This window comes from Micromonospora sp. NPDC007208, assembly GCF_042869175.1.
Taxonomy (GTDB): Bacteria; Actinomycetota; Actinomycetes; order Mycobacteriales; family Micromonosporaceae; genus Micromonospora; species Micromonospora foliorum.
This window is the reverse complement of the sequence record NZ_JBIAFG010000028.1, coordinates 1-53,030: the sequence shown is the minus strand read 5'-3', so window position 1 is coordinate 53,030 and position 53,030 is coordinate 1. Positions and strand designations below refer to the sequence as shown.

The window sequence follows — 53,030 nt, the reverse complement described above, 5'->3', positions numbered from 1 at the left end:
GGACCTACATCAGCCTCACCCGAGCAGCCTGATCAACAACTCATGACACATCTATCGGGACTTCCCCTTGACACATGTCTCGGGACAGCACAGTCCGCGCGGAACGGTAACTGTCCAAGATCTCGTCGCGGCGCCGGTCAGGCGATGGTGCAGGGGGTGTTGTTGACGGTGAAGGCGGTCGGCTTCGGGTTGGCGCCGCTGTACGTGCCGTTGAAGCCGAAGCTCACCGACGCGCCGGCCGCGATCGTGCCGTTGTAGGACAGGTTCGTGGCGGTCACCGCCGCGCCGCTCTGGCTGACCGTCGCCGACCAGCCCTGGCCGACGCTCTGCCCACCGGGGAAGCTGAACCGCAGCGCCCAGCCGTTGATCGCGGTGGTGCCGGTGTTGGTGATCGACACGTTGGCGGTGAAGCCGGTGCCCCAGTCGGTGGTGGCGTACCCCACGGTGCAGGTGCCGCCGACCGGCGGGGCCGCGGTGGTCACCGCGACCGGCGTGGACGCCGCGGAGGTGTTGCCGGCCGCGTCCACGGCCACCACGTAGAACTGGTACGCCGTCGAGGCGGTCAACCCGGACACCGCCTGGGTGGTGCCGGTCGGCGAGCCGACCAGCACGTCGGTGGCGCCGGCCTCGCGATAGACCCGGTAGCCGGTGACGCCCACGTTGTCGGTCGACGGGGTCCAGGCCAGGGTGAGCCCGGTGGCGGTGACGGCCGAGGCGACCGGCGTGCCGGGTGTGCTCGGCGCGGTGGTGTCGGCGGTGCCGGCCGGTGGTGTGGTCACGCTGAGCTTCGGCGAGGCGGCCGACTCGTTGCCCGCGCCGTCGCGCGCCACGATGGTGTACTCGAACGTCCGTTCCGGCAGCAACGTGGTGATGGTGATCGAGTTCTCGGTGACCCGCCGGGTGGCCACCACGTCGTTACCTACCATGAACTCGCGGACGTCGTACCCGGCGAGGCCACTGCCGCCGCTGTCCGTGGAGGGCGCCCAGGTCAGGGTGACCGACCTCGGCGTCAACTGCGACGCCACCGGGGTACCCGGGACGGTCGGCTTGGTGGTGTCCGGCACGACCGGACCCGGCTCCTCGCCCCAGACCCGGGTGGTGCCGGAGTAGAGCGGCACCTTCCGGTTGGGCCCGGCGGTGGCCTGGTACGACGGGTCGTTGGTCGGGTCCCAGGTGCCGCCCTCCGGCACACCGACCTTGAACTGGACCTCCATCCGGTGCTGCGACTGACCCGCCGGGGCGATGGTGTACCCGGCGCAGTCCACCTCGACGTACCAGATGTCACCGCTGAACTGCTTGGCCGTGGTCGGGGACGGGCAGCCCTGGGTGTAGCCGGCGGTGACCTGCACGGGGCCGGTGCCGTCGGGCCGGAAGTAGTACCGGAACCGGCCGTCGGTCAGCGCACGGGCCGGGAACGCGGACTTGTTGTAGACCATCACCTTGAGCCCGGTGGCCCGAGGTTCGGCCTGCGTCACAGTGGTCTCCACGGTCAGCTCGTCGATGTCCGGCGTCTCGGCGACCGGGAAGTTCGCCAGCGGCGTGCCGCCGTACTCGGAGGTCAGCCGGACCAGCGCGGACGTGAAGCCGGCGTTGTAGTCGGTGGCCACCTCGTTCATCACGTAGTCCGACCGGCTGTCGCTGTACGCGTCGTTGGCCGAGGACGGGCCGCCGACCAGCGCGCCGTAGAGGGTGTGGCGGGTCTCGACGGGCACGGTCTGGCTGTCCCACCAGGAGCCGTGCGCGGTGCGGTGGTGCGGGTTCTTCGGTGCGTTGGCGCCGAACCCGATGACGTAGCTGGAGTTGCGCGGGTTATCGCCGAGCGCGTAGTTGATCTGCCTAACGGCGAAGTCGTGGTAGCGCGCCTTGCGGGTGGTGTCGGTGGTCTTGTCGCTGTAGACAAGCGCGGCGAAGGAGGTGTTCGCGGCGTAGCGCAGCGCGCCCCAGGAGTCGAGCACCGCCATCCCGCCCGGCGAGTACGGCACCCGCTGCCCGTTCACGCCGACGGTCCAGTAGTCCAGCCACCGGTTGGCGTCGTCGACGTACTTCTGCTTGCCGGTCAGGTTGGCCAGCAGCACGTACGCGCCGAACTGCTTGTTGTCCCAGGCGATGGTCCACTTGTAGGAGCGGGTGGTGGACTGGTTCTCGGTGCCGAGCTTGTCGTACTCACTCTCGGCCTTGGCCAGGTAGCTGGCCTCGCCGGTGGCCCGGTGCAGCCAGATCGCGGCCCAGACCAGCTCGTCCTGCCAGCCGCTCCACGAACGGTAGAAGCTCGTGGCGTCGGTGATGCACTCGTGGTAGGACTTCCGCACCGTGTCGGCGAAGGTGTAGAGCTGGCGTGCGTGCCCGAGCAGCCGGTCGGCGTAGGTCGCGTCGGTGGGCCGGAACACCATCGAGGAGGCGGCCATCGCGGCCGCCGTCTCCCCCGCCAGGTCCGCGCCGCCACAGCTCGCATCGATCTTGTACGCGGGCCGCGCCATCGGCATCACCTCGGCCGGGCCCCACCACTTGTGGTCGTCGTCGCCCTTGCCGACCTGTCCGTAGAGGACGTTGGCCGACGGGTGCGCCTTGATGAAGTAGTCGTTGACGAACCGCAGGTTGTTGAGCAGGTGCGGCAGTTGCCCGGAGGCGGTGTAGCCGCTGCGGTACTCCACCGCCCCCCAGGCGAGCATGGTGGCGCTGAACGCCATCGGGAAGCCGAACTTGACGTGGTCGCCGGCGTCGTACCAGCCGCCGGTGAGGTCCACCCCCGCGCTGGCGCCGTCGGTGAGCGCGCTGTCGCCGCGCCAGGAGACCCGGTTCCAGTCGGGCAGTCGACCGGACTGCTGCGCCTCGTAGAAGAGCAGCGACTTCTGCAGCGCCTCGGCGTAGTTGTAGGTCGCCGCGGGTGCGGCGGCAGCGGGCGACGTCGTCGGCCCGGCGGCCACGAGGGACAGCCCGGTGAGCAGGGCGACGCCGGCGGCCAGCAGCCGCCGTGGCCAGGGCTGGTCGGCGACCGGTGACCGACCGGGTTGGCCGCTGGACGGCCGGGTCAGGTGGCGCATGGCGGGCTCCTGTCGGAGGCGCCGCCGGCGGTCGCACCGACGCGGGACGGCGTACGGGCGGCACGGCCACCGGCGACAGCGGGGGTGGCGGTGTGACCATGGGTCATGGAAGCGCTCCCATGGATAACCGACAATGTAATGGTCGGCTCGACGGTTGGGAAGCCCGCCACCTGGGACCGAGGCGCGCGACGCCGCTTCCGTACTCACGGGTAACCACTGCGGACCATCTCACACCATCGATACAGATCGATGCTCGCCTGACGTTTGCGCAGCTCACCACGGAAGCATCCGGAAAGATCCTCGCGCCGCTGGAGCGCCTACGCGGCCAGCCAGACAAACGTACTGTTGCTGACCCACTACCAAGCGCGAGACAGTACCGCTCACCAGCGGTGCCGTCGACGCCGCCGCTCCCCGGTCAACCCTGAGGAGAAGCGATGGCACTACGACTCGCCGATGACACCGCCTGGACCGACATCCTGGCCCGCGCGGTGGCCGTCACCCCGGAGGCGTTCGGCGCCGAGGTCGACGGCGTCACCACCCTGCACAATCTGGTCGAGGGCGAATGGCGGGCGGTCGGCCAGCCCGTCGCGGTCCGCACCCCGGTGGACAACACCGTCCTCATCAACCTGCCCCGGGTCGACGCGGCCACCGCGCGCGCCGCGGTCGCCCACGCCGCCACCGCGCACCGGACCTGGGCCCGGACCCCGCTGGCCGACCGCAAGGCCCGGGTCGCCGACGCGCTCGACTCGCTCACCGCCCACCGCGACCTGCTCGCCCTGCTGCTGGTGTGGGAGATCGGCAAGCCGTGGCGGCTGGCCTGCGCCGACGTGGACCGGGCGCTCGACGGCGTCCGCTGGTACGCGGGCGAGATCGACCGGATGCTCGCCGACGGCCGCGAACCACTGCCCGGCCCGGTCAGCAACATCGCGTCGTGGAACTACCCGATGAGCGTGCTGGTGCACGCCGAACTGGTGCAGCTCCTGGCGGGCAACGCGGTCATCGCCAAGACCCCGTCCCAGGGCGGCGCGGTGTGCCTGACCGTCGCGCACGCGCTGATGCGCCGGGCCGGGTTGCCCGCGACACTCGTCTCCGGCAGCGGCGGAGAGCTGTCCGAGGTGCTGGTGCGGGCACCCGAGATCGGCGCGGTGGCATTCGTCGGCGGCCGGTCCAACGGCGGCAAGGTGGCCGCCGCGCTGCTCGACAGCGACAAGCGGCACTTCATCGAGCAGGAGGGCCTCAACGCCTGGGGCATCTGGAACTTCTCCCAGTGGGACCTGCTCGCCACGCACCTCAGGAAGGGCTTCGAGTACGGCAAGCAGCGCTGCACCGCGTACCCCCGGTTCGTGGTGCAGCGCGACCTGGTCGACGAGTTCCTCGACATGTACCTGCCGGTCGTCCGCTCGGTCCGCTTCGGTCACCCGCTCGCCGTCGGCGACGACTGGGCCGCCGGCGACCCGCTGCCCGAGCTGGACTTCGGGCCGCTGATCAGCGCCGCCAAGGCCGACGAGCTACGCCGCAAGGTCGACGAGGCGGTCCGCGGCGGCGCGATCCCGCTGCACCGGGGCAAGCTCACCGGCGCGCCGTTCCTACCCGGACAGGACACCTCGGCATACGTGGCGCCGTCGGTGCTGCTCGCCCCGCCCGGGCGGTCCCGGCTGATGCACGCCGAACCGTTCGGGCCGGTCGACACGATCGTCGTGGTGGACACCACCGACGAGCTACTGGCCGCCATGAACGCCTCCAACGGCGCGCTGGTGGCCTCGCTGGCCTGCGACGACACCGACGAGGCCGGCAAGCTCGCCGTGGACCTGCAGGCGTTCAAGGTGGGCATCAACAAGCCACGCTCACGCGGTGACCGGGACGAACCGTTCGGCGGCCGGGGCGCCTCCTGGAAGGGCGCGTTCGTCGGCGGCGACCTGTTGGTGCACGCCGTCACCGTCGGCGGCGACGGCCGGCTCTACGGCAACTTCCCCGACTACAACAGTTACCCCACCACCTGACGACCGGTCCGGAGAGGTCCCCTTGTGGACGCTCGGCGTGCACAAGGGGCCCTCGTCGGGCCCTCGCTAGGGCGTGGAGAACGCGCCCGTCCGGTCCGCCGGGGCGGCCACGGCGAGCGGAACGGTGAGGGTGACCAGCCCGCCGTCGCGCTCCGCCGCGGCGGGCCGGCCCAGCCGGTGCAGCGTCCGCAGCATCGGGTCGTTGCTGGCCTGGACGTGCAGCACCAGCGCCGCGTACCCGGACCTGTCGGCGTGCTGAGCCAGCCGGCGTAGCAACGCCGAGCCGAGCCCACGCCGCTGCCAGTCGTCCCGCACCAGCAGCGCCACCTCGGCCTCGTCGCCCTCGCCAAGCAGGTTCGCCATGGCGACCACCGACTCGGCCGTGCCGTCGGCGCCGGCGGTCGTGGCGATCAGTGTCAGCCCTCGGCTCGGCTCCAACAGCCGACGCAGGCGGGCCGGCTGCGGCAGCGCGCCGCCCAGATAACGCCGCTGCCGGCTGTGCGGGGAGCACGCCTCGTGCAGCTCCAGGACGCCCGACAGGTCGTGGGCGCTGGCCGGCCGGACGGCCACCTCCGCGCCGTCGGGCAGCACCAGAGTGACCTGTTCGGCGGCCCGGCGCGCCACGGTGGCCGCCAGCTCGACCAGGGCCTGCGCCCGCGCGTACTCCGCCGGGGTGAAGTCGGGCGCGGCCCGGCGCAGCGCGAACGAACCGCCCGCCGGGTCGGCCAACAGCATGCTGGCCCCGGTGATCCCCCGTTCGACGCCCACCGACGCTGGTCGCCAGCTGACGACGTCGGCGGCGAGCAGGGTCCGCAACGCCTCGCCCGTCGCGTCCGGGTCACGCACCAGCCGGTTGGCCAGCCCGAGCACCCGGGTGGGCTGGTCCGCCAGGCCACGCGCCTCGCTGCGCGCCACCCAGCAGTCCCGGCCCCGACCCCGCTCGACGGCGGCGATCAGCTCGGCCTCGTCGAGCGCGTCCGGCGCGTCGACCAGGAAGTCGTCCACCGCGCCCTGCTCGGTGGGCTGCACCTGCACGGTGAGGATGTTGACCCCGCGCAGCGCGAGGCTCGCCGTGAGCACCGACAGGTAACCCGGTCGGTCGTCCACCGTCGCTCGGATCCGCCACAACGTCATGGTTGGCTCCCTTCCCCGGTAAGAGCCTCACCCGCGCCTGTTGCCGCCCGGTTGCCCGGCGGTGTCGGCCCGGGAACTCCTCGGGCCGCTCAGGGGCCGGCGACCACCGGCGGCGCGCCGACGAGGTCGAGGCGGTCACCGAGGATCACCGCGCAGGCGCGGACGAGCTGGGTGAGCCGGTCCACCTCGGTGCTGTGGAACGCCGCGGCGGAGAGGGTCTCGCTGCGCTCGCGGGCCACCACCAGCACCAGGCCCGCCCGGCCGAACGGCGCGATCGCGTGGTGGGTGCCGTCGGGCGTGGTCATCGAGCGCCCGCGCAGCGGGGTGACCTCCGGCAGCCGCAGGGGTACCGGGGTACGCCAGCTCGCGTGCCCCACTGTCGCCCCGCCACCGCCGGTCCGGGAGGCCCAGTCGACCGGCACCACGGCACCCACGGCCCAGTCTGCGGCCAACAACCCGGGCACCGCGTCGACAAGGGTGGCCAACCCGTCGGCCGGGTTGGCCGCGACCTGTGCCAACAGTTCCGCGTCCTGGCCGGTGGTGGTGGGCGCGCCGATCGCCCGCCACACACCGTCCACCCGCACGCCCGGTATCGCCGCGAGGCCAGCCAGCAGCCGCTCCACCCGAGCCGCGCCCGGCCAGACGACAGTGAAGTCGTCCACCGCGCGCCCGCCGAGCCGTTCGAGGACCACCACCTGGACGATGTCCGCCCCGGAGACGCCCAATGTGCGGGCGACCTGACCGAGGGTGCCCGGACGGTCCGGCAGGGTGACCCGAACTCGCAGCAACATGTCTGTCCCTCCGCTCGGCGGGCCGGCGAAAGAGCGACCGGCAGGCTGGCCCCAGCCTGGTAGTTGACCATTTCGTCCCTGTTGCAGGGGCATGTCCCGAGCGGAAATTCTGACCTTGACAACGTGAGCGGGCTGCCATCAACTAGTCGGATGAGCGATCCGGCCGTCGATGAGTCACGGCCGGGGGCCGTTCCCGTCTCCCCAGCGGGGCTGGCCCTGGACCGTCTCGCCGACTACCTGGCGGAGCACCGACCCGACCTGGCCGTCGGGCCGCTGCGGGCCCAGCTGATCGCGGGCGGCAAGTCCAACCTCACCTACCTCCTGCGCCTCGGCGAGCGCGAGGTCGTGCTGCGCCGCCCGCCGCTGGGGCACGTGCTGGCGACCGCGCACGACATGGCGCGGGAGTTCCGGGTCATCTCGGCGCTGGCACCTACCGAGGTGCCGGTCCCGGGTGCGCTGCTGCTCTGCGCCGACCCCGAGGTGATCGGCGCGCCGTTCTACCTCATGGAGCGGATGCCCGGCGAGGTGTTCCGGACCCGCGCGCAGACCGACCCGCTGGGCGACGAGCGCCGCCGGGCCCTCGCCATGGCGATGATGGACACGCTCGCCGCGCTGCACAGCGTCGAGCCGTCCACGGTCGGGCTGGCTGACTTCGGCCGCCCCGAGGGCTACCTGGCCCGGCAGGTCCGCCGCTGGGCCGGGCAGCTCGACCGCTCCCGCAGCCGTCCACTGCCCGGCATCGACGAGCTGCGTGACCTGCTCGCGGCGACCGCCCCGGAGGGCGCGAACGCCGGCCGGATCGTGCACGGCGACTACCGGCTGGACAACCTCCTCGCCTCGGCCGACCCGGTCGCCGTGCACGCGGTGCTCGACTGGGAGATGGCCACCCTCGGCGACCCCCTGGCCGACCTGGGACTGCTGCTGACGTACTGGGACGTGCTCGGCGGCAGCGACACCGCCGCGGGCAACCCCGTCGCCGACGGGCTCGGCCCGCGCGCCGGCTTCCCCACCGGCAGCGAGCTGATCGACAGGTACGCCGGGCGCAGCGCCGTGGACGTCGGGCCGCTGCACTGGCACGTGGCGCTGGGCTGTTTCAAACTCGCGGTCATCTGCGAGGGCATCCACTACCGCCACACGCTCGGGCAGACGCTCGGCGAGGGCTTCGACCGGATCGGCGAGATGGTGGCACCGCTGGTCGCGCACGGGCTGACCGCCGCCAGGGAGCGGTGATGGACTTCTCATACGACAGCCGGACCGAGGAGCTGCGCGGCGAGCTGACCCGGTTCCTGACCGAGCACGTCTACCCGGCCGAGGCCGTGCACGCCGAGCAGGTGGCCGCCGGGGACCCGTGGTCGCGTACCCCGGTGTTGGCCGAACTGAAGGCGGAGGCCCGCAAGCGCGGCCTGTGGAACCTCTTCCTGCCCGACCCGCGCTACGGCGCCGGCCTCACCAACCTCCAGTACGCACCGCTGGCCGAGCTGACCGGGCGCAGCCCGCACCTGGCGCCGGAGGCGGTCAACTGCGCGGCGCCCGACACCGGCAACATGGAGTTGCTGGCCGAGTTCGGCTCCGAGGCGCAGCAGAAGCGCTGGCTGATGCCCCTGCTGGAGGGTGAGATCCGCTCGGCGTTCTGCATGACCGAGCCGGACGTCGCGTCCTCCGACGCCACCAACATCGCCACCCGGATCACCCGCGACGGCGACGAGTACGTGATCAACGGGCGGAAGTGGTGGTCGTCCGGTGCCATGGACCCGCGCTGCGAGATCTTCATCGTGATGGGCAAGACCGACCCCACCGCCGACCGGCACCGCCAGCAGAGCATGGTGCTGGTCCCCCGGGACACCCCCGGGGTGACCGTACGCCGGGGCATGACCGTCTTCGGCTACACCGACGGTTCGCACGGCGGGCACGCCGAGATCGACTTCACCGACGTCCGGGTGCCCGCGGAGAACCTGATCGGTGCCGAGGGCACCGGCTTCGCCATCGCCCAGGCCCGGCTGGGTCCGGGCCGGATCCACCACTGCATGCGATTGATCGGAATGGCCGAGCGGGCCCTGGAGCTGCTCTGCCGCCGCGCCAACGAACGGATCGCCTTCGGCCGACCGCTGGCCGAGCAGGGCGTGGTCCGGGAGTGGATCGCCGAGTCCCGGGTCCGCATCGAGCAGGCCCGACTGCTGGTGCTCAAGACGGCCTGGCTGATGGACACCGTCGGCAACAAGGGCGCGCACACCGAGATCCAAGCCATCAAGATCGGCACGCCGGCGATGGCGGAGTGGGTGATCGACAAGGCGATCCAGGGGTACGGCGGCGCCGGCGTCAGCCAGGACACCCCACTGGCCGCACTCTGGGCGCAAACCCGCACCCTGCGCCTCGCCGACGGCCCCGACGAGGTCCACCGCAACTCCCTGGCCAAGCGCGAACTCCGCCGCTGGACGACGTAACCTCCGCCTGACCGCCGGGCGACAACCCCGCCCACCCACCAACCCGCACACGCCCACCGCACCCGCAGGCCCGCAGCCCCCGCAAGCCCCAAGATCGCGCTCGATCCTGGATGTAGTGGTGTCCGGTCGCCGGGAGGCCACTCGATCCAGGATCGAGCACGATCTTGCCCGCCAGCCTTCTTGATCATGAGGTTGGCGAGGTGGGATGCCGGAAATGTCCAGGCCAACCCCATGATCGACACGCACGACGCGGGGACGGGCGCCGGGCGGGGAGCGGTGGGTCAGGCGGAGGCTCGGTGGACCAACTGGGTGTCCAGCAGGATGTGGGAGGCGGGTAGCTCCTCGCCACGGATCCGGGCCACCAGCAGGCGGGCCATCTGCCGGCCCATCTCCTCCACCGGCTGGAAGACAGTGGTCAGCGGCGGCTCCGCCTGTCGGGCGATCGTCGCGTCGTCGAAGCCGATCACCGCGACGTCCTGCGGTACGCGCAGGCCGGCCTCGCGCAGGGTACGCAGCGCGCCGAACGCCATGAGGTCGGAGGCGACGAAGACCGCGTCCAGGTCCGGGCAGACGTCCAGTAGCCGGCGCATTCCGGCCGCGCCGCTGCCCTCGCTGAAGTCGCCGTACGCGATCAGGTCGGGGTTGACGCTGGCACCGGTGGCCTTGACCGCATCGGTGTAGCCGGCCAACCGCGCCAGGCCGGCACCCATGTCCTGCGGACCGGCGATGGTGGCGACCCGTCGCCGCCCCTGCCGCGCCAGGTACTCCACCGCCTGCCGGGCCCCGCCAACGTTGTCCACGTCGACAAACCAGGCCGGTTGGGCGCCGGGTTGCAGCATCCGGGCGGGCCGACCGCCGAGCACGGCGGGTAGGCCGCGCTCCTCCAGCAGCGTCGGCAGCGGGTCGGAGTCGTGCAACGACAGCAGCAGTACGCCGTCGACGTGCTGGTTGGTGAGGTGGTGCTCGACCCGCTCCCGCTCCACCGGCGACTGCGCCATGGCCAGCCAGAGCTGCATGGGCGTCTCCAGCAGCCCGGAGCTGATCCCCCGCACGATCGCGGCGAAGAACGGCTCGGTGAAGACCCGCTCGCCGGATTCGGACACCACCAGCGCGACGGAGTCGGTGCGCTGGGTGACGAGCGCACGGGCGGCCCGGTTCGGCACGTACCCCAGCTCCGCGATGGCCTGTTGGACCGCGGCCCGGGCCTCCGGGCTGACCTGGGGCGAGCCGTTGACCACGCGGGAGACCGTGCCCCGACCGACGCCGGCGCGCGCCGCGACCGCGTCGAGGGTCGGGCGCCCGAGCGACCGGGTGCGCTGCGTTGTCATCGTCTGCTCCTCCGACGGCGGACGGACCCGGCGCCACCTGCCAGAGGCGGTCGCCGGGGCCGTCCTGATGGCTGGCCCGAGCCTATTGTGCGGCCAGACCGTTGCGCCGGATCACCGAGGCGTACCACTTGGCGCTGGACTTGGGGGTGCGGACCTGGCTGTCATAGTCGACGTGGATCATGCCGAACCGCTTGGTGTAACCCCAGGCCCATTCGAAATTATCCATCAACGACCAGGCAAAGTATCCCCGCAGCGGCACTCCGGCGTCGATCGCCTCGTGGGCGGCGCGCAGGTGGGCGTCGAAGTAGGCCAGCCGATCGACGTCGTCGACCTGCCCGTCGACCACCGAGTCGACGAACGCGGAACCGTTTTCGGTGACGTACAGGGGCAGGTCGGTGTAGCCGTGCACCCGGCGCAGCGTCTCGGCCAGGCCCGGGGCGTCGATCTCCCAGCCCATGTCGGTGACCGGGACGCCACGGGTGACGAACCTGACATCCTCGCTGCCCGGCCAGCACGACGGGGCCGGGTCGGCCTCGACGCCCTCGACCGGTGCGGCGACCACGTGCCGGCTGTAGTAGTTGACCCCGACCAGGTCCAGCGGCGTGGAGATGGTCTCCAGGTCGCCGTCGTGCACGTGGTCGAAGTCGGTCACCGTGCTGAGGTCGGCCACCAGGTCCTCCGGGTACGACCCGCGCAGCAGCGGGTCCAGGAAGAACCGGTTGGCCAGCCCGTCGATCCGCCGGGCGGCGTCCCGGTCGGCGGGGGTGTCGCTGGCCGGGTCGACGGGGTAGAGGTTGACTGTCACGCCCACCTCGGCGGCCGGGCGGACGGCCCGCAGTGCCTGCACGGCCAGGCCGTGACCGAGCATCAGGTGGTGTCCGGCGCGCACCGCGTCCGCTCCGTCGGTGCGGCCGGGGGCGTGCACGCCGGAGCCGTAGCCGAGGAACGCCGAGCACCACGGCTCGTTCAGCGTGGTCCAGTAGCGCACCCGGTCACCGAGCGCGTCGGCCACCAGGGCGGTGTAGTCGGCGAAGCGGGCCGCGGTGTCCCGGGCCGGCCAGCCGCCGGCGTCTTCCAGCGGCTGGGGCAGGTCCCAGTGGTAGAGGGTGAGCCACGGCTCGATGCCGTTGCCCAGCAGCTCGTCCACCAGTCGCCGGTAGAAGTCCAGGCCACGCGGGTTGGCCGCGCCGGTACCGGCGGGCTGCACCCGGGACCAGGAGACCGAGAAACGGTACGACTTCAGGCCCAGCTCGGCCATCAGCGCGACGTCGTCACCGAGGCGGTGGTAGTGGTCGCACGCCACGTCCCCGGTGTGCCCGGCGACGACTCGACCCTCGGTGTGGCTGAAGGTGTCCCAGATCGACGGGGCACGGCCGTCCACGGCCGCCGCCCCCTCGATCTGGTACGCCGCCGTCGCGGCCCCCCAGAGGAATCCGGGTGGAAAGGTCAGCCCGGGGCGCTCGTCGAGGACGTCGACGGCGGGTGGGCTGGCGGGGTTGCTCACGACTTGACGGCACCTTCCATGATCCCGCCGATGATCTGGCGGCCGAACACGAGAAAGACGAGTACGAGGGGGATGGTGCCGATCGCCGTGGCGGCGAACACCTGGGAGTAGTCGGTGTAGTAGGCGTACGACAGGAAGGAGAGCGAGACCTGCAGGGTCGGGTTCTCCGGGGTGAGGATGGCGTACGGCCAGATGAACGAGTTCCAGGTCTCCATGAAGGTCAGCAGACCGAGCACGCCGGCGGCGGGACGCAGCGCGGGCAGCACGATGCTCCAGTAGATCCGGAACGTGCTCGCCCCGTCGACACGGCCGGCCTCGATCAGCTCGTCGGAGATGGCCTGGCTGGCGTACTGCCGCATCATGAACACGCCGAAGGCGCTGACCAGGAACGGCACGGTGACCGCGTAGAGGGTGTCGTACCACCCGAGGTCCTGCATCATGCCCCAGAGCGGGATGAGCCCCATCTGCGTCGGGATCATCATGGTGACGATGATCGCCAGCAGGAGGGCGTTGCTACCCCGGAACTTCAGCTTGGCGAAGGCGAACCCGGCCAGCGAACCGGTGAGCACCACCGACAGCGTGACCACCGAGGAGACGATGATCGAGTTCATCATGCCGGTGAGGAAGTTGGCGGCGTCGTTGTCGAGCACCCGCCCGAAGTTGTCACCGAACGCTCCGCCGGGGGTCAGCGGCGGCGGCACGTCGTTGATGGAGTCCAGGCTGCGACTGCCGATCACCAGCATGTAGTAGAACGGGTAGATCGACAGCAGCGCCGCCAGGACGAGCGCCACGTAGGTCAGCGGGCTGGTGCGCCACAGGCGCTGGGAAGCCGAGATCATCGATCTCTCCTCACTTCGCCGAGCGGCGGACGAGTAGGAAGTTGAGCAGCGACACCACAACGATGATCATGAAGATCGCCCAGGCGACCGCGGCTCCGTAGCCGGCGGTGTTCAGGTTCGCGATGCCCATCTCGTACATGTACATGGCAAGCGTCTGGAACTCCCGCTGACTGCCGCCGAGAATGTTGCCGTTGGCGAAGAGCAGTGGCTCGGTGAAGAGCTGCATGCCGCCGATCGTGGACAGGATGACCACGAAGGTGAAGGTGGGCTTGAGCATGGGCAGGGTGATCTGCCAGAACTGCCGCCACGGGCCGGCGCCGTCGATCTCCGCGGCCTCGTAGAGGTCCTTCGGGATCGCCTGCATGCCGGCGAGCAGGATCAGGGTGTTGTAACCGGTCCACCGCCAGTTGACCATCGACGAGATGGCGAACCAGGAACTCCACCGCTGCCCGTCCCAGTCGACCGGGTCGACACCGACGAGGCCGAGCAGCCAGTTGAACAGGCCGAACTCCCGCTGGAACAGCATCCCGAAGACGATCGCGACCGCGGCCACCGACACCACGTTCGGCATGAAGATTGCCATCCGGAAGAAGGTCTTGGCGCGCAGGAAGGTCCGGTTGAGCAGGTTCGCCAGGAAGAGGGCGAGCAACAGCTGCGGGATGGTCGACAGGGCGAAGATGCCGAACGTGTTGACCAGCGCGTTCCAGAAGTACTCGTCGGAGAACAGCCGGGTGTAGTTATCGAAGCCGATGAACGAGTGCTCGCCGATCATGTCCCAGTCGTGCAGCGACATCCAGGCGGTACGCACCATCGGATACAACCCGAACGCGCCGAAGATCAGGAAGAACGGTGCGATGTAGAGGTACGGCGAGTACTTGACGTCGAGGCGGTTGAGTAACCTTCCCCGGCGCTGCCGGGAAGGGAGGTCGGGAGAAGGCGGTGCTGCTGGCGACGGCGGTGCCGTCGTAGCCGACAGGCTCATGCGAATTTCCTTTTCCGGCGAGGCCCGGGGGCCCTGGCGCAGGGCGCTACGCGGAGGGGACCGGCCGGTGGCGTCCGGGAAGCCCCGAACGCCACCGACAGGGAATCACTCAGAAGGCACCCTGAGTCTTGGCATCCTTCGTGAACTGCTCCCAGGCCTTCGCCTTGTCGGCCTGCCCACTCTCGAACGCCCGCAGGGCCGGCTCGAGCGCGTTCTCCTTGACCGCCTGGTGCTTCGGGCCCAGGTGCGTCGGCTGGATCTTGGCGACGCTCTCCCCGAAGATCTTGCCGGTCGGCGCGTTGCTGAAGTACTCGTTGGTGTAGCCGATGAACGCCTCGTTCTTCAGCGCCTCAAGGTTCGTGGGCAGCGGGCCCTTGGCCTTGAAGGCCTCCACCTGACTCTTTGCGTTGGTCAGGTACTCGGCGAGCTTCGCCGCCTCCTTCGGGTACTTGCTCTGCGCCGGAACCGCGAGCCACGACCCGCCCCAGTTACCGCCGCCGCCGGGCACGGACGCGACGTCCCACTTGCCCTTGTTGGCCGCACCGGAGTTCTCCGAGACGATGCCGAGCATCCAGGACGGGCAGAAGGTTGCCGCGAAGGTGCCCTGCTTGAAGCCACCCGACCACTCCGGCGACCAGGTCTGCGCCTTGGCGGAGATGTCCGCCATCGAGGTGGCGGTGTCCCAGGCGTTCTTCACCGCGGGGCTGGTGTCCGCGATGATGTTGTCTTCCTTGTCGTAGAACAGGTCACCGTTGCCCTGGAACATCACGCCGTTGGAGACGGCGGTGATCGAGTCGATGAACGCCTTGCCGCCGCTGCCCTGCTTGTACTTCAGACCGGCGTCGTGGAAGCCCTTCCAGTCCGGCCAGAGCGCCGACACCTGGTCGCGCTCGGTGGGCAGACCGGCAGCCTGGAACAGGTCCTTGCGGTAGCAGACGGCGAGGCTGCCGACGTCGGTCGGGAGGCCGATCAGCCGGCCGTCCGGCGCCTTGCCCAGCTCCCACTTCCAGGGCAGGAACTCCTTGGAGTGGTCGGCGACCAAGGGGTTGAGGTCGGCCCAGTTGCGCGCGTTGGGCTTGAACTCGTTGAGGATGCCCTCTTCCAGGGCGGTGACGTCCGCCGCGCCCTTGCCGGTGGCCAGGTAGCGGACCAGCTTCGGCCGGTACTCGGCGAGCTGCGCGGTCTTGCGCAGCTCGACCTTGATGCCGGTGTCCTTCTCGTACTGCTTGACAAGCTCTTCGTAACCGAACTCGCCGAACGTGTCGACGACCAGCTTGGCCGGCTTCTCGCCGGCCGCCGGCTTGTCGTCGTCGTTGCCGCAGGCCGCGAGACCGCTGATTGCGGTGATCGCGGCCAGGGCAGCGGCCGCCAGGCGGGTACGCCGCGTGGTGACACTCATGCGCTGACCCCTCTTTCCGGTGGTGAGGCTGATGTGTGTGGTGGGGGGTGCTCATCGCGCCAGGCCGGGGATGCGTGAGTGACCCATGCCACCTCCGGGAGCGCTCCCATGAGATTGCCGGCGGGTAACGGGAGTGTCAATAGGGCGTTGGGAGCGTTCCCAGATCGTTACCGCTGATCACTCAGGCACCGCCCACCCGCCGAACACCACCCGCCCCACCCCTGTTGATCAAGAGGTTTCGGTCAGGAAAAGCGGCTCCGCTGACGCAAACCTCTTGATCAACAAAGGTGGGGCGGGGGGATCAGCTGAAGCGGCGGAGGAGGGTGGTGGCGCGGGCGGGGTCGAAGCGGGACGGGTCGAAGGTCGGACCCGCCCAGTCGCGCAGCATCGCCTGGCGGGGGCCGACGGGGGACGTGCCGGTCTGGTCGTCCAGGGCTTCCAGGAGTGCCTGGTAGCCCGACGGCCCGCCGATACCCTCCGGCGGGCAGGCCCGCTCGCCGGCCAGACAGACCGGGTACCGCTCGTCGGGATCGGCGGTCACCGCGTCCTCCACGACCAGGTCGTGCTCCCACCAGTCGCCGAAGTCGTACGTGTAGGAGAACCGGCTGCCCTTGCCGAGCACCGCGTCGAGCCGCACGTCCAGCTCGTCGTGCAACGCCAACTCCCCGTCCGGGTCCGGCTCGCCGTACTGCATCGCGTCGATCTCGAACGAGTGCAGGTGGCAGTCCCGCCAACCCATCGCGTGCTGCACCACCCGGTGTAGCCGGTCCAGCGTGTAGCCGGCCGGCACGAGCACCCGGCGCCACACCGGCGGGCGGGTCCCGGCGAGGGACATCTTCAGCTGGAAGATCTGACGCGACATGCTGTCCTGTCCTCCCGCGGCTTAGGCTGCGAGCATGATCTGCCGAGCGTGCCGGGCCCGGCGACACGACGACTGCCCGGGCCGGAACTGGTGCGACTGCCAGCACCGTACCGCCGAACCGACCCCTCCGGTCACCGGTCCGGCCGGCGAATGACCGTCGGAATTCCGATCCGCCGGCTCTGGCCCGAGCCGTCGACGCAGCCGCTCGACGACACCGCGCTGACCGCTCTCTACGGCCGCGCCGACGAGCCCCGGCTGCGGGTGAACTTCGTGGCCAGCCTGGACGGGGCGGTCACCGTGGACGGCTACTCCGCCGGGCTCTCCGGCGAGCCGGACAAGCGGGTGTTCGGCCTGCTGCGGATGGTCTGCGACGCCCTGGTGGTGGCGGCCGGCACGCTGCGCCACGAGGGGTACCGGGCGGTCCGCCTCAACGAGCGCCGCCGCGCCTGGCGCCGCGCCAACGGGCTGGCCGAGTACCCGACGCTCGTGGTCGTCTCCGGTTCGCTCGACCTGGATCCGGCGCAGGCCGCCTTCGCCGACGCGCCGACCCGCCCGGTGGTGCTCACCCACGCCGACGCCGACCCGCCGCCCGGGCTGACCGACGTCGCCGACGTGCTGCGCTGCGGCACCGAGCGGGTCGACCTGGCCGCCGGTCTCGCCGAGCTGCACCGACGCGGGCTGACCCAACTGCTCTGCGAGGGTGGCCCACACCTGTTCGGCGCGCTCACCGCCGCCGACCTGGTGGACGAGCTGTGCCTCACCGTCTCGCCACTGCTGGCCGGGCCCGGCCCCGGCCGGATCACCGCCGGCGACGCCGCACCACCCCGGCACCTGACACTGCGGCACGTGCTCGCCGCCGAGGACGGTGTCCTCCTGCTCCGCCACGCCCGCCGGTGACCCGCCGTCGCCCGGTCACACACCCACCGTCGTGAGTGTGACGGCGCAAGGTGTCGTCCGCCGCGTCGCGTGGCGACCTGTCGTACTCCTCGGGCAGGATGCACAGCATGGTTCCCGACCGTGCCGCCCGACCGACCCGAGTCGCCCGATGAGCGACGCCGACCTCGACAGCCCGGGCGAGGCGGTCGGGCGCGTGCTGGGCACCGCCGACGCCACCCCGTTGCAGTTCTGGACGGCCGTGGCACCCGGCAGCTACCTCCAGCTCGACGACGTGGTGGTCACCCGACGGGAGCTGCCGGACCGGGAGCCGGTGACGATCGCCGGGGTGGTCACCCAGGTCCGCGCTCGGCACGAGGGCGCCCAGTTCGACTCCGACGTGTTCGCCATCGCCGACGGCACGCTGCCCGCGCAGGTGCAGGAGGCGGCCGAGGTCACCACCACCCGGGTCGACCCCGAGTTGTACGTGCCGCCGACCCCGGGCGCGGTGGTGCACCGGGCCGAGGGCGACGCCCGGGCGCGCGCGCTGCACTTCGACCGGATGGAACGGCGCATCCCGATGGGGATGGGTCGGGACGGCGTCCCGGTCTACCTCAACGCCGACTTCCTCGACGGCAGCCGTGGCGCGCACGTCTCCATCTCCGGCATCTCCGGGGTGGCCACCAAGACCAGCTTCGCCACCTTCCTGCTCTACTCGGTGTTCCGCTCCGGCGTGCTGGGCGGCGACGCGGTCAACGCCAAGGCGCTGATCTTCAACGTCAAGGGTGAGGACCTGCTCTTCCTGGACCACCCCAACACCCGCCTCGACGAGCCCACCCGAGCGGCGTACGCGAAGCTCGGGTTGAGCGCCGGCGCCTTCCCCGACGTGCGGGTCTACGCCCCGCCCCGGGTCGGCGACGCGGCCGGCACGCCGGATGTGAGCAGCCGGCTCACCGGGGTCGACTCGTTCTACTGGACGCTGAGCGAGTTCTGCGCCGACCGCCTGCTGCCGTACGTCTTCGCCGACGCCGACGACGAGCGCCAGCAATACACGATGGTGGTCCACTCGGTGGCCGCGCACCTGGCCCGCTACGCCCAGCCCGCCGACGGCGGGGTGAGCATCGACGGGGTCCGGCTCGGCTCCTACGGCGATCTGGTCGACCACATCGTCGACCAGCTCAACGACGACGAGACCCGCTCCGACTGGGCGGGCAGCGCGGTGGGGCTGGGCACCGTCAACGCGTTCGCCCGGCGGTTGATCGGCAGCAAGAAGGACCTCGCCCGGCTGATCCGCGGTGACCTCGCGACCCGGCGCCCCCACTCGATCAACACGAGCGAGTCGGCGCAGGTCACAGTGGTCGACCTGCACAACCTGCCGGACCGCGCGCAGCGGTTCGTGGTCGGTGTGACGCTCAAGAGCGAGTTCGAGCGCAAGGAGAAGTCCGGCACCGCCAAGCCGCTGCTCTTCGTCGTCCTCGACGAGCTCAACAAGTACGCCCCCCGGGAGGGCTCCTCCCCGATCAAGGAGGTCCTGCTGGACATCGCCGAGCGGGGCCGCTCGCTCGGGGTGATCCTGATCGGCGCGCAGCAGACGGCGAGCGAGGTGGAGCGGCGGATCGTCACCAACTCGGCGATCCGGGTGGTCGGCCGGCTCGACCCGGCCGAGGCGTCCCGTCCGGAGTACGGCTTCCTGCCGCCCGCGCAGCGCCAGCGGGCGTTGCTGGCCAAGCCGGGCACCATGTTCGTCAACCAGCCGGACATTCCGGTGCCGCTCTGCCTGGAGTTCCCGTTCCCGGCCTGGGCCACCCGGGTCTCCGAGGCGGGCCGGGCACCATCGGAGACGCTGCGCTCGATCACCCAGTCCGCGGACCCGTTCGCCGTGGTGGGCTCCGGCGGCGGCAGCACCGACGACGACATCCCGTTCTAGCTAGGGGCCAGCACAGGTGAGCGCGAGGAGTGAGCTTGCGAGCCCCGCAGTCGCGAACGAAAGGCCAGCACAGCCATGAAGATCCTGCACACCTCGGACTGGCACGTGGGAAAGGTCCTCAAGGGGCAGTCCCGGGCCGACGAGCACAAGGCCGTGCTGGCCGGGGTGATCGAGATCGCCCGTGCCGAACAGCCGGATCTGGTGATCGTCGCTGGTGACCTCTACGACACCGCCGCGCCCAGCTCGGAGGCGACCCGCCTGGTCACCCGGGCGTTGACGGCGCTGCGGCGGACCGGCGCGGACGTGGTGGCGATCGGCGGCAACCACGACAACGGCCCGGCGCTGGACGCGCTGCGCCCGTGGGCCGAGGCCGCCGGCATCACGCTGCGCGGCGGGGTGCGGGAAAATCCGGACGAGCACGTCATCGACGGCACCACCGCCGGTGGCGAGCGGTGGCGGCTGGCCGCGTTGCCGTTCCTGTCCCAGCGGTACGCGGTGCGCGCGTTGGAGATGTACGAGCTGACCGCCGCGGAGACCAACCAGACGTACGCCGACCACCTGGGCCGGGTGCTGGGTCGACTGACCGAGGGCTTCACCGAACCGGACCGGGTGCACCTGGTCACCGCGCACCTGACGGTGACCGGCGCGGCCACCGGTGGCGGCGAGCGTGACGCGCACACGGTGTTGGGCTACGCCGTTCCGGCCACCGTCTTCCCGGCCACCGCGCACTACGTGGCGCTGGGTCACCTGCACCGGGCGCAGCGGGTCGCCGGCCCCTGCCCGGTGCGGTACAGCGGCAGTCCGCTCGCGGTCGACTTCGGTGAGCAGGAGAACGTCCCCTCGGTGACGATGGTCGAGGTGACCGCCAGCACCGCCGCCCGGGTGCGGGAGGTGCCGGTCACGGCGGCGAGCGCGTTGCGGACGGTGCGGGGCACCCTGGCCCAGCTCGCCGAGATCGAGGCACCGGACGCGTGGCTGCGGGTGTACGTGCGGGAGCAACCCCGCGCCGGCCTGCGCGAGGAGGTCCAGGAGCTGCTCCCCCGGGCTCTGGAGATCCGGATCGACCCGGAGCTGTTGGCCGCGCCGGGCAGTGGCGCTCGCATCGCCCAGCGATCGGGGCGTTCGCCCCGGGAGTTGTTCGCCGACTACCTGGACAGCCGGGGCCACGCCGACGAGGGTGTCCGGGAGCTCTTCGACGAGCTTTTCGAGGAGGTCGAGCACTGATGCGTCCGATGCGGTTGGACATGGCCGGGTTCACGGTCTTCCGGGACGAGACGACCGTCGACTTCACCGACGCCGACTTCTTCGCGCTGATCGGCCCGACCGGCTCGGGCAAGTCGACAGTGCTGGACGCGATCTGCTTCGCCCTCTACGGCATGGTGCCCCGCTGGGGTGGCGCCCGAGGGTTGGCGAACGCCCTCGCGCCGTCGGCGACCGAGGCGCGGGTGCGGTTGGTCTTCGAGTCCGGCGGTGCCCGGTACGTGGCGACCCGGGTGGTCCGCCGGGACGGCCGGGGCAACGTGAAGACCGCGAACGCCGGGTTGCAGCTCATGCCGGCCGGCTTCGACGTGACCAAACTGGACACCGGGTTGAGCCCGGACGACCTCGGCGAGGTGGTGGCCGGCACCCCCGCCGAGATGGAGCAGGCGGTGCTGGAGGCGGTGGGGCTGCCGTACGAGCAGTTCACCAGCTGTGTGGTGCTGCCACAGGGGCAGTTCGCCGATTTCCTGCACGCCAAGCCGGCGACACGGCAACAGATCCTGGTCAACCTGTTGGGTCTCGGCGTCTACGAGGACGTGCAGAAGAAGGCGACGGCGCGCGCCGCGCAGGCGGAGGCCCGCCTGGAGGCGGTCGACCAGGTGCTGGCCGGGTTGACCGGCGTGGACGACGAGGCGTTGGCCGAGGCCGACGCCCGGGTCGACCGGATGGCGGAGCTGGCGGCCGCGGTGGCCGAGGCGGTGCCGGAGTTGGCGGCGGCCCGGGTCACGGCACGGGAGGCCGCGGCGGCGCTGACCGCGCTGGACGACGAGCTGACCGTGCTGACCGGGGTGCGCGCGCCGGGTGGGGTGACCGAGGTCGCTCGCGCGGTCGCCGCGGCGCGGGCCGAGGCCGAGGCGGCGGCGACCGGGGTGTCGCTGGCCGAGGAGCGGGAGGACAAGCTGCGCGGCGAGCTGGCCGCCGCCGGTGACGAGAGCGCGCTGCGACTGCAACTGCGGGCGTACGACGATCGGGACCGGCTGGCCGGCGAGGCCGACACGGTCCGCGCGACGGTGCGGGCGGCGAACGACGAGCACGCCGCGGCGGTGGCGTCCCTGGCCGACGCACGTGTGGTCGCCGAGCGGGCCGACGCCGAGCTGGAGGCGGCCTTCCGGGCGCACGAGGAGGCGAAGGCCACCGACCTGGCGGTGAGCCTGCGGGTGCACCTGCACGCCGGCGCGGCGTGCCCGGTGTGCGAGCAGCCGGTGGCCGAGGTGCCGGCGGTGCCGGCCGATTCGGCGGTGGCCGCCGCGACGGCGGCGGGGAAGGCCGCGCGGGCCGCGACCAAGGCCGCGCAGGCGACCGTGCAGCAGCGGGACACGGCGGCGCGCGAGCTGGAGCGGCTGCTGGTGCAGGCGCGAGCCCGGCAGGAGCAGGTGGAGGCCCGGCTGGCCGAACTGGACGGGCAGCTCTCCGGTGCGGCCGAGCCGGCCGTGCTGCGCCGGGAGTTGGCCGAGCACGCCCGGTTGCGGCGCGCGCTGGAGGAGGCGGCGACGGCGGTCCGGGCCGGCCGCGAGGCCGCCCGGCAGGCCCGGGCCGGGGTGGACGCCGCCGAGGAGCGGCTGCGGGCGGCGTGGCGGGCCTTCGACACCGCCCGTGACGGGTTGGCCCGGTTCGGTCCACCGGCGACCGACCGGGACGACGTGGCCGCCGCGTGGGCGGCGCTGACCGGCTGGGCGACGACCGAGGCGGAGCGCCGCCGCGCCGACCGGGCCGTTCGGGCCGCCGCCGTGGCGGAGGCCGAGGCGGTGGCCGACGGCGTGCAGCGGGCCATCGCGGGCATCTTCGCGGCCGCCGACGTGCCGGTCGGGGACGACCCGGTGCACGCGGCGACCGTGGCGGTGGAGCGGGCCGACGCCGACCGGCGGCGGCTGCACGAGCGTCGCGAGCAGGCCGGGACGCTGCGCGAGCAGCGGGCGGGGCACGAGCGGGAGGCGCAGGTGGCGCGCGCGCTCGCCGGGCACCTGCGTGCCAACAACTTCGAACGGTGGTTGCTGGCCGAGGCGTTGGACCTGCTGGTCGACGGCGCGTCGGGGATCCTGCGGGAGCTCTCCTCCGGGCAGTACGAGCTGGTGCACGACAAGGGCGAGTTCGTCGTGGTCGACCACCACGACGCGGGGCTGCGTCGGGGCGTGCGCACCCTCTCCGGCGGTGAGACGTTCCAGGCGTCGCTGGCGTTGGCGTTGGCGCTCTCCGAGCAGTTGGCCGGGATGTCGACCACGGCGGCGAGCCTGGAGTCGATCGTCCTGGACGAGGGGTTCGGCACGCTCGACGCCGCCACCCTGGACACGGTCGCGGCGACCCTGGAAAACCTGGCGGCCCGGGGCGATCGGATGGTCGGCGTGGTCACCCACGTGCCGGCGTTGGCCGAGCGCATCCCGGTCCGCTTCGAGGTGCGCAAGGATGCCCGGTCCGCGCGCGTGGAGCGGACCGGCCGGTGAGCGACGCCGCGTTCTTCGTGGATTCGTGGGATCCGGCGTACGGGGCGTCGTTCGAGGCGTCCGCCGCCGGGCCGGCCGCGCCGAGCAGCGCGCAGGTCGAGGCGGACGTGGAGGTGCCCGCCGTGGACTGGCGGGCCATCGGGGTACGCCCGGGGGTGCGGGCGCCCGACGTGGTGTTGCTTGTCGACGGGGTTCGCCGCATCGACGCGAGCATCTGGACGGCCGAGACCGACGGTGGGTCGTTCCCCGGGTTGGCCGCCTCGTACGCGGCCGGGGTGGTCCGGTGCGACCTGGGCCGGGGTGCCGCGCAGTTGGCGGGTACCCGGGTTGGTCGGGGCCTGTTCACCGCGAGCCCGTCGGCGCAGGATGTGGTGGCGGGCGCGATCCGCTACCCGGTGCACCGGGTGGGTGGCACCGGTGAGCTGGCGAAGCTGCCCGCCGCCGTGCAGGGTCCGCTGACCGCGTTGGAGGTGGCGGTGTCCGACGCCGCCCGGGTCGACGGTGACCTGTTGGTGGTGGACGGCCCGTTGCGCAGTCGCCGGCAGTTGCCGCGCACCCTGGGCTACATCAAGACGCAACACAGCCAGTACCTGGATGCCCGGTTGACCGCTGTGGTGACCGGTATGGCGTCGGGTGAGCGGTCCCCGGTGTTCCGGCTCGGCACCGCCTGGGGCGGTTGGTCGTGGTATTTGCGGCTTCCGGTGGCGATCGGCGCGCCGTGGGCTGGCATCGTCCGGGTGGAGTGCTCCGCCGACCTGCCCGTCGAGGCGGCGATCGAGCTGGCCGACCTGTCGCTGGTCACCCTGCCGCGCTTCGCCTCCACCCCGTACAAGGATCCGCGTGCCCCACAGAACCTGATCCCGATCGCCGGCCTGGAGCGCCGACTGCGGGCCCTGCTCGGCGATTCCCGGCTGCTGCACCGCGCGTTGACCACTGCGGCACGCGCCGCCCGTTGAACGCGGATACTGGTTCCGGTGGGGCGTAAACGGGCAGCGGACCGGGTGGTCGAGCAGGTGGACACCGGGCTGGCGGAGCTCGTCCCGGCTCCGGACCGGGCCGGCTCGTGGACGCTGCTGCTGGACGGGGCGCCGCAGTCGCACGTCGACCTGACCGACCCCACCCACCTGGAGTTCGAGTACGTGCGGCGGTTGGCCGCCGCGGTGGATCTGATCGCACCGGCCGGTGCACCGCTGCGGGTGCTGCACCTGGGTGGCGGGGCCCTGACCCTGCCCCGGTACGTCTCCGCCACCCGGCCGGGGTCCACCCAGCGAGTGTCCGAGGTGGACGGGGCGCTGGTGGAGCTGGTCCGTCGGGCGCTGCCGTGGCCACCCGACGCCCGGTTGCGGGTCCGGGTGGAGGACGCCCGGGCGGTGCTGGCGTCCACCCGTGAGGCCAGCTACGACGTGGTGGTCGCCGACGTGTTCGCCGGTGCGCGTACCCCGGCCCACCTCACGTCGGTGGAGTACGCAGCCGAGGTGGCCCGGGTGCTCCGCCCCGCCGGTTGGTACCTGGCGAACCTGGCCGACGGCCCGCCGTTGCGCCACGCCCGTGGGCAGGTGGCAACGGTCCGTTCGGTGCTGCCGCAGGCGTGCCTGATCGGGGACGCGGCGGTGCTGCGCGGGCGCCGGTACGGGAATCTGGTGCTGGTCGCCGGGCGGTCCACACCGCCGGTACCGGAGCTGACCAGACGTGCTGCCGGCGACTGGTTCCCCGGCCGGGTGGTGGCCGGCGACGAGTTGGACCGCTTCGCCGGTGGCGCGGCTGTGGTGCGGGACGCCGACGCGACCGGCTCCGATCCGCCGCCGCCGGGGCTGTTCTCGGTTCGCCGCTGACCGTCCGCTCAACGGCGGCGCGGAAGTTTTTTCGCCGTTTGTTGATCCGCTGGGACCGGCGCTGCGTACCACCGGGCGGCCCACCTCGTGGGCCGGCGTTGGTCACGGAGATCCCGGAGGTCTGCATGCACGCGGTGGCGGCCGGTTGGCATGGCGACGCGGTACGCGCTGACTGGTTGTCGGCGCGCCCCTCGTCACGGTCAACCTCGTCTGCCCGGGGGGTCGACGCGCGGGCGACGCCTCGCCAGAATGGTCCGGTGACGCCGCGACCGGCGCCCGGGCGCCATCAGGCGACGTCAACCGAGGCGAGCCACTCCGACCAGTTGATCCGTCAGCTCTATGCCGAGCACGCCGGCCCGTTGCTGATGTTCGTCATGCGCCTCACCGGGGGGGACCGGCAGCGCGCGGAGGACATCGTCCAGGAGACGCTGCTGCGGGCCTGGCGCAACGCGCACCGTTTGGGCACGCAGGGGCAGGGTTCGTTGCGGCCGTGGTTGGTCACGGTGGCCCGCCGCATCGCCATCGACGAGCATCGCAGCCAGGAGGCCCGGCCGCCGGAGACGTACGACCGGGACCTCACCGCGTTCGCCGAGGCGGACAGCACCGACCGGGTGCTGCGCACCATGACGGTGGCGGACGCCCTGCGTACGCTCAGTCAGTCGCACCGGGAGATCCTGATCTCGACGTACTTCCGGGGGCGGACGGTGCCGGAGGCCGCCGAGGAGTTGGGCCTGCCCCTCGGCACCGCCAAGTCGAGGGTCTACTACGCGCTGCGCGCGCTGCGCACGGCTCTGCAGGAGCGGGGGGTGACAGAATGAGCCGGCCGGACCACATGGACGTCGCGGCGTACGCGCTCGGTGTGCTCGACGAGCAGGACACTGAGCGGTTCGAGGAGCATCTCGCCACCTGCTGGGCGTGCGCGGCCGAGTTGGAGACGATGGTGCCGGTGGTGGGGCTGCTCTCCGACATCGACGGCGAGACGATGATGGCGCTGGAGCAGACGGCGACCGACCCGGCCCTGCTCGACCGGACGCTCGGGGCGGTCCGGGCCGACCGGCGGCGTACCCGGTTTCGTCAGATGCTCGCGACGGCCGCCGCGGTGGTGGTCTTCGGCGGTCTGAGCGGGTACGGCTTCGTGAGTGTGGCCGGCAACGATCAGCCGCCCGGCGTGTTGGCCGAGTCGACGCCGAGCGCGCCCAACGACCCGCCGACCAGCGGGCCGACGGCCGCGCCGAGCGGCCCGGGTGTGGGCGGCACCGAGGAGGAGGGCGACCAGGTCGAGGCGACCGACCCGACCACCGGTGTGCAGACCACCATGTTCCTGGTGACCAAGGACTACGGCACCCGGATCAACTTCAGCCTGCGGAAGCTGCCCGGCCCGCGCATCTGCCGACTGGTGGTGGTGCGCAAGAACGCCAGCACCGAGGTCATCTCGACCTGGTCGGTGCCGGAGAGCGGCTATGGCACCAACACCCGACCGCAGGGTCTCGAACTGAGCGCCTCCACGTCGGCTCTGCCGGCCGACATCAAGCAGCTCCAGGTGCAGTCGGTGGACGCCAACGGCGTGGCGAGTCCGCTGGTCACCGTACCCCTGTAAGCGCGTCTGCCAGATCGGCGCCGGTCATTGTGACAATGACCGGCGCCGATCTGTCGTTGGACAAGGAGTCCCTTGCGGGGGCGTACGCATGGCGGCGGGAAATGGTTCAATCGGTTTACGTGAAATTGACCACTGTTACTACTTCAACCTTGACAGCCTGCCCGCCGTACCTATGGGTGAACTGTCAAGAATGAGGAGGGCACGTGGCACAGATGAAGCGGACCGTCATCGTCGCGAGCGCGATGGTCGCACTAACGGCCTGCGCTCCCGCGGGTTACGACGGGGCGAACTCGAGCGCGGCCGAGCCGGTCGCCGTCGCCGCGGCCGAGCCCACCGCGACGGTTGAACCTGAGGCCTCGCCGTCCGCGGAGGCGCCGGCCGCGGAAGCCCCGCCCGCCGACGTCGACCTGACCGAGAAGTTGGTCGGCAAGAGCGTCGCCCGGATGGGCAAGGTGGTCACCGACCAGGACGGCTGGATCCTGTACCGCTTCGACAAGGACACCGCCGACCCGCCGTCGTCGAACTGTGTCGACAAGTGCGCCGAGGTGTGGCCGCCGGCACTGACCGACGGCAACCCGGAGCTCACCGGCGTCTCCGACGACAAGGTCGGCAGCGTGACCCGGCAGGACGGCACCCGTCAGCTCACCGTCGGCGGCTGGCCGGTCTACCGCTACATCGGCGACAAGAAGCCCGGCCAGTGGAAGGGCCAGGCTGTCGGTGGCACCTGGTTCGTGGTCCAGCCGGACGGCAAGAAGAACCTGAGCTGCCTGCCGAAGGGCACGCCGAAGGCTGTCGCACCGCCGGCGGACAGCGGTTCGAGCGACGCCGGGGGCTCGGGCTACTCGTACTGAGTCCGATCGCCCACACGGGCACGGTGGTCGGTCGTCGCCGGGGAGGGCGCGGCCGGCCACCGTCGTGTGTGGGTCGTCGGCATACCGGGTGGTGCCAGCGGGCCGTCCCGCACGTGGCAGAGTTGCCGGGTGACCGAGACCGGACCCGCCGCGACCAGGGTGCTGCGCCCACCGGTCGGCTACCGGCTGGCCGCCTCGGTGCGTGGGCTCACCTTCAGCCCGTACGACCCGTGCGCCCGGGTGGCGGCCGGCACCTTCTGGTGGGCCACCCGCACCCCGGACGGCCCGGCCACGCTCGCGCTGCGGCCGGCCGGCGGCGAGTTGCTCGCCGAGGGGTACGGGCCCGGCGCCGAGCACGTCCTCGCCCGCGCCGACGCGATCGCCGGGCTGCGCGACGACCTCACCGGCTTCACCGAGCTGGCCGCGGCGCACCCGCTGGTCGCCCGGCTGGCCCGGGAGCACCGGGGGCTACGGATGCCCGCCACCGGGCAGGTCTTCCCCCGGGTGCTACGCGCGGTCTTCGAGCAGAAGGTCACCGGCAAGGAGGCCTACCGGGCGTACGCGGCGACGGTGCGGCACTTCCGGGAGCCGGCTCCCGGCCCGCTACAGCCGCTGCTCCTGCCGCCCGAGGCCGCCGCGGTGGCCGCGACCCCGTACTGGGTGTTCCACCCGTTCGGGGTGGAGCAGCGCCGGGCCGACACGCTCCGTCGCGCTGCGGCGCTCGCCGACCGGCTGGAGGGTTGCGCCGACGCCGCCGAGGCCACCCGCCGGCTCACCGCGATCCCCGGCATCGGGCCGTGGACGGCCGCCGAGGTGGTCCGGATCGCATACGGGGACCCGGACGCGGTAAGCATCGGCGACTACCACATCCCGAACACGGTGGCGTGGGCTCTCGCCGGCGAACCGAGGGGCGACGACGCCCGGATGGTGGCCCTGCTGGAGCCGTTCCGGGGCCACCGGGGCCGGGTGTGTCTGCTGCTGGAGGCGGCCGGCATCCGGGCACCGAAGTACGGCCCGCGCGCTCAGATCCGCTCGTTCGCCCGCTACTGAGTCGTTTCGCCGGGACGGCGCTCAGCGACCCGCGCAGAGTCGCCGCAGGGTGCGCCCGAGCCACCAGGCGTACGTGTGTTGCACGGCCCGAACCGCCGGGCCTCCGAGGCGGGTGAACCAGCGGTCCGGACGGCTGAACGCGCGGACCTCGAACCAGACCGCGCCGGCGTCGTCACGGACCACCTCGAACGCCTCCTCGCCCCGCTCCGGGTGCCCTGGCAGGGTGCCGTAGCCGAAGCCGGCGAGGGTGGGCGAGTCCGCGCTCCAGACCACCCGGCACGGCCCCCAGAGGCGGGCCGGACCGACGCCGAGGCCGGCGGTCACCAGCACACCGTCGGTGGCCCGCGGCGCGTCGGTGCGCATCCGGACGCCGGCGGCGCGGTGCAACCGCCAGCTCAACACCGCGTCGGCGGCTGTCTGGAAGCAGTCGCCGGGCAACGGGTACCGGTGGCGCAGGTGGTGGTACCCGCCGGGCAGCGGCCCGTGCCGGGTCGACCCCACCTCCGGGTACGTCAGCTCGGTCACCGTTCCCCCTCGACCTCGACCGGACACGGGCCAGGGTACGGCCGACGCGGTCGGGTCGCAGTGCGCCTCGTTGGCCGTGCTGGAGAAGCCGGCCGTCAGCCCCGCTCGCAGCGACGCCTGAGCCCGTCGGCCTCCATCCGCACGTAGCGGCGGAACAGCTCGCCGTACAGCCAGCCGATAAGGCCGGCCAGCGGACCGGACTGGTTGATGACCAGTTCGACACGGGTACGCCCGTCGGGCAGCGGCAGCAGCCGGTGCTCCCCCACGGTCCGCACCCCCGGGGCACCGGAGACCCAGACGAACTCCCGCCCCTCGGTCAGCTCGGTGACCCGCCAGACCGCCGGCCGCAGCTTCGGCTGGGTCAGTCGTGCGGTCGCGCCGACGGCGAGCGGCCCCGGCTCTCCCCGCTCGGCCCGGGTCACCGAGTCCGTCCACTCGGGCCAGCGCGGCACGTCGACAAGCACCGCCCAGACCCGCTCGGCGTCCGCGTCGATCTCGGTATCGGCCTCGAACCGCATGGTGCCCCCTCCCCCGGCGGCACCGCTCGGCACCGCCACGGGTACAGACGAGGCCGCCGGGAGCATTGTGACACCGGCGCTCGATCCCGTCCGTCCCTCCTCAGTGGAGGCAGACCGGGCCTGGCGTCCCGTTCTTCCCGGCCGCACCGCCGCACACCGCCGGCGGGCGCCGCGGGGGTCAGGCGGCCTCGTGCAGGTCGGCCAGGGTGAGCGGGGTACGCCGACGCAGCAGCTCCTCCAGCTCCGGCACCGAACCGACCTCGCCGAGCACGTTCCGGCCGCCGCCGTACCGCTCGGGGTAGCGGCGGGTCAGCCGGAAGCGGTAGCGGCCCCGGATCAGCTCGACGCTCACCCGCCACCGCCCGCAGCAGTCACAGACCCACTCGGACACCTCGCGAAAGTAGCTCTGACCTGGGGTTATTCGATTCGCCCGGTCGGGACGAGCGGCGCGTAGGCGGACACGCCACCCCGGGGTCCACGGTGATCTGCCTCACGACTGTCGGCACCGTCTGATTGACTGGTCGGCGTGGACCTGCCGATCAACCCTCCGGTCGAGCCGATGCTGGCCAAGAGCGTTTCCAAGCTACCCACCACACCGGGGGTGACCTACGAGCCCAAGTGGGACGGGTTCCGGTGCATCGTGTTCCGCGACGGCGACGAGGTCGAGTTGGCCAGCCGAGGCGGCAAGTCGATGACCCGCTACTTCCCCGAGGTGGTCGAGCAGGCCCGCCGGCAGTTGCCGGAGCGGTGCGCGGTCGACGGTGAGTTGATCGTGATTCGGCGGGACGGGCCGACCGGCCAGCCCCGGCTGGATTTCGAGCTACTGGCCCAGCGCGTCCACCCGGCCGCGTCCCGGGTGAAGATGCTGGCCGAGACCACCCCGGCCGACTTCGTCGCGTTCGACCTGCTGGCGATCGGCGACGAGGCCCTGCTCGACCAGCCCTACCCGCAGCGCCGGGAGCGGCTGGTCGAGGCGCTGGCCGGGGTGCACCCGCCGGTGCACGTCACCCAGGTCACCACCGATCCGGACACCGCACGTCGCTGGTTCGACGTCTTCGAGGGCGCCGGGCTGGACGGTTTGATCGTCAAGCCGGCCGACCTGCCGTACGAGCCGGGCAAGCGACTGATGTTCAAGGTCAAGCACGCCCGCACCGCGGACGCGGTGGTGGCCGGCTTCCGCTGGCACAAGTCCGGCCCGGTGGTGGGCTCGCTGCTGCTCGGCCTGTACGACGACGCCGGGGTCCTGCACCACGTGGGCGTGAGCGCGTCGTTCAGCATGGCCCGCCGCGCCGAGTTGCTCGACGAGCTGGCGCCCTACCGGGACACCGCCGGCGAGCACCCGTGGGTGCACGGCGACCACGAGCGTGGGCAACGCATTCCGGGTGGGGTCAGCCGGTGGACCGGCACCAAGAACCTGGAGTGGGAGCCGGTGCGCCCGGAGCTGGTGGTCGAGGTGGGCTACGACGCGATGGAGGGCGAACGGTTCCGGCACACCGCCCAGTTCGTTCGGTGGCGCCCGGACCGCGACCCCCGGTCCTGCCGCTACGACCAGCTGGACCGGCCGATCCGCTTCGACGTGGACCAGGTGCTGCGCGGCGACCCGACGGCCACCGTGGACCGAGCCGCCACCGGCTCGGCGTAGCCTGGCCGTCGACCCGATCCCGGAGGACCACGTGACCCGCACCGCCGACCAGCCTCGGATGGCGACCAGCCGCCGGGTCCGTCGCACTCTGGCCGCCTTCGGTGTCGCCGCGCTGCTCACCGCCGGCTGCACGTTGCCAGCGTTCGCGCCGCGCACCGAGGTGGAGGGCGCGGCCGCCCCGACCGGCAGCTCACCGACCTGGCGGCCCTGCCCGGAGGTCCCCGACGAGCTGGTCGGGCGGAGCGCACCGAACATGCGCTACGAGTGCACCCGGATCGCGGTGCCCCGGGACTGGGGCACCGGCGGCGGGGCGACTGCTGGCCCGGGCGCCGGGCAGACCTTCGAGATCGCCCTGCTGCGCGCCCGGTCCACCAAGCAGCGCGACCGGGTGGGCTCGCTGGTGATCAACCCGGGCGGCCCGGGCGGCTCCGGTGTCGACACCGCCGTCTACCTCTCCTTCGGCCCCCAGTTCGGCGGCCTGCCCGCGTCGATCACCGAGCGCTTCGACATCGTCGGCTTCGACCCGCGCGGGGTCTCCCGGTCCAGTCCGGTGAAGTGCATCTCCGACGCCGACCTGGACGCCAGCTTCGGCTTCGACCCGGACCCGGCGAGCCAGTCGGCGTTCGACGGCTTCGTCGGCCTGAGCCAGCGGATCGGGCGCGGCTGCGGCGACCGTTACGGCGACCAGTTGCCGCTGTACGGCACCGAGCAGGCCGCCCGCGACATGGACGCGGTCCGCGCCGCCGTCGGCGACGACAAGCTCACCTACCTGGGCTACTCGTACGGCACCCTGCTCGGCGCCACCTACGCCCAGCTCTACCCGCAGCGGGTACGGGCGCTGGTGCTCGACGGCGCGGTCGACCCGCAACAGCGGCTGGTCGAGGGCTCGGAGAGCCAGGCCCGCGGCTTCGAACGGGCCTTCACCAACTTCACCCGCTGGTGCGCGGCGAACGCCGGCCGCTGCCCGATCGCTCCGGACGCACGCGCCGCGGTCACCTCGGCCATCGACAAGGCCAAGGTCTCTCCGGTACGCGGCGCGGACGGGCGGGAGGCCACCGCCGGCTGGGTGTTCTACGCCGTCATCTCCTCGCTCTACACCGAATCCGGGTGGCAGGAGCTGGCCCAGGCGATCGACAAGCTGGCCGAGGGCGACCCGAAGGACGTGTTCCGGCTCGCCGACGCGTACGCCGGCCGGGAGGACGACGGGCACTACTCGAACCTGTTCGACGCCAACCTGGCCATCAACTGCGCCGACGAGACGGAGAAGCCGAGCCGGGCGCAGATCCGGCAGTTGCAGTCCGAGTGGCGCGGAAAATACCCGCTGTTCGGGCCGGCGTTGGCGGTGGGCATGCTGAGCTGCGTCGAGTGGCCGGGCGGGCGTGACCCGTACCCGACCGGGAAGGCGAACGGCGCGCCGCCGATAGTGGTGGTCGGCACCACCGGCGACCCGGCGACGCCGTACGAGCAGACCCCACGGCTCGCTTCCATGCTGGGCGTCGGCCGGGTGCTGACCTGGGAGGGCGAGGGGCACACCGCCTACCCGCAGACGTCCTGCATCACCGACGCCGTCGACGCGTACCTGCTCGACCTGACCGTTCCCAGGGAGGGGCTTCGCTGCCCGGCCCGGTGACGGGCCGGGTCGGCGGCAGTGGGGGCAGATCGATCCCCTGCCGGGTGGCCAGCTCCTCCAGCAGCGCCCGCATCCGGCGCACGTCGGCCTTGAGCTGCTCCTGCTCCTCATGCTCGAAGGCGTCGTCGTCGACGATGAGCCGGCTCGCGAAGTGCGCGGTGATCAGCGGGATGACCAGCAGCACCATTGTCGAGATGAGCAGCGCGGCCAGGGTGCGGCCCGCCCAGGTGGTCGGCGAGATGTCGCCGTATCCGACGGTGGAGGCGGTCACCACCGCCCACCAGACGGCGTCGGCCGGGCTGCGCTGCTCGACCTCCCCGTAGATGACCCCGGCCACCACGATCATCAACAGGTACGAGGTGATCAGCGTGCGGGGTGAGTTCGCGAACCACACCAACGCCCGGTACACCCAGCGGAACGGCAGCAGCACTAGCTCCATGCCGCCCCATGCTGCCCGTTGCCCGCAACCGGCACCGACCCATTCGCTGGTTTCGCTGTGCCAGGATCACCGGCATGCGCGACGTGATCTTCCGTACGGCGGTCCGGGCCGACCTGCCCGCCGTCATCGCCCTGCTCGCCGACGACGTCCTGGGTAAGGCCCGCGACTTCACCGAGGTCGACGAGGCGTACGAGAGGGCGTTCGCGGCCATCGACGCGGACCCGCGCAACCAGCTGATCGTGGCCGAGCAGGATGGTGAACTGGTCGGCTGCCTGCAGATCACCTACATCCCGGGCCTGGGTCGGCACGGCAGCGAACGGTCCCTGATCGAGTCGGTCCGGGTCCGCTCCGACCGGCGCGGCCAAGGGCTGGGCCGGGAGCTGATGACCTGGGCGGTCGACCAGGCCCGGCAGCGCGGCTGCGCGCTGGTGCAACTCACCACCGACAAGACCCGCGAGGACGCGCACCGCTTCTACCTGAGCCTCGGCTTCGTGGCCAGTCACGAGGGCATGAAGCTCCCGCTCTGACCCACCGGCCGCCCCTCGGGTCCCGAGATCGCTAGCCAGCGCCTGTAGAGCTGCCCCGTTGCTGGGGCAGCGGGTCAGGCGAAGATCCCCCGCTTCCACGCCACGCCAACCGCCCGGTCCATATCTGGGGCAGCTCTACAGGGAGCAAACAGGCCACAGTCGGTCGTCGCAGACCGAGTCGGCGGCGCGCGGCCCCCGGCTGAGGCGGCGGTCAGCCGTCGACCAGGCGACCGTCGCGCAGGACGAGCACCCGGTCGGCGAGGTCGATCAGGGCCGGGTCGTGCGTTGCCACCAGGGCCGTCATGCCGCGGGCGTGCACCACCGCGCGGAGCAGGTCCATGATGGACCGCCCGGTCTCCGAGTCGAGCTGGCCGGTGGGCTCGTCGGCGATGAGCAGGTCCGGCTCGTTGGCCAACGCACGGGCCACCGCGACCCGCTGCTGCTGGCCGCCGGAGAGTTCGTACGGGCGTTGCGCGGCGTGCCCGCCCAGGCCGACCAGTTCCAGCAGCACCGCCACGCGCTCTTCCCGTTCCGCAGCGGGCACCTGCGCCAGCCGCAGCGGCACACCCACGTTCTCGGCGGCGGAGAGGATCGGCACCAGCCCGAAGGTCTGGAACACGAACCCGACCGTGCCGCGGCGCAGCCGCAGCAGCTCCGCTTCACCGGCCGAGGTGACCTCGTGCCCGGCCACCACGACCTGACCGCTGTCCGGCCGGTCCAGCCCGCCGATCAGGTTCAGCAGCGTGGTCTTGCCGGCTCCGGACCGACCTCGGATGGCGACCAGCTCGCCCCGGTTGGCCGTGAACGACACGTCCCGCACCGCGTGCACTGCGTGCTCACCCCGGCCGAAGGTCCGGCTGACTCCACTGACCCGAACCACCTCGTCGGGGTGCGCCCCGGGCGCACCGCCGAACCCGGCCGCGCCGGTCACCACCACGTTCTGCCGGCTCATGCCCGTGCCCCCCGCTCGTCCGAGGCCCGGTTGCCGGGCCGTACCTGCACATGGTCCGGCTCCAGGTCGAGCCGGACCCGCTCCTTCAGCGAGAGCGCGTCGACGAACGCCGCCGGCAGCTGCATCCGACCGTTGCGGTCCAGCACCGCGTACTCCTCGCTGACCAGCTCGGTGTTGCCGTCCGCGTCGGTCCGAGCGGTCCGGCGTACCTCGGAGGCGGTCCGGCCGTCGCGGATCGCGACGGTCCGGCGGACCTGCGTGGCCACGGCGTGGTCGTGGGTGACGACAACGATGGTCACGCCCAGCTCGGCGTTGATGGTGCGCAGCGCCGCGAAGACCTCCGCGCCGGTCGCCTCGTCCAGCTCACCGGTCGGCTCGTCGGCGAAGAGCACCTCCGGGTCGTTGGCCACCGCCACCGCCACCGCGACCCGCTGCTGCTCGCCGCCGCTGAGCTGCCCCGGCCGCCGGTCGGCGCAGTAACCCACGCCGACCAGGTCGAGCAGTTCCCGGGCCCGCTCCCGGCGGGCCGTGCGGCTGCGCTTGCCGGCCAACTGCATCGGCAGCTCGACGTTCTCCAGCGCGCTGAGGTACGGCAGCAGGTTGCGGCCGGTCTGCTGCCAGACGAACCCGACCAGCTGCCGCCGGTAGCTCAGCCGTCGCTTTGCGGAGAGTGAGAGCAGGTCGTAGTCGGCCACCCGGGCGATACCGGCGGTCGGCGTGTCCAGACCGGAGAGGATGTTGAGCAGCGTCGACTTGCCCGAACCGGAGGCACCGACGATCGCCACCAGCTCCCCCCGGTCGATGACCAGGTCGAGCCCCTGCAGGGCGACCACCTCCACCCCCTCGGTCTTGAAGATGCGCACCAGGCCGTCGCAGACGATGTGCCCGCGCAGGCGGTCCTGCCCGCCGGCCCGTTCGGCGGCGCGTTGCGCAGCCCGCTGTTGCAGGGCGGCCAGGTCGGGCGCCAGTGGAGTCTGGGCGGTAGCGGTCATCTCAGCTCTCCTCTCCGAGCCGAAGCACCTCTCCGAGGCGCAACCGGCGGTTGTTCAGGGCCTCGACGGCGACCGCGAAGCCGAGGGCGACAGCCCCGAGCGCGAGCACCGCGGCGACCAGGCTGGGCTCGAAAGCCACCCGGACCGGCACACCACTGGTGAACGCGGACAGGCCGAGCACCGGGTTGAGCAGCAGGGGCAGCACCGCACCGACCAGCGCGCCGGTCAGCACCGACACCGCGACCAGCGGGGTCAACTCGACCAGCAGCAGCCCTCGCCACTGCCCGCGGGACAGGCCGAGGGTGCGTAGCCGGGACAGCACCTGGCCTCGGGCACGCGCGCCGGCCAGCACGGTGAACGCGATGGCCAACAGCCCGAGCAGGGTGCCGCCGACGGCTCCGGCCACGAACCCGAAGGCCAGCACCCCGTTCGCCCCGCCCTCGCCGAGATCCCGGCGGACGTCCGCCCGGGTGTCGACGGTGACCCCGATCGGCCGTTCCCGACCGGTCACGGCACCCTGCTGCTGGTAACGCAGCTGCCCCTGGTCGCCGGCGACGCGCAGCGCCTCGGCGTCCAGCGGGTCCCCGGCGACCAGCAGGCTGGTCGGCACGGGTGTGGTGGTACGGGTCGGCAGGGCCTGCCAGGGCAGGATCACGAACCGGCTGGCGTTCGCCGCCAGCAGCGGGAAAGCCTCCTCGGTGCCGGCCACCCGGAACTCGTACCGCTGGCCCTGCACCGCGACGAAGGCGGAGTCGCCCAGCCCGGCCTTGGCCAGGTCGGCGGCGACCGCCGGTGAGACGATCGCCGGCAGCGGACCCGGGGCGGGCCGGGCGGTGCGCAGCGCGGCCGGAACCGGCAGGTCCACCTGGGACTCGCGGGCCACCGTGGCCAACTCCGAGCCGTCGACCAGCAGCACGTCCGTCTGTTCGATGAAGGCGTCGGTGCCGACCTCGTCGGACGCCAACCGCTCGTCGTCCTCGTACAGCACGGGAGTGGCGGCCCGGACCCCCGGCAGGCGGCCCACCTCGTCGACGGTGTCGGGTGCGAAGCGCTCCCCGCGGATCACCGCGTCGGCGGGGACGATCTGCGCGGCGGCCCGTGCCCGGCTCGCGTCGACGCCGGCGGCCACGACCGCGCAGAACGCCGCGGTGCCGATCGCCAGCACCACCACGACCAGCGGGGCGGCGACCGCCGCACGGCCTGCGCGGGCCGTGCCGAGGAAGGCCACGCTGCCCCGGGTCCGCGCGGCCAGCCGGCTGACCAGCAGCAACGGCCAGGGGTACGCCCGCAGCGCCAGCACCGCCGCCGCGACCGCGAGGAGCACCGGCACCGACACGAGCAGCGGGTCCACCTCGCCGAGAGTCAGGCCACGCCGGCGCAGCAGCACCGCGGCGAGCCCGGCCAGGAGCAGCAGGGACACCTCGACGGTGAGCCGACGGGCCGACGGGCGCACCCGAATCAGGTCCCGGCGCGCCGCCCCGCCGGTCGGTACGGCCAGCGTCGCCACCGGCAGCGCCAGCGTGACCAGCACGGTCACCACGATGACGTACGGCGTGATCGGATCCGGGGCACCGGGGAACAGGGTGCCCAGCCACCAGCCCAGCACGGCGGCGAGCGGCACCACCAGCACCGACTCGGCGAGGCTACGCCGGGCGCCGGCGGTGGCCCCGCCCCCACGGGCACGCAGCAACGCGAACTCCGAGCGACGCCGTCGGGTGGCGAGGCTGGCCGCGAGCACGATGAGCCCCGCCAGGGTGGCCAGCACGCCGGCCGCGATCACCGCGAGCAGGGTCCGGACGGCATCGATCTGGGCGGCGAACGCGCGCAACGGAACGTCGACGCCCTGGGTCAGGGTGAGCCCCGTCGGCTGTTTGCGCTGCATCGCCTGCAGGCCGTCGATCAGCCGGTCCAGCTCGCGTGCGTCGATCCGGTCGACGCCCAGTCGGTACCGCCAGGTGGACTGGATCGGCCAGCCCGCCGCGGCCCGCTTGTTGAAGGCCGACTGCGCGACGACGCCGACGATGACGAACGGCTCGCCGTCACCCTGCGGTTCGATGATCCGCAGCAGCTGTGGCAGCCCGTCCCAGATGCCACTCGCCCGGTCGACGGGGCGGAACAACCCGGTCACCACCAGCGGGGCACCGTCGACGAGGCGGCCCTTGTCATCGGTGCTGCCGATGCGCAGTTGGCTCCCGGCGCGCAGGTTGAGCTTGCGGGCCACGTCGACATCGAGCGCCACCTCGATCGGCCGGTCGGGAACGTACGTCTCGCTCGGCCACGCCCCCTCGACGAGGGTGCTCGCACCCTGCACGTCGGGCATGGCCCGGAGGCCCAGGTTGACCAGCAGGTTGCGGGCCGCCAGGTCCGGTCCGACCACGCGGGCCGCCGCGGTCTCCACGCTGTACCACCGCTCGGTCACGGCCGAGCGCACCGGTGGCGGCATCGCCGCGGCCAGGGAGTCGAACCGTTCGGCGGCGTCGCCCATCGCCGTCCGCCGCGACGTCGCCGCGGCCAGGTTAGTGGTGTACGAGAGGTCCCGGCGGGCCGCCGGCTCGCTGTTGAGTTGCGCTCGCAGCCCCTGTTCGGCGAGTCGGTTGACCAGCCGGGGCACCCCACTGATCAGCAGCGTGACCACCAGGGTCAGCACCGCCAGCAGCAGGAACTGCCCCCCGTACGCCCGGACCCGCCGGACGGCCGCCCCGACGCTCATCGTTCTCCCCCGATTCGCAGCTGCACCGCCGCCACCCGCTGACGGATGCCGGTGGCGATGAACGCGCTGAAGGCGAGCGCCGCCAGCAGCAGACCGACCGCGGTCAGGCCGATTGGCACCCAGGGCAGCACGAATGCCGCCGGGGGTGTCGGCCGGCCGGCGGCCGGGGTGAGGATGACAAGTGGGGCCATCGTCGCGCCGACCGCGGTGCCGAGCAACAGCCCGACGCCCACGCCGATGCCGGCGAGGAACGTCTGTTCGGCGAGCAGCGCCCGGGCCATCAGCCGGGGCGTGGCGCCCAGGGTGTGCAGGACCGCGAACTCGCCGAGCCGCCGCCGGGCGGTGGCCCACACGTCCACCATCAGGCCGACGAGGGCGAGCAGCACCGCGCCGAGCGCGGCGGCGAGCATTCCGGTACGCGAGCCGCGCCAGTACGGGTCGTCGGCGGCCGCCTCGATCGCCGCCTCCCGGTTGAGCACGGTGACCCCCGGGAGTGCGCTGGCCGCCTGCGCGGCGGCGTTCGCGTCGCCGGCGCCGATCCACCATTCCGGCACCTGTCGCACCGCGCCGCTGCTGCGGATCATCGCGTCGACCGCGGCCGGCAGGTCCAGCAGGACGCCCTCCCCGGTGGTGGCCGGCACGGCGGCCAGCTCGCCGACCAGATGCACCGGCAGCGTCGCCCCGGAGAGGGTCAGGTCGACGGTGTCGCCGACGCGCAGGCTCAGCGCTTCGCGGACCCGGGGGGTCATCAACACCGGTACGGGCTTGTTGTCTCCGCCCGGCACGACAGCGAACCGGGTGGGCGGCTGGTACGCGAACTGGCCGCCGGGAATCACCTCGACCGCGCGGACCGCGGCGAACCCCGTGGCGGTGGTCAGCACCGGTGTGGGCTGCTGCCCGGGGGCCGTCATGGCCCAGTCGCCGCCCAAGTCAGCCGGTTGGTTCGTGCCGTCGGCCTTGACCACCGTCAGCCCGTCCACCTGGAGCCGGTAGGAGTTGCCGGCGGCCAACCCACCGTCTGCCTCGAACCCGGCCAGCCGCAGCCGCGCCCCGCCCAGGTCGGGCAGTCGCACGGTGAACGGGGTGGCCCGGCCGTCGCCGTCGGCGTTTGCCGCCGGCAGCCGCAGGGCGAGTCCGTCGGGGGTGGTGACCAGCAGCGTCACCGCGACCTTCAGCGATCGGGCGGCGCTGCTCACCGGGGTACGGACCGTGCCGGTGATCGCGCGCGCCCCGGCGGGCAGTTCGACGCCGGCGGGCTTCCCCCGCGCGCCGACCATCCTCCGGTACTGCTCCGACGCCGATCCGTCGGCGAGACGGTCGGCGAGGCGGACGACACCCGGGGCGCCGGCCGGGTCGACACCGATCACCGTCGCCGGCAGGTTCTCCCGCCCGACCCGGATCTCGTCCCGCCACGCCGGCAGCACCCGGTTCACGCTCGGCAGCGCGGCGAGTTCACCGGCCCGGGTCGGTGGGGCGCCCCCGGCCCGTTCGGTCACCCGCAGGTCGGCGCCGACCGTGTGACCGGCCTGCTCGACCTGGGACCGCTCGCCGGTGCTGATCAGCGACCAGGCCAGGGTGCTGCCGCCGACGGCGAGGGCGAGCAGCAGGACCGGTCCGGCGTGCGGACGCCGGCCGGCCTGCCACATGCCGAACATGGTGGCGGTCCAGGGACGTCGGTCGACGAACCGCTCCGCGAACCGGGTGAGCGGCGGGAGCACCCGCAGCGCCAGCACGGCACCGGCCAGCACGCCGAGCGTGGGGGCGGCGACCAGCAGCGGGTCGAGCCCGAGCTGGCCGCCCGAGCCGGCCAGTGGGGAGGCGTACCGGCGTAGCTGCACCCAGGCGAGCACGGCGAGCGCCACGAGCACCAGGTCGACGCTGGCGCGTTGGACGCTCGCCGACCGGTTCGGCCGGGATCGGGCCGCCATGTCGGCGACGTACGTCCCGGCGCCACGCAGCGTCGGAAGGACCATGGCGACGAGGCAGCCGGCCGCGGTGGCCGCTGCCGCCGCCCAGACCAGGGTGGTGTTGCCGCCGGCGGTGGTGAGGTCACCGGACCCGCCGGGTCGGACGTACCGCAGCGCCTCACCGGCGATCAGCGGACCGAGCACGGCGGCCGGGGCGACCACCAGGGTCGCCTCACGGGCAGCCAGGCCGGCCAACTGCCGACGGGCGGCGCCGCGGGCGCGCAGCAGCGCGGTCTGTGGGCGGCGGTCCTCGTGCAGCAGCGCGGCGACCAACACCAGCGCGTACCCGGCGAGCACCAGGATGAGCAGCAGCGGGGTGGCCAGCGACGAGCGACCCACCAGGTCGGCGCGGGCGATCCGGTCCAGCAACTGCGGCATCTTGGTCACCGTCTGCCCGGAGCTGCCCAGCTGGGCGGCCTCGGGCACGGCCGAGACCGCCTCGGTGAGGGCTTTCCGAACGGCGGGCAGGTCGGCGGTGTCGACGCCACCGAGGTCCGGTTGGGCCAGCCAGGACGCCGACACCGAGCCCGGGAAGGTGGCCGCGAAGTCGGCTGGGTCGAGCGTGAACGGCCCATACGAGGTGCCGGACCCGACGCTGCCGGCCCCCACGCCGGGGGCCAGCAGCCAGTACGCGTCCGCCGGGTCGCGGGGCCGCCAGGTGCCGGCGAGCACCAATTCACCGCGTCGTTCGGTGGCCCGGTCACGCACCGGGACGCGTTCGCCGACGGTCAGGCCCAGGGCGCCGGCGACCCGCTCGGGCAGGCTCACCTGGACGGGGTTCGCTCCGGGGCGGGGCCAGGTTCCGGTGGTCAGCTCCGCGTGGCTGGCGAGGTCGGCGAGCGTGGCCAGGTTCGCGAAGACCGGTTCGTCGGCCGTACGCGGAATCTGCCCGAGGTCGCCGATCAGCTCGCGGCCGGTGCCGTAGCGGGCGGAGGTGACACTGACCGGGACGCCGCCGAGCCCGGTGGCGAACTCCGCTCGGACCGCCCTGTCCCGGGTTGCGAACTCGGCGGCGTCCCGCCCACCGGAGCCGCTGACCAGCAGGCCGCGTTCCTCGGCGGGCGAGGCGGCGACCAGGGCCCGCTGCCCGGCGTCCACCGCTCGACGGTTGTAGTCGGACAGCCCGGTGACCAACGCGACGGCGACGAGGGCAGCGATCACCGCCGCGACCAGCAACCCTCGCGCCTCGCGGGCCCGCCTCCACACCAGCTTCATCCGACGCCTCCCCTGGCCCTGGCGGGCCGACGACCATCAAGACAGGCCACCCACCGGGAAAGGTTCGCGCCCGTTACATGATCGTTATTACGGGAAGGGTCAGCTCAGGCCGGCCACCGCGCCGGGGCGGTCAACTCCCGCCCCGAAGGGTGCGGATGCCGAATGCCACCGCGCCGAGCACGAGCACGACGCCCAGGAGTTGGAGGCCCGGCGAGTCGTCGGCCTCCCCGAGCACGATGCCGGCGACGCCGAGCGCGACCACGAGAACGGTGGCGACGGTCAGGATGTACTTCACGGCGTTTCCTCCTCGACCCACTCCAGCAGGTCTCCGGGCTGACAGTCGAGCACGCGACACATCGCTTCGAGGGTGCTGAACCGGACCGCCTTGGCGCGGCCGTTCTTCAGCACCGCCACGTTGGCCGGGGTGAGCCCAACGCGCTCGGCGAACTCACCGACGCTCATCTTGCGCTTGGCCAACTCCACGTCGATGCGGACGACGATGGGCATCAGATCACCGCTTCCATGTCGGTTCGCAGCGTGGTGGCCTGCCGCAGCAGCGCCCGCATCACCACCATGAGGAGCCCCAGCACGCTGACGCCCACCGTCAGCAGGAACAGCAGCAACGGCAGCCCTGGGTCGTCCGCGTTGAACCCCACGTAGAGGAAGACACCCACGAGCACGACCCACGCGGCGGCGATGGCCCACACGATCGCGTCCACCCACTTCAGGGACGCCTCGGTGAAGATGCGGTCGCTCTTGACCAGGCTGAGCAACTTCCAGGTCGCGACGATGACGATCTGGACGCACAGCACCCAGAACACCGCCACGACGGTGGCCGGCCACCGGAGGTACGCGTCCTGCGGCGATTCCTGGGCCATGTGGGCGAACTGCCCGGGTAGGGAGAAGGTCTGGAACAGGACCAGGACCCCGAACAGCACCACGAGAAAGACTCTGAGAGCGGCTACCGCTCGATGCTCCGCAACCATGCATCGAGTTTCGCTCGTTACCTATCGAAAGTCAATCGGTTGCCGGCAGGTCGACTCCCGCTCACGGCAACGTCGGGCCGGGCGTCGGCCTCGCCTTCTGGGGGTAGACCGTCTCGTGACGGGCCAGCATGGCGACGAATTCGCCGATCTTGCGCTGGCGGGTCTCGGCCCGTTTCACGGCGTTGAGGCGGTAGATGAGCGCGAACCGGTTGGTCTTGGTGAGCACGTCGAACATGGCCTGGGCGGCGGGCTCGGCGGCGATGGCGGCGAGCAGGTCGGCCGGCACCTCCGCCTCCGACGGCGGGGCGTAGGCGGCCACCCACCGCCCGTCCGCCTTCGCGGCATCGACCGCGGCGCGGCCCGCCGGCAACATCCGCCCCTGCTCCTCCAGCCGGGCCACGTTGGTGACGTTGCGTTGCGACCACGAACTGCGGGGCCGACGCGGGGTGAACCGGATCCAGGACGACTCCTCGTCCCGCTTACGGGCCTGCCCGTCGATCCAGCCGACGCACAGGGCCTCTTCAACCGCCTGCTGCCAGGTCAGCGTCGTGACCGTGCCGCCCTTCCTGGTCAGGGCGAGCCAGACGCCGGGCGACGTGGCGTGGTTGGCCGCCAACCAGGCGCGCAGGGCCTCGGCGTCCGCGACGATCAACTCATCCAGTTCGGTGCTCGCCATGACGGCAGGCTAACCACTGGGTGAGACGCCCGAGTTCCGGCTCGGGTCGGGGCCGATATCGAGCCAGCGGCCGACTCCGACGGCCGTCCAAACGGGCCACCGTGAACATCGTGGCAGCCATAGGATCACCGACACGGCAGCAGCCCGGAGTGGCAGGGGCGCATTCGCCGTGACGCAATCAGGCAGTGACAAGGGCGCGGCGTTCTCCGACGCCGCGCCAACGGGGAGGTACGAGTGAGGCACGCAGTGAAGGTGCTGACCGCCGCCGCGGTACTCGCGGCGACGGTGGCTGTCCCGGCGACGCCGGCTGCGGCGGGCGGCACGGGCTGGTGGTCCATGTCCGGCTACCTGGTGAGCAACAGCGCGTTCAATCCCAACGAGACGAGCGTGACGGTTCCGACCGTCGCGAACCTCAAGCTCAAGCACACCGGCAGCCCGGCGCGGACCGGTCAGCGCGCACCGGTCGTCGCCGACGGACTGGTCTACACGCTGGACGACAGTGGTGTCACGGCCACCGACGAGGTGACCGGCACCCAGAAGTGGCGCTTCGAGCTGGACCCCGAGCAGTTCGCGCTGCCTACGGAGCTCGTCCACACGGCCGGTCAGCTCGTCTTCGCGGCGATCGTCAGGGGCGGGCCCGGCGGTGATTCCTCACGGATCTTCGTGCTCGACGCCCCGACTGGCACGCTGGTTCGGGACATCGACGACGACGGCGTGGCCTGGCAGATCCTCGTCGATCGGGGCGTCATCGTGGCCTCCGGCGAAGGCCGCTATTCCTACGACACACGCGCCTACCGCCTCGCCGACGGGCAACTGCTGTGGCGGCACGACCTGAGTATGGAGCAGCCGGTCTCGGCGAACGGTCGCGTCGTCCTTTCCGGAAACGTAGGCAATGCCAATCCCCTGACCAGCATCATCGTCGACATCGGCAGCGGTGCAACCACCCACGCCACGGCGGACCGCGCCTACCGGCCGCTCGCGACGGACGAGGCGGGGACCAAGTACTACGTCGGGTGGGGGCACAGCCTGCAGGTCCTCGACGCGACGACCGGCACCCTGACCTGGCTCGCGTCGAACCTGAGCCCGAAGTTCGTGGTGGTCACCCCGAGCCGGCTCTACGTCACCTCCTCCTCCGGCAACGTGTACGCGTTGAACCGCAGCACCGGCGCTATCACCTGGAGTAAGAGCATTCCGGGAAGCGAGCAGCAGCGGGCGATCATCGCCGGTGGCGTCCTGTACGTCACGGCCAAGGGCAACCGGGTGTACGCCCTGAACCCGGTCGACGGCGCCCCGCTGAACGCACCGGCGTTCACCGGAACGACCGACCAGCTCGTGGTCACCTACGGCCGGGTGTACGTCACCGACGGCACGAAGCTGACGGTCTACGGCCTCTAGCCGAGCGGCTTTTCCACGGCGGTTGACCGGATGCCACGGTCAACCGCCGTCGCCGTCTGGGCGGTAGGCCGCAGCAGTTAGCGGGAGCACCTCAGCTCGCGCCTCGCACCCGCGGTTGGCCTGCGGCTCGGACCGGCGACTGGTTGCCGGAGGCGGTGGCGCAACCATCCGTCGTCGAGGAGGCAACCTGCGCGACTGCGGTGCCGCGACCGTCCAACTCCCGCACGACCGCCAACTGCACCGCCGCCAGCCTCTGCTGAAGCCGGTGGGTGGCGTCGAGCGCCGCGATCAGGTCTTGCTCGGAGAGAGCCCAGACGGCCGCGTCGGCGCAGGCCGCCACCGCACTGTCCGCCCGCGCCAACCCATCGATCACAGACAGACCTTAGAACAGGTGTACGACAATCCGAGGCACGGGGAAAAGTAGTCTGGTCCCAGATGATCTGAGGTCGTACGATCGAGCCGTGAGATACCTTCCTGCCCCCGAGCCGTGGACGGACGCCCTTCCCAAAGCGACGCCGCCGCCCGAGATGGCGATCTACCAACTGCCCACGGGCAGCTACGAGACGCGGGCGGCTTTTGCCGTCCGGGGCGGCTCGTTCCGCGACAAGCGGCAGTTCGCCGCCACGGCCATCCTCGTGCGGCACCCGAACGGCGACTTCCTCATCGATGCCGGCTTCGGGGCCAACGTCGCCGCGCATGTCGCCATGCAGCCGAGGTTCGCCCGCGCCCCCTTCCAGACCACCCGGACGGTGCGCGAGCAGCTCGACGGCAGTGGTTACGACCGCACCAGGCTCAGCGGAGTGTTCCTGACGCACTCGCACTGGGACCACGCGAGCGGCCTGGACTCGCTCGACCTCCCGGTCTGGATGAACAGGGGCGAGCTTGAGTACGCCGCCAGCGCCGGTGACGGCAGGGTCTTCCGGGCCGTCTCGCCGGGCCACGAGATCCGCGAATACTCCTTCGCGGGTCCCGCGTACCTCGGCTTCTCCGCGAGCTTCGACGTCCACGGCGACGGGTCACTGGTGCTGGCGCTGGCCGGCGGCCACACGACGGGATCCGTTGTCGCGTTCGTGACCCTCCCAGCGGGGCAGCGCTACGCGTTCATCGGCGACCTGACCTGGCAACTGGACGGCGTCCAGCGGAGAGTGGAACGCCCCTGGCTGCTACGGACCCTCGCCGACAGCGACGCCGAACAGGTGCGACAGGGCCTCCTGCGATCGGCCGCGTTGACCGAGCTGATGCAGGTCGTCCCCGCCCACGACCAGCGCGCCTACGAGGGCATCCCGCTGCTTGAGGGCGCGTCGCGATGACCACTGGACCGGCGCCGTCGCTCGACTCCGAGATCACCTGGCTGTTGCATCGCGCCGCCCAACGGATGCACGTGGTGACCGGCGAACAGGCCGAGAGGCACGGTCTCCAGCTGCGGGACTACATCGTGTTGAGCGCCCTCGACAAGACACCCGGGCTGACCCAGGTCGAGCTGGCCAGAGCGCTCGGGCTCGACAAGACCACGCTCATGACCCAACTCGATCGACTCGAACAGAAGAACCTCGTCATACGCCACTCCGACCCCCGCGACCGCCGGTTGCGCATTCCGGCGATCACGACCGTTGGCGAGGAGGTACGGGCGCAGGTCGCCGACGCCAGCGAGGAGGCGGAGCGGAACGCGATGGCCGGCTTCAGCCAGGCCGAGGTCGACGTGTTCCGCCGGATGCTGTGCGCGATCATCGGCACGGCGGTGGACCCAGGGTCGTGCCTGTAACTCCCGCCCACCGCACACAGCTCAACGAGCGCACACAGCTCGGCGACCGCACCTAGCTCAGGCGCTCTCCTCCTCGGGAGGGCGCTTGGCGCGGCTGGGCTGCACCCGCTTGGGCTCACCGGGCATCTTCGGGTGGTCCGGCGGGTACGGCAGGTCGCCCTGACCGGCGGCGGCGTCGCGCTCGGCCCACTCCAGCAGCGGGGTGATGTCCCACGGTGCGTCGTCGATGCCGGCGTGCGGATCACCGCGCTCGGCGAGTCGGGCCGGCACGGTGCGCAGGTCGAAGTCGTCCGGGTCGACGTCGGGTAGCTCGTCCCAGGTGACCGGGGTCGAGACGGTGGCCCGCGCGTTGGCCCGCAGCGAGTACGCGCACGCGATCGTGCGGTCGCGCGCCATCTGGTTGAAGTCGACGAAGACCCGGGTGCCGCGCTCCTCCTTCCACCAGGCGGTGGTGACCAGGTCGGGGTTGCGGCGCTCCACCTCCCGGGCCAGCGCGATGGTGGCCCGGCGCACCTCGGTGAACGTCCAGCGGGGTTGGATGCGCAGGTAGACGTGCACGCCCCGGCCGCCGGAGGTCTTCGGCCAGCCGGTCGCCCCCAGCTCGTCGAGGACCGCGCGGACCTTGCCGGCGGCCCGCGCCGCGTCGGCGAAGTCGGTGCCGGGCTGCGGGTCGAGGTCGATGCGCAGCTCGTCGGGGCGGTCGGCGTCGGCGGCCCGCACCGGCCACGGGTGGAAGACGATGGTGCCCATCTGCGCCGCCCAGGCCACGTGCGCCAGGTCGGCCGGGCACAGCTCCGCCGCGTTGCGACCGCTCGGGAAGGTGATCTGCGCGGTCGTCACCCAGGGCGGCACCCCCCGGGTGGGCACCCGCTTCTGGAAGAACGCCTCGCCCTCGACGCCCTCGGGGAAGCGTTGCAGGGTGGTCGGCCGGTCCCGCAGGGCGCGCATGATCCCCTCGCCGACCGCGAGGTAGTAGTGGAAGACGTCCGCCTTGGTGAACCCCCGCTGCGGGAAGATCACTCGATCCGGACTGCTCAGTCGGACGGTGTGCCCGGCCACCTCGACCTCGGCGGCCGCAGCCTTGGTGCCACCCATCCCGCGACCTTATGCCACGGCCCCGACGTTCGACGTACCGTTGACGGGTGAGTCTTGACGACAACGAGCTGCCCCGTACCGACGAAGAGTGGCGGGTCCGACTGACCCCCGAGGAGTTCCACGTCCTGCGGGAGGCCGGCACCGAACGCCCGTGGACCGGCGAGTACGTCGACACGAAGACCCAGGGGGTCTACCACTGTCGCGCCTGCGGGCTGGAGCTGTTCTCCAGCGACACCAAGTTCGACTCGCACTGCGGCTGGCCGAGCTTCGACGACGCCATCCCGGGCCGGGTCAAGGAGATCGAGGACCGCACCCTCGGCATGGCCCGTACGGAGATCCGCTGCGCCCGCTGCGACAGTCACCTCGGGCACGTCTTCCACGGCGAGGGCTTCACCCCGAAGGACACCCGGCACTGCGTCAACTCGGTCTCCATCAAGCTGGAACCCCGCTGACCCGGGCACTCGGGGCGTAACCCGCGCTCAGGCGAGACCGCACCTACGGCGTGACCGCACTCAGGGCGTACCCCTGAGCAGCTCGACCTCGGCGGCCCGGGACTGCTCGATGCGCCGGGCCAGGTCGCGGACCCGCTCGTTGCGGCCGACGCCGACGTGGGATCGGGCCAGGTCGGCGGCCGCTCGCTGGTGGTCGGCGAGCACCTCGCGCAGCACGCTGTCGACGTCCGCGTCCGGCGCGGTCCGCAGCCGGTCGAGCGCGGCGTCGTCGCCGTGCCCGTCGTGGTGGTGTGCGGCCGCGCTGGCGCCCGGCCCGGTCGTGGGCAACCAGCCGCGCATGGCGGCCAGCTCGTCGGCCTCGGTCGCCTCGACGGCGGCGGCCAGGGTGCGCAGCGCGTCGTCGCGCACCCGGTCCCGGGCCAGCCGGACGATCTGCAGGGTGCGTTCGCTGTGCCCGACCATGGTGCTCAGGAACACCACGTCGATCCCGCTCATCGCGTCCGCGTCGATAGCAGGACCGGCCCCCGCGGACCCGGCCGCCGCCGAGCCGGCCGGGGATGCGGGGGTTGGCTGCGGCAGGGCCGACGGGCTCGCCGTGGGCGATCCGGCGCAGGCTCCGGTGAGCAGCAGTGCGGCAACGAGGGACGCCAGCGGGGTACGGCGGGGCATGCCGGTTGCTCCGTTCGTGCGAGGGCGGCGACACGGGTGCGACCAGGGGCCGCACCCGTGCGGTCAGACCTGGAGCCAGAGCGCCGGTACGTTCGGCGGCTCCCAGCCCGGGATCGCGGTGTGCGCCTGCCGGCAGCGGTACGTCGCTCCGCCGTAGGTGACCTGGTCGCCGACCTGGTACGCCCGGCCCGTCGTCCAACTGCCGCCCGGCGCGGGGGGAGTGGTCGGCGTGCTGGTCGGGGTGGGCCGTGGGGTGGGTGAGGTGGTGGGGGTCGGGGTCGGGTTCGACCCTCCGCCGCCGATCTGCACGTCGATGCAGGAGTAGAAGGCGTTCGCCGTGTCGGAGATGTTCCACACCGCGAGGATCTTCTGCCGGCCGGAGAAGCCACCGAGATTGACGTTGTGCGACACCGTGGCGCCCGGCTGCTGGCCGTTGCCGTTGACCACGCCGACCCGGGTGTTGCCGATCCAGTACTCCCAGTTGCTGGTGGCGTGCCGAGCGGTGTTCACCCAGGTGAAGGTCAGCGAGCTGCCCACCGAGGTGGCCGGCCAGCCCCGACTGTCGTCGTTGAGGACGGCGAACTGGGCGATTCCGGCGTTGCAACTGCGGAGGCCCTTGGGCCCCTCGACGCTCTGCGGCTCGTACTTGATCTGCCCGCAGTCGGGCACCCGGCCCTGCGCGCAGAGCGCCTGCCGGCTCGGTGGGGCGGAGACGTAGCCATGCGCCTGCGCGGGGGCGGCGACGGTGAGGGTGGCGGCGACGGCACCCGCCGCCACCAGCGGGACGGTGATTCTTCGACGCATCGGGACAGCTCCTTCTCCAGGGTCCGGTGGGTGCCCCCCAAGGTAATTTAAACATTGTTAACAGTAAAGACTCCCATCGATAAATCCATCGATGGCGGCAGTTTTCTTCTCAGAGCCGGAGCAGGCTGCCCCGGTCGTCGACCTGGTCGGCCGACTCGTCGTCCAACCAGACGCCGCCGGCGCCGAGGTACCGGAACCGGTGCTCCCCCGGTGGCAGCTTCACGGTCACCGTCCTGGTGCCGTCGCGGCGGGCCACCAACTCGTGCCGACCCGGCTGCCAGCCGTTGAAGGAGCCGACGACACTCACCGGGCCGGGCGGGACATCCCGGGGCAGGCAGAAGGTGACCCGGGTCTGGTTGCCGAAGAGTCTGTTGCGCTTGATCACGTGATCCTCCGGGGGTTGCGGCGGTTCGCCAGGCATAACGGGCAACACGCCGACGCCGACACGCCGCTGTTGTGGGCAGGCGTCGACGTTCCGTCCCACGTCGCGGCCTCACTGCGGGATTCTGTAAGCACTTGTCCACTTAACGGAGGTTTTCGGTGGCAACCTGCGAGGTCTGCGGCAACGACTACTGGATGGCGTTCGAGGTGCACACCGTCAGCGGCGACGTGCACACCTTCGACTCGTTCGAGTGCGCGATCCAGCGCATGGCACCGATCTGCGAGCACTGTCAGGTCAAGATCGTCGGGCACGGCGTAGAGGTCAACGGCCGCTTCTTCTGCTGCGCACACTGCGCCAGGGCCGTCGAGGGCGCGGTGGGCGCCGAGATCCGCGACGCCGTCGGCGCCCGCCCGGCCTGACCCCACCAGCCCGGCCTGACCGCGCCCGCCCGGCCTGACCGCGCCAGCCCGGCCTGTCCGCGCCAGCCCGGCCTGACCGCGCCAGCCCGGCCTGTCCGCGCCAGCCCGGCCTGTCCGCGCCAGCCCGGCCAGGCCGCGGGACAGCCCGGCCAGGCCGCGGGACAGCCGGACCGCCACGCTGGGGTACGGTCGTCGCCATGCGGCCATTCCTGGGCGTCCTGCCCCCGCCGCGCTCCTGAGCGGAGCGCCGCGCCTCTCGCCGACCGGGTGACCTGACCCCGCTCGGCCATCCTGTCGTACGCGCTCCGTCGACGTCGTCCCCGTCAACGGCTCACCCTTCGGAGCGCCCCCGTGTCCACGACCCGCACCGCACTGCCGGCCGCCTCGGCCGCCCGTCACGCCGCCCGTGGCGGCCTCATCCAGATCACCGTCACCGGCGTGCTGTGGGGCACCACAGGCGTGGCGGTGCAACTCCTGCGCGAGGGCACCGGGCTCAGCCCGGTGAGCATCGGCTTCCACCGCCTCGCCATCGCCGCGCTCGTACTGCTGGCGTGCACCGCCGGCCGGCTCCGCACGATGGTGGCCACCCTGCGCGCCACGCCCGTACCGCTGCTGCTCACCGGCGTCGGCCTCGGCCTCTACCAGGCGCTCTACTTCGCGGCCGTGGCCTGGGCCGGCGTCAGCGTGGCCACCATCGTCAGCCTGGGCCTGGCCCCGGTGCTCGCCGCGGCCTGGGAGTCGGTGCAGGCCCGCCGGCTCCCCGGCCGGCTGCGACTCGGCACGCTTGTCGCGGCGGTGGCCGGCCTCGTCCTGATCACCAGCGCCACCGAGAACCCCGGCGCGGCGGCGCCCGCCCCGCTCCTCGGCCTGCTCGCGGCGGCCGGCTCCGGCCTCGGGTACGCGGTGACCACCCTGATCAGCCGCCAGGTGTCGCAGCGCACCGCGCCGATGACGCTGACCACCATCTCCACCGTGGTCGGCGCACTGACCCTGGCGCCGTTCGCCCTCGTGGCCGGGGTCGGCCTGCCGCTGCGCCCGGACACCGTGGCGTTGCTGCTGCACCTCGGCGTGGTCACCACTGCGGTCGCGTACGCGCTGTTCTACGCGGGGCTGCGCACCACCCCGGGCAGCATCGCGGCCGTGCTGACCCTGCTCGAACCGCTCACCGCCGCGGCACTGGCGGTGGCGCTGCTGCACGAACCGCTCCCCCTGCCGGTGCTCGTCGGCGGCGTCCTGCTGCTCACCGCCGTGGCCGCCACCTACCTGGCACCTCGACCGGGCACCGGGTGAAACGGCCTACCATCGTCGGATGCCCCAGCAAACCACCGAACTCCGGACGGCGTCCTTCGCCGACCTGAACGCCCGCACCTTCCACGACCTGCTCAAGCTGCGCATCGACGTGTTCGTGGTGGAGCAGAACTGCCCGTACGCGGAGCTCGACGGTCGCGACGTCGAGCCGGGCACCCGGCACGTCTGGCTCACCGACGGCGGCGCGCCGCTGGCGTACCTGCGGATTCTGGCCGACCCGGACGGCGTCGCCCGGATCGGTCGGGTGGTGGTGGCCCCGGCCGCGCGCGGCGGCGGACACGCCGGCCGGCTGATGACGGCGGCGCTGGAGGTGGTGGGCAACCGGGCCTGCGTGCTGGACGCCCAGTCGCACCTGGTCGCGTTCTACGCCCGACACGGCTTCGCGGTCAGCGGCCCCGAGTACGTCGAGGACGGCATCCCGCACACGCCGATGCGGCGCGAACCCATTGACGTCTGACGATCAGGCTGGCATGGTGCCGGGTAGAGCCATCGCGGGAGCCAGCGATTAGGCACGGGAGTGGGCAACTCCCGGCGATCCGGGTGTCGACGTCCGACCTCATCCCCCCGGGGGCTCCATGTCCACTCTCACCCGATCACGACGCGTGCTCTGGTTGTTCGCCATCGTGGCGACCACCACGCTCCTGTTGACGACCGCGCTGACCACCATCCTGGGCAAGCCCGCCTCGGCGCATGGTTCGGTCGTCGACCCGGCGTCGCGTAACTACAGCTGCTGGCAACGGTGGGGCAGCGACTTCCAGAACCCCCGGATGGCCACCGAGGACCCGATGTGCTGGCAGGCCTGGCAGGCCGACCCGGCCGCCATGTGGAACTGGAACGGCCTGTTCCGCGAGGGCGTGGGCGGCAACCACCAGGCCGCCGTCCCCGACGGCCAGCTGTGCAGTGGTGGACGCACGCAGAGCCCTCGCTACAACGCGCTGGACACCGTCGGCGCCTGGAAGACCACAGCGGTGTCGAACAACTTCCGGCTCCGGTTCTTCGACCAGGCCAGTCACGGCGCCGACTACATCCGGGTGTACGTGACCAAGCAGGGCTTCAACTCCGCCACCCAACCGCTCGGGTGGGGCAACCTGGAGTTGGCGGGCCAGATCGGCAACACCCCGGCCTCGCAGTGGGACCCGGACACCGGTGGCGTCTCGATCCAGATCCCGGTCAGCGCGCCCGGACGCACCGGGCGGCACATCGTCTACACCGTCTGGCAGGCCAGCCACCTGGACCAGTCGTACTACCTGTGCAGCGACGTCGACTTCGGCGGCGGGTCGACCACCCCGCCCACCACGCCCCCGCCGACGACTCCCCCGCCGACGACCCCGCCGCCCACCACTCCCCCACCCACCACGCCGCCGCCGACGACCCCGCCGCCGGCCGGTGCCTGCACGGCGACGTACCAGGTCACCGGTCAGTGGTCCGGTGGCTTCCAGGCCGAGGTGAAGGTGACCGCCGGCGGTTCACCCACCCGTGGCTGGTCGGTGAGCTGGAACTACAACAGCGGCCAGCAGGTCACCTCGTCGTGGAACGCGACGGTCAGCACCAACGGCACGCTGGTCACCGCCCGTAACGCCAACCACAACGGCACCCTCGCCGCCGGAGCGAGCACCACGTTCGGTTTCCTCGGCTCGTGGAACGGCAGCAACCCGGTTCCGCTGGTCTCCTGTACGACGACCAGTTGATCCCCGTCCGGGGGCGCCCCCCCGCGGGGGGGGGGGGGCCGCCCCGGGGGGGGGGGGGGGGGGGCCCGGGGGCGGGGGGGGGCCCCCCCCCCCCAGAAAGAGATAACGGGGGGGGACCCCCCACACAA

At 72.2% G+C, this 53,030-nt stretch carries 50 protein-coding genes; 24 read left to right on the top strand and 26 right to left on the bottom strand.

Annotated elements, in window-relative coordinates:
• Positions 1-137: 137 nt before the first annotated feature.
• Positions 138-3,041: a glycoside hydrolase family 9 protein gene (locus tag ACFYL6_RS32710; RefSeq protein ID WP_387177080.1), complete on the bottom strand. Its 2,904-nt coding sequence runs from the start codon at positions 3,039-3,041 to the stop codon at positions 138-140.
• Between the two features lie 434 nt (positions 3,042-3,475).
• Here ACFYL6_RS32710 and ACFYL6_RS32705 point away from each other — a divergent pair, with 434 nt between their 5' ends.
• Entirely contained in the window at positions 3,476-5,041 is a 1,566-nt protein-coding gene (locus tag ACFYL6_RS32705; RefSeq protein WP_387177079.1) for an aldehyde dehydrogenase family protein, read from the top strand.
• Positions 5,042-5,107: 66 nt separating this feature from the next.
• Here the strand turns inward: ACFYL6_RS32705 and ACFYL6_RS32700 are convergent, their stop codons facing one another.
• Together ACFYL6_RS32700 and ACFYL6_RS32695 are read right to left on the bottom strand one after the other, a co-directional pair.
• Positions 5,108-6,175 (bottom strand): GNAT family N-acetyltransferase, encoded by a 1,068-nt coding sequence (locus ACFYL6_RS32700; protein WP_387177078.1) that lies wholly within the window; start codon positions 6,173-6,175, stop codon positions 5,108-5,110.
• 89 nt (positions 6,176-6,264) lie between these two features.
• Positions 6,265-6,966 (bottom strand): amino acid-binding protein, encoded by a 702-nt coding sequence (locus ACFYL6_RS32695; RefSeq protein ID WP_387177077.1) that lies wholly within the window; start codon positions 6,964-6,966, stop codon positions 6,265-6,267.
• Positions 6,967-7,116: 150 nt separating this feature from the next.
• Here ACFYL6_RS32695 and ACFYL6_RS32690 point away from each other — a divergent pair, with 150 nt between their 5' ends.
• Both ACFYL6_RS32690 and ACFYL6_RS32685 read left to right on the top strand, forming a co-directional pair.
• Positions 7,117-8,196: a phosphotransferase family protein gene (locus ACFYL6_RS32690; RefSeq protein ID WP_387177076.1), complete on the top strand. Its 1,080-nt coding sequence runs from the start codon at positions 7,117-7,119 to the stop codon at positions 8,194-8,196.
• The gene (locus ACFYL6_RS32685; RefSeq protein WP_387177075.1) at positions 8,196-9,407 is read left to right on the top strand and encodes an acyl-CoA dehydrogenase family protein; all 1,212 of its coding nucleotides are present in this window, start codon (positions 8,196-8,198) and stop codon (positions 9,405-9,407) included. The genes ACFYL6_RS32690 and ACFYL6_RS32685 overlap by 1 nt, the downstream gene beginning before the upstream one ends.
• A gap of 281 nt (positions 9,408-9,688) precedes the next feature.
• On the opposite strand, the gene ACFYL6_RS32680 is transcribed toward ACFYL6_RS32685, so the two are convergent.
• From ACFYL6_RS32680 to ACFYL6_RS32655, 6 genes are all read right to left on the bottom strand, one after another.
• Positions 9,689-10,735, bottom strand: coding sequence for a LacI family DNA-binding transcriptional regulator (locus tag ACFYL6_RS32680; RefSeq protein ID WP_387177074.1), 1,047 nt, complete (start codon positions 10,733-10,735; stop codon positions 9,689-9,691).
• 82 nt (positions 10,736-10,817) lie between these two features.
• Positions 10,818-12,239 (bottom strand): GH1 family beta-glucosidase, encoded by a 1,422-nt coding sequence (locus ACFYL6_RS32675; protein ID WP_387177073.1) that lies wholly within the window; start codon positions 12,237-12,239, stop codon positions 10,818-10,820.
• Entirely contained in the window at positions 12,236-13,078 is an 843-nt protein-coding gene (locus ACFYL6_RS32670; protein WP_387177072.1) for a carbohydrate ABC transporter permease, read from the bottom strand. Before ACFYL6_RS32670 ends, ACFYL6_RS32675 begins: the two co-directional genes overlap by 4 nt.
• A 10-nt stretch (positions 13,079-13,088) precedes the next feature.
• A complete protein-coding gene (locus ACFYL6_RS32665; protein ID WP_387177071.1) occupies positions 13,089-14,060 on the bottom strand; it encodes a carbohydrate ABC transporter permease in 972 nt (323 codons plus the stop codon).
• Positions 14,061-14,169: 109 nt separating this feature from the next.
• Complete coding sequence (locus ACFYL6_RS32660; RefSeq protein WP_387177070.1) at positions 14,170-15,459, bottom strand: ABC transporter substrate-binding protein; 1,290 nt, start codon at positions 15,457-15,459, stop codon at positions 14,170-14,172.
• Positions 15,460-15,760: 301 nt separating this feature from the next.
• The gene (locus ACFYL6_RS32655; protein ID WP_387177069.1) at positions 15,761-16,321 is read right to left on the bottom strand and encodes a plasmid pRiA4b ORF-3 family protein; all 561 of its coding nucleotides are present in this window, start codon (positions 16,319-16,321) and stop codon (positions 15,761-15,763) included.
• Between the two features lie 150 nt (positions 16,322-16,471).
• Here ACFYL6_RS32655 and ACFYL6_RS32650 point away from each other — a divergent pair, with 150 nt between their 5' ends.
• The 10 genes from ACFYL6_RS32650 (at position 16,472) to ACFYL6_RS32605 (ending at position 28,149) form a co-directional block, all read left to right on the top strand.
• Positions 16,472-17,218, top strand: coding sequence for a pyrimidine reductase family protein (locus ACFYL6_RS32650; protein WP_387177068.1), 747 nt, complete (start codon positions 16,472-16,474; stop codon positions 17,216-17,218).
• A 148-nt stretch (positions 17,219-17,366) separates the two neighbouring features.
• Positions 17,367-19,121 carry an ATP-binding protein gene (locus ACFYL6_RS32645; protein ID WP_387177067.1) on the top strand — a complete coding sequence of 585 codons (1,755 nt, stop codon included), beginning with the start codon at positions 17,367-17,369 and terminating at the stop codon, positions 19,119-19,121.
• Positions 19,122-19,196: 75 nt separating this feature from the next.
• On the top strand, positions 19,197-20,345 hold the full coding sequence (locus ACFYL6_RS32640; protein WP_387177066.1) for an exonuclease SbcCD subunit D: 1,149 nt from the start codon (positions 19,197-19,199) through the stop codon (positions 20,343-20,345).
• Positions 20,345-22,819 carry an AAA family ATPase gene (locus ACFYL6_RS32635; RefSeq protein WP_387177065.1) on the top strand — a complete coding sequence of 825 codons (2,475 nt, stop codon included), beginning with the start codon at positions 20,345-20,347 and terminating at the stop codon, positions 22,817-22,819. The genes ACFYL6_RS32640 and ACFYL6_RS32635 overlap by 1 nt, the downstream gene beginning before the upstream one ends.
• The gene (locus ACFYL6_RS32630; RefSeq protein ID WP_387177064.1) at positions 22,816-23,775 is read left to right on the top strand and encodes a hypothetical protein; all 960 of its coding nucleotides are present in this window, start codon (positions 22,816-22,818) and stop codon (positions 23,773-23,775) included. The genes ACFYL6_RS32635 and ACFYL6_RS32630 overlap by 4 nt, the downstream gene beginning before the upstream one ends.
• 18 nt (positions 23,776-23,793) lie before the next feature.
• Complete coding sequence (locus tag ACFYL6_RS32625; protein WP_387177063.1) at positions 23,794-24,651, top strand: spermidine synthase; 858 nt, start codon at positions 23,794-23,796, stop codon at positions 24,649-24,651.
• 125 nt (positions 24,652-24,776) lie between these two features.
• The gene (locus ACFYL6_RS32620) at positions 24,777-25,469 is read left to right on the top strand and encodes a sigma-70 family RNA polymerase sigma factor (protein WP_124773096.1); all 693 of its coding nucleotides are present in this window, start codon (positions 24,777-24,779) and stop codon (positions 25,467-25,469) included.
• Positions 25,466-26,248: an anti-sigma factor family protein gene (locus ACFYL6_RS32615; RefSeq protein ID WP_387177062.1), complete on the top strand. Its 783-nt coding sequence runs from the start codon at positions 25,466-25,468 to the stop codon at positions 26,246-26,248. The genes ACFYL6_RS32620 and ACFYL6_RS32615 overlap by 4 nt, the downstream gene beginning before the upstream one ends.
• Positions 26,249-26,451: 203 nt before the next feature.
• Positions 26,452-27,099 (top strand): hypothetical protein, encoded by a 648-nt coding sequence (locus tag ACFYL6_RS32610; protein ID WP_387177061.1) that lies wholly within the window; start codon positions 26,452-26,454, stop codon positions 27,097-27,099.
• A gap of 129 nt (positions 27,100-27,228) precedes the next feature.
• Complete coding sequence (locus ACFYL6_RS32605; protein ID WP_387177060.1) at positions 27,229-28,149, top strand: DNA-3-methyladenine glycosylase family protein; 921 nt, start codon at positions 27,229-27,231, stop codon at positions 28,147-28,149.
• A 21-nt stretch (positions 28,150-28,170) separates the two neighbouring features.
• On the opposite strand, the gene ACFYL6_RS32600 is transcribed toward ACFYL6_RS32605, so the two are convergent.
• The 3 genes from ACFYL6_RS32600 to ACFYL6_RS32590 form a co-directional block, all read right to left on the bottom strand.
• The gene (locus tag ACFYL6_RS32600; RefSeq protein ID WP_387177059.1) at positions 28,171-28,674 is read right to left on the bottom strand and encodes a DUF1990 family protein; all 504 of its coding nucleotides are present in this window, start codon (positions 28,672-28,674) and stop codon (positions 28,171-28,173) included.
• Positions 28,675-28,769: 95 nt separating this feature from the next.
• Positions 28,770-29,192, bottom strand: a complete 423-nt coding sequence (locus ACFYL6_RS32595; RefSeq protein ID WP_387177058.1) for an SRPBCC family protein — start codon at positions 29,190-29,192, stop codon at positions 28,770-28,772.
• Positions 29,193-29,370: 178 nt separating this feature from the next.
• A complete protein-coding gene (locus ACFYL6_RS32590; protein WP_387177057.1) occupies positions 29,371-29,583 on the bottom strand; it encodes a hypothetical protein in 213 nt (70 codons plus the stop codon).
• A gap of 135 nt (positions 29,584-29,718) precedes the next feature.
• Between ACFYL6_RS32590 and ACFYL6_RS32585 the strand changes: the two genes are divergently transcribed.
• Both ACFYL6_RS32585 and ACFYL6_RS32580 read left to right on the top strand, forming a co-directional pair.
• Positions 29,719-30,834, top strand: coding sequence for an ATP-dependent DNA ligase (locus tag ACFYL6_RS32585; RefSeq protein WP_387177056.1), 1,116 nt, complete (start codon positions 29,719-29,721; stop codon positions 30,832-30,834).
• Between the two features lie 58 nt (positions 30,835-30,892).
• The gene (locus ACFYL6_RS32580) at positions 30,893-32,464 is read left to right on the top strand and encodes an alpha/beta hydrolase (protein WP_387177081.1); all 1,572 of its coding nucleotides are present in this window, start codon (positions 30,893-30,895) and stop codon (positions 32,462-32,464) included.
• Here ACFYL6_RS32580 and ACFYL6_RS32575 read toward each other — a convergent pair.
• On the bottom strand, positions 32,391-32,903 hold the full coding sequence (locus tag ACFYL6_RS32575) for an ion channel (protein WP_387177055.1): 513 nt from the start codon (positions 32,901-32,903) through the stop codon (positions 32,391-32,393). The genes ACFYL6_RS32580 and ACFYL6_RS32575 overlap by 74 nt on opposite strands.
• 74 nt (positions 32,904-32,977) lie before the next feature.
• On the opposite strand from ACFYL6_RS32575, the gene ACFYL6_RS32570 reads away from it, so the two are divergent.
• Entirely contained in the window at positions 32,978-33,430 is a 453-nt protein-coding gene (locus ACFYL6_RS32570; RefSeq protein ID WP_387177054.1) for a GNAT family N-acetyltransferase, read from the top strand.
• A gap of 211 nt (positions 33,431-33,641) precedes the next feature.
• On the opposite strand, the gene ACFYL6_RS32565 is transcribed toward ACFYL6_RS32570, so the two are convergent.
• From ACFYL6_RS32565 to ACFYL6_RS32530, 8 genes are all read right to left on the bottom strand, one after another.
• Entirely contained in the window at positions 33,642-34,382 is a 741-nt protein-coding gene (locus tag ACFYL6_RS32565) for an ABC transporter ATP-binding protein (RefSeq protein WP_387177053.1), read from the bottom strand.
• Positions 34,379-35,374, bottom strand: coding sequence for an ABC transporter ATP-binding protein (locus tag ACFYL6_RS32560; RefSeq protein WP_387177052.1), 996 nt, complete (start codon positions 35,372-35,374; stop codon positions 34,379-34,381). Before ACFYL6_RS32560 ends, ACFYL6_RS32565 begins: the two co-directional genes overlap by 4 nt.
• 1 nt (position 35,375) lies before the next feature.
• Positions 35,376-38,084, bottom strand: a complete 2,709-nt coding sequence (locus ACFYL6_RS32555; RefSeq protein WP_387177051.1) for an ABC transporter permease — start codon at positions 38,082-38,084, stop codon at positions 35,376-35,378.
• Positions 38,081-41,266 carry an FtsX-like permease family protein gene (locus ACFYL6_RS32550; RefSeq protein ID WP_387177050.1) on the bottom strand — a complete coding sequence of 1,062 codons (3,186 nt, stop codon included), beginning with the start codon at positions 41,264-41,266 and terminating at the stop codon, positions 38,081-38,083. The genes ACFYL6_RS32555 and ACFYL6_RS32550 overlap by 4 nt, the downstream gene beginning before the upstream one ends.
• Positions 41,267-41,396: 130 nt before the next feature.
• Entirely contained in the window at positions 41,397-41,561 is a 165-nt protein-coding gene (locus ACFYL6_RS32545; RefSeq protein WP_387177049.1) for a hypothetical protein, read from the bottom strand.
• Positions 41,558-41,773 carry a helix-turn-helix transcriptional regulator gene (locus ACFYL6_RS32540; RefSeq protein ID WP_030336216.1) on the bottom strand — a complete coding sequence of 72 codons (216 nt, stop codon included), beginning with the start codon at positions 41,771-41,773 and terminating at the stop codon, positions 41,558-41,560. Before ACFYL6_RS32540 ends, ACFYL6_RS32545 begins: the two co-directional genes overlap by 4 nt.
• Positions 41,773-42,207, bottom strand: a complete 435-nt coding sequence (locus ACFYL6_RS32535; RefSeq protein WP_387177048.1) for a DUF2975 domain-containing protein — start codon at positions 42,205-42,207, stop codon at positions 41,773-41,775. Before ACFYL6_RS32535 ends, ACFYL6_RS32540 begins: the two co-directional genes overlap by 1 nt.
• 106 nt (positions 42,208-42,313) lie before the next feature.
• Entirely contained in the window at positions 42,314-42,928 is a 615-nt protein-coding gene (locus ACFYL6_RS32530) for a YdeI family protein (RefSeq protein WP_387177047.1), read from the bottom strand.
• Between the two features lie 234 nt (positions 42,929-43,162).
• Between ACFYL6_RS32530 and ACFYL6_RS32525 the strand changes: the two genes are divergently transcribed.
• Entirely contained in the window at positions 43,163-44,323 is a 1,161-nt protein-coding gene (locus ACFYL6_RS32525; protein WP_387177046.1) for a PQQ-binding-like beta-propeller repeat protein, read from the top strand.
• Positions 44,324-44,414: 91 nt separating this feature from the next.
• Here ACFYL6_RS32525 and ACFYL6_RS32520 read toward each other — a convergent pair whose 3' ends face one another.
• Positions 44,415-44,696, bottom strand: a complete 282-nt coding sequence (locus tag ACFYL6_RS32520; protein ID WP_387177045.1) for a hypothetical protein — start codon at positions 44,694-44,696, stop codon at positions 44,415-44,417.
• A gap of 88 nt (positions 44,697-44,784) precedes the next feature.
• On the opposite strand from ACFYL6_RS32520, the gene ACFYL6_RS32515 reads away from it, so the two are divergent.
• Positions 44,785-45,633, top strand: coding sequence for an MBL fold metallo-hydrolase (locus ACFYL6_RS32515; RefSeq protein WP_387177044.1), 849 nt, complete (start codon positions 44,785-44,787; stop codon positions 45,631-45,633).
• A complete protein-coding gene (locus ACFYL6_RS32510) occupies positions 45,630-46,085 on the top strand; it encodes a MarR family winged helix-turn-helix transcriptional regulator (protein WP_387177043.1) in 456 nt (151 codons plus the stop codon). Before ACFYL6_RS32515 ends, ACFYL6_RS32510 begins: the two co-directional genes overlap by 4 nt.
• Positions 46,086-46,142: 57 nt before the next feature.
• On the opposite strand, the gene ligD is transcribed toward ACFYL6_RS32510, so the two are convergent.
• On the bottom strand, positions 46,143-47,180 hold the full coding sequence (gene ligD, locus ACFYL6_RS32505; RefSeq protein WP_387177042.1) for a non-homologous end-joining DNA ligase: 1,038 nt from the start codon (positions 47,178-47,180) through the stop codon (positions 46,143-46,145).
• Between the two features lie 47 nt (positions 47,181-47,227).
• On the opposite strand from ligD, the gene msrB reads away from it, so the two are divergent.
• Positions 47,228-47,632 carry a peptide-methionine (R)-S-oxide reductase MsrB gene (gene msrB, locus ACFYL6_RS32500; RefSeq protein ID WP_091400676.1) on the top strand — a complete coding sequence of 135 codons (405 nt, stop codon included), beginning with the start codon at positions 47,228-47,230 and terminating at the stop codon, positions 47,630-47,632.
• A 60-nt stretch (positions 47,633-47,692) separates the two neighbouring features.
• On the opposite strand, the gene ACFYL6_RS32495 is transcribed toward msrB, so the two are convergent.
• The 3 genes from ACFYL6_RS32495 to ACFYL6_RS32485 all read right to left on the bottom strand — a co-directional run bounded on the left by ACFYL6_RS32495 (position 47,693) and on the right by ACFYL6_RS32485 (position 49,490).
• Complete coding sequence (locus tag ACFYL6_RS32495; RefSeq protein WP_387177041.1) at positions 47,693-48,301, bottom strand: DUF305 domain-containing protein; 609 nt, start codon at positions 48,299-48,301, stop codon at positions 47,693-47,695.
• Positions 48,302-48,364: 63 nt separating this feature from the next.
• Positions 48,365-49,105: a lytic polysaccharide monooxygenase gene (locus ACFYL6_RS32490; protein WP_387177040.1), complete on the bottom strand. Its 741-nt coding sequence runs from the start codon at positions 49,103-49,105 to the stop codon at positions 48,365-48,367.
• 109 nt (positions 49,106-49,214) lie between these two features.
• The gene (locus ACFYL6_RS32485) at positions 49,215-49,490 is read right to left on the bottom strand and encodes an isoamylase early set domain-containing protein (protein ID WP_387177039.1); all 276 of its coding nucleotides are present in this window, start codon (positions 49,488-49,490) and stop codon (positions 49,215-49,217) included.
• Between the two features lie 155 nt (positions 49,491-49,645).
• On the opposite strand from ACFYL6_RS32485, the gene ACFYL6_RS32480 reads away from it, so the two are divergent.
• The 4 genes from ACFYL6_RS32480 to ACFYL6_RS32465 all read left to right on the top strand — a co-directional run bounded on the left by ACFYL6_RS32480 (position 49,646) and on the right by ACFYL6_RS32465 (position 52,902).
• Positions 49,646-49,906, top strand: a complete 261-nt coding sequence (locus ACFYL6_RS32480; RefSeq protein ID WP_091400670.1) for a Prokaryotic metallothionein — start codon at positions 49,646-49,648, stop codon at positions 49,904-49,906.
• Positions 49,907-50,257: 351 nt separating this feature from the next.
• A complete protein-coding gene (locus ACFYL6_RS32475; protein WP_387177038.1) occupies positions 50,258-51,196 on the top strand; it encodes a DMT family transporter in 939 nt (312 codons plus the stop codon).
• A gap of 19 nt (positions 51,197-51,215) precedes the next feature.
• A complete protein-coding gene (locus ACFYL6_RS32470; RefSeq protein ID WP_387177037.1) occupies positions 51,216-51,671 on the top strand; it encodes a GNAT family N-acetyltransferase in 456 nt (151 codons plus the stop codon).
• 118 nt (positions 51,672-51,789) lie between these two features.
• Positions 51,790-52,902 (top strand): lytic polysaccharide monooxygenase, encoded by a 1,113-nt coding sequence (locus ACFYL6_RS32465; protein ID WP_387177036.1) that lies wholly within the window; start codon positions 51,790-51,792, stop codon positions 52,900-52,902.
• The last annotated feature ends 128 nt before the right edge of the window (positions 52,903-53,030 follow it).

Bases quoted from the DNA above. Each gene is read 5' to 3' on its own strand.
- ACFYL6_RS32655 (WP_387177069.1), bottom strand. From the start codon at position 16,321: ATGTCGCGTCAGATCTTCCAGCTGAAGATGTCCCTCGCCGGGACCCGC.
- ACFYL6_RS32665 (WP_387177071.1), bottom strand. From the start codon at position 14,060: ATGAGCCTGTCGGCTACGACGGCACCGCCGTCGCCAGCAGCACCGCCT.
- ACFYL6_RS32705 (WP_387177079.1), top strand. From the start codon at position 3,476: ATGGCACTACGACTCGCCGATGACACCGCCTGGACCGACATCCTGGCC.
- ACFYL6_RS32700 (WP_387177078.1), bottom strand. From the start codon at position 6,175: ATGACGTTGTGGCGGATCCGAGCGACGGTGGACGACCGACCGGGTTAC.
- ACFYL6_RS32690 (WP_387177076.1), top strand. From the start codon at position 7,117: ATGAGCGATCCGGCCGTCGATGAGTCACGGCCGGGGGCCGTTCCCGTC.
- ACFYL6_RS32645 (WP_387177067.1), top strand. From the start codon at position 17,367: ATGAGCGACGCCGACCTCGACAGCCCGGGCGAGGCGGTCGGGCGCGTG.
- ACFYL6_RS32530 (WP_387177047.1), bottom strand. From the start codon at position 42,928: ATGGCGAGCACCGAACTGGATGAGTTGATCGTCGCGGACGCCGAGGCC.
- ACFYL6_RS32710 (WP_387177080.1), bottom strand. From the start codon at position 3,041: ATGCGCCACCTGACCCGGCCGTCCAGCGGCCAACCCGGTCGGTCACCG.
- ACFYL6_RS32565 (WP_387177053.1), bottom strand. From the start codon at position 34,382: ATGAGCCGGCAGAACGTGGTGGTGACCGGCGCGGCCGGGTTCGGCGGT.
- ACFYL6_RS32570 (WP_387177054.1), top strand. From the start codon at position 32,978: ATGCGCGACGTGATCTTCCGTACGGCGGTCCGGGCCGACCTGCCCGCC.
- ACFYL6_RS32635 (WP_387177065.1), top strand. From the start codon at position 20,345: ATGCGTCCGATGCGGTTGGACATGGCCGGGTTCACGGTCTTCCGGGAC.
- ligD (WP_387177042.1), bottom strand. From the start codon at position 47,180: ATGGGTGGCACCAAGGCTGCGGCCGCCGAGGTCGAGGTGGCCGGGCAC.
- ACFYL6_RS32620 (WP_124773096.1), top strand. From the start codon at position 24,777: ATGCACGCGGTGGCGGCCGGTTGGCATGGCGACGCGGTACGCGCTGAC.
- ACFYL6_RS32615 (WP_387177062.1), top strand. From the start codon at position 25,466: ATGAGCCGGCCGGACCACATGGACGTCGCGGCGTACGCGCTCGGTGTG.
- ACFYL6_RS32685 (WP_387177075.1), top strand. From the start codon at position 8,196: ATGGACTTCTCATACGACAGCCGGACCGAGGAGCTGCGCGGCGAGCTG.
- ACFYL6_RS32680 (WP_387177074.1), bottom strand. From the start codon at position 10,735: ATGACAACGCAGCGCACCCGGTCGCTCGGGCGCCCGACCCTCGACGCG.
- ACFYL6_RS32650 (WP_387177068.1), top strand. From the start codon at position 16,472: ATGACCGTCGGAATTCCGATCCGCCGGCTCTGGCCCGAGCCGTCGACG.
- ACFYL6_RS32540 (WP_030336216.1), bottom strand. From the start codon at position 41,773: ATGCCCATCGTCGTCCGCATCGACGTGGAGTTGGCCAAGCGCAAGATG.
- ACFYL6_RS32510 (WP_387177043.1), top strand. From the start codon at position 45,630: ATGACCACTGGACCGGCGCCGTCGCTCGACTCCGAGATCACCTGGCTG.
- ACFYL6_RS32550 (WP_387177050.1), bottom strand. From the start codon at position 41,266: ATGAAGCTGGTGTGGAGGCGGGCCCGCGAGGCGCGAGGGTTGCTGGTC.
- ACFYL6_RS32560 (WP_387177052.1), bottom strand. From the start codon at position 35,374: ATGACCGCTACCGCCCAGACTCCACTGGCGCCCGACCTGGCCGCCCTG.
- ACFYL6_RS32575 (WP_387177055.1), bottom strand. From the start codon at position 32,903: ATGGAGCTAGTGCTGCTGCCGTTCCGCTGGGTGTACCGGGCGTTGGTG.
- ACFYL6_RS32640 (WP_387177066.1), top strand. From the start codon at position 19,197: ATGAAGATCCTGCACACCTCGGACTGGCACGTGGGAAAGGTCCTCAAG.
- ACFYL6_RS32695 (WP_387177077.1), bottom strand. From the start codon at position 6,966: ATGTTGCTGCGAGTTCGGGTCACCCTGCCGGACCGTCCGGGCACCCTC.
- ACFYL6_RS32580 (WP_387177081.1), top strand. From the start codon at position 30,893: ATGGCGACCAGCCGCCGGGTCCGTCGCACTCTGGCCGCCTTCGGTGTC.
- ACFYL6_RS32465 (WP_387177036.1), top strand. From the start codon at position 51,790: ATGTCCACTCTCACCCGATCACGACGCGTGCTCTGGTTGTTCGCCATC.
- ACFYL6_RS32490 (WP_387177040.1), bottom strand. From the start codon at position 49,105: ATGCGTCGAAGAATCACCGTCCCGCTGGTGGCGGCGGGTGCCGTCGCC.
- ACFYL6_RS32660 (WP_387177070.1), bottom strand. From the start codon at position 15,459: ATGAGTGTCACCACGCGGCGTACCCGCCTGGCGGCCGCTGCCCTGGCC.
- ACFYL6_RS32670 (WP_387177072.1), bottom strand. From the start codon at position 13,078: ATGATCTCGGCTTCCCAGCGCCTGTGGCGCACCAGCCCGCTGACCTAC.
- ACFYL6_RS32470 (WP_387177037.1), top strand. From the start codon at position 51,216: ATGCCCCAGCAAACCACCGAACTCCGGACGGCGTCCTTCGCCGACCTG.
- ACFYL6_RS32595 (WP_387177058.1), bottom strand. From the start codon at position 29,192: ATGCGGTTCGAGGCCGATACCGAGATCGACGCGGACGCCGAGCGGGTC.
- ACFYL6_RS32495 (WP_387177041.1), bottom strand. From the start codon at position 48,301: ATGCCCCGCCGTACCCCGCTGGCGTCCCTCGTTGCCGCACTGCTGCTC.
- ACFYL6_RS32555 (WP_387177051.1), bottom strand. From the start codon at position 38,084: ATGAGCGTCGGGGCGGCCGTCCGGCGGGTCCGGGCGTACGGGGGGCAG.